Below are 57,671 nucleotides of genomic sequence, written 5' to 3' on the forward strand. Positions count from 1 at the left end.
GGAAGGGATAAGTGCTGAAAGCATCTAAGCATGAAGCCCCCCTCAAGATGAGATTTCCCATAGCGTCAAGCTAGTAAGATCCCTGAAAGATGATCAGGTAGATAGGTCTGAGGTGGAAGCGTGGTGACACGTGGAGCTGACAGATACTAATCGATCGAGGACTTAACCTATTTGGTTTATGAAACGTGTACTGCCTTCTGTTATCTAGTTTTGAAGGAACGAAGTTCTTTCATTTTGTCTGGTAGTTATGGCAAAGAGGTCACACCCGTTCCCATCCCGAACACGGAAGTTAAGCTCTTTTGCGCCGATGGTAGTTGGGGGCTCTCCCCCTGTGAGAGTAGGTCGCTGCCAGGCAAGTTTTATTATCTTTTATTAATTTAAAACATATGCAAACCTTCTTACTTTTATATCGTCGCGGGGTGGAGCAACGAGCACCACTACGATGAATATTCTGCGAGTTGTACCGATTAAGCAGCATCCTGAATTGCTTACTGAAATCGGGACAGTCCTTTGCAGGGACTTAAAGCATACGCAAACCTTTTTTCTTTTATATCGTCGCGGGGTGGAGCAGTCTGGTAGCTCGTCGGGCTCATAACCCGAAGGTCGCAGGTTCAAATCCTGTCCCCGCAATCCAACAAAAGCGAAACGATGTTTCGCTTTTTTATTTTTTTCAGAAATATGGCTTAAAAATATTTAATCAAACGTTTAATTAGTATCATCCATTATGGGTTTTTTTCTACAGGATGAGCTTTTTTTAGATAGAGAGCCGCATTCCTGTATCTTAAAAGGATAAGACGAGTGTTTTTTTCCTGATGATTTGTCTCTGATGCTTAAAATAAGGTAAACTAATAGAGATATCATTGTCCTTAGGAATGCTGCTCCTAAGGTTTTTTTATAAATCCGGCAGATATCTTAAATATTTAATAAATTCTATTTAATAGGTGGAAATATGAGTTCTTATGAATTAATTACGAAAAATGAAGAGGAAACAGCTGCCTTTGCCAATCGGCTTGCGGAGAAGCTGATGCCTGGTGATGTACTTGCGCTTGAAGGGGATTTGGGAGCTGGGAAAACGGCTTTTACCCGTGGCATCGCAAAGGGCCTGGGAGTGAAGAGGAATGTGAACAGCCCTACTTTTACCATTATAAAGGAATATCAGGGACGTCTTCCTCTGTATCATATGGATGTGTACCGCATGGAGGATCAGGACGAGGATTTAGGATTCGAAGAATATTTTTCAGGTGGGGGAGTAACGATCGTGGAGTGGGCACATCTTATTGAGAGCCAGCTTCCTCCTGATCTGCTGCTGGTAACGATCAGCCACCATACAGATTTAAATGCCAGGAAATTTGTATTCAAACCTGTCGGTGCCAGGTATGAAGAATTATGTAAGGAGATTTTCTGATGAAGGTGTTAGCGATAGATACCTCTAATTATGTAATGGGAATTGCATTGCTGGAGGATGGAAAAGTGTCAGGGGAGTATATTACCAACCTGCAGAAGAATCATTCGGTACGGGTTATGCCTGCTATTCAGGATTTAATGAGGGAATGCAATGTGAAACCGGCGGAATTGGATAAAGTGGTTGTAGCAAAAGGGCCGGGTTCATATACAGGAGTCAGAATTGGCGTGACCATTGCCAAGACGCTTGCCTGGACATTGAACATTCCTTTATCGGGAATATCAAGCCTGGAGGTGCTGGCTGCAAATGGAAAGCATTTTAATGGTTTGATTTCTCCTTTATTCGATGCGAGAAGGGGCCAGATTTATACCGGATTATATGGATACAATGAGGGTCTTCTTCAAACTGTAAAGGACGATAGAAATGTGCTGGCTTCAGATTGGGCAGAGGAGCTCAAGCAGCGGGAAGAGGAGATTCTGTTTTTAGGAACCGACCTGCCCATCCATGAGTCAGTAATCAAGGAAATCATGGGAGAGAAGGCGAAGTTTGCTCCGTATACGTCCTTTAATCCGCGGCCTGGCGAATTGGCTTTTTTAGGTATTCATAAAGAGGCAGAGGATATCCACACTTTTGTGCCAAATTATATACGGCTTGCGGAAGCAGAAGCAAAATGGCGGGAGCAGCAAAATCTAAAGTAAGGAAGAGGCCAGATGGGGAATACATTGACTTATCGCTTAATGAATGTGAACGATATTGATCAAGTACTGGAAGTTGAGCATCAATCCTTTACACTGCCATGGACCAGGGAAGCATTTATTAATGAATTGACTCAGAATAAATATGCAGTCTATTTGGTGCTCGAGGAAGGGAACCAGATCATTGGGTACTGCGGGGCATGGGTGGTGCTGGATGAGGCACATATCACCAATATAGCCGTTCTTCCCAGTCATAGAGGGAAAGGGCTGGGGGAGGCCTTACTCGTAAAGATGATCGAGACTGTCCGCAATATGGGGGCTGTGAGTGCGACCTTGGAGGTTAGAGTCTCCAACACTGCGGCAAAGTCTCTTTATAAGAAACTGGGGTTTCAAGAAGGCGGAATAAGAAAAAGCTATTATACAGATAATTACGAAGATGCTTTAGTAATGTGGGTGAGATTATAGTGAGTACAGATCAAATAATTATGGGCATTGAGACGAGCTGTGATGAGACAGCTGTCGCCATTGTCAAGAATGGTACAGAAATATTGACCAATACAGTGGCTTCCCAAATCGAGAGTCACAAACGGTTCGGCGGAGTTGTTCCTGAGATTGCTTCACGCCATCATGTAGAGCAGATCACTCTTGTGATAGAAGAAGCACTTAAACAGGCTCAGGTGGATTATAGTGATATTACAGCCATAGCCGTAACAGAAGGTCCCGGTCTTGTGGGGGCACTGCTTATTGGTGTGAATGCTGCGAAGGCTTTGGCGTTTGCGCACAATATTCCATTAATCGGGGTTCACCATATTGCAGGCCATATTTATGCCAACCGTTTGGTGAAAGAGCTTCAATTTCCATTGATATCCCTTGTGGTATCAGGAGGGCATACTGAACTGGTTTATATGAAGGAGCATGGATCATTTGAGGTAATCGGAGAAACAAGGGACGATGCTGCGGGCGAAGCCTATGACAAGGTAGCACGCACCCTGAATCTTCCATACCCCGGGGGGCCACATATCGACAGGCTGGCACATGAGGGCAAACCTGTCATTAAGCTTCCCCGATCCTGGCTCGAGGAAGGATCCTATGACTTTAGCTTCAGCGGATTAAAGTCGGCTGTGATCAACACCCTTCATAATGCAGAACAGCGTGGGGAATCTATTGAACCTGCAGATTTGGCGGCTTCCTTTCAGGAGAGCGTCATAGAGGTTCTTGTAACCAAAACACTGCGGGCCGTCAAGGAATATAACGTCAAGCAGGTGCTGCTGGCGGGTGGAGTTGCTGCCAATAAAGGGCTTCGGGCTGCCCTTGATGATGCTTTCAAGGAAATCCCAGAGATCGACCTGGTGATCCCGCCATTATCGCTATGCACAGACAACGCTGCGATGATTGCGGCTATTGGAAGTGTGGCCTATGAAAAAGGAAAAAGATCGGATTATACACTGAATGCAAATCCTGGTCTGGAAATATGAAAAAGCCGGCTTTTCGAAAGCCGGCTTTTTCAATTGGGGATTTTGTCGAACAAGGAGAATAGTCCCTGTTTTTGAATAGTGGCAAAATTATGTGTATAACTTTTTTTAAGGTTGTTTATCACATGTGAATAACTCCTGTATATGTGGATAAGTCAGGAAAATAATGTGGATATTGTGGAAAAGTCTGTTGACAGTTGCTATAACTTGTTTTGGTCTGTGGATAGATCTGTGAATTAAATAAAACACAGTGTTTTACAGTTTTTGTCGAAACTGGGTCTAATTACATAAGAAAGCTGGCAGAGACTTTAGCAATACTCATTCCCTGCCAGCTGAATCAGCTTTCCTCCATTAATAACTCTTCAATTTCCGCCCATTCCTCAAGCATTATATCTAATTCCTTTTTGGCATTCTCAAGCATAGTGTTTATTTCAATCACTTTTTCGTGATTCTGGAAAATTTCCGGATCGCAGAGCTGCTCATTATAAAGAGATATCTTTGGTTCCAGTTCCTCAATGGCAGACTCAATTTCTTCAAGTCTTCTTTTTCGCTGCCGTTCAAGTTTCTTGGCTTCTTTATCAATTTTATGGGACTTCTTTTCCTGTATTACGGAAGAGGCTGCAGTCAAGCCTTCAAGAGCGGCGAGCTCCTCCTGCTCCTGTTTCTTAACTACATAATAATCGTAATCGCCAAGGAATTCTTCCGATCCATCCACTGAGAGCTCAATGACCTTAGAGGCAATCCTGTTAATAAAATAACGGTCATGGGATACAAAAAGAATGGTACCAGGATAGTCTACCAGGGCATTTTCCAGCACAATCTTGCTGTCAAGATCGAGGTGGTTGGTCGGCTCATCAAGAATCAGCAGGTTCGCCTGCTCCATCATGAGCTTGGCAAGGGCCAGTCTGGCCTTCTCACCGCCGCTCAGTGTAGAAACAGGTTTCAGGACATCATCGCCTGTAAAGAGGAAATTGCCTAGAACAGTCCGGATGTCTTTCTCGTTATGGCCTGGATGCTCGTCCCACAATTCATTCAGGACTCTTTTGTTGGATTTAAGATTCGCCTGGTTTTGGTCATAATAGCCGACCTTTACGTTTGTCCCTAATTTAAAGGCTCCTCCCAGAGGCGGAAGGGCATTGATAATAGTTTTTAACAGAGTGGATTTTCCAACACCATTCGGTCCTACAATAGCGATGCTGTCGCCGCGGGATACTCTGATCGAAATATCTTTGGCAACAATTCCGCCCTCATACCCAATGGCAAGTGAAGAAGTCTGCAGGACCTCATTTCCGCTCTGCCGCTCGATACCAAAGCTAAAGGACGCTGACTTCTCGTCTCCCTGCGGACGGTCCAGGGCCTGAATCTTATCGAGCTGTTTTCTGCGGCTCTGTGCCCGTTTGGTTGTGGAGGCCCGGGCAATATTCTTTTGGACAAAGTCTTTAAGCTTGGCAATTTCATCCTGCTGTTTCTCGTACTGTTTCATATCGCGCTCAAAATCCTCTGCTTTTTGGACGAGGTATTCTGTATAGTTCCCGGGATACTTTTTAATCGCCGTCCTGGAAATCTCATAGACCTGGCTTACAACCTTATCGAGGAAGTAACGGTCATGGGAAACGATCAATACAGAGCCTGAATAGGACTGCAGATACTGCTCAAGCCAGGAGAGCGTATCGATATCCAGATGGTTGGTCGGCTCGTCCAATATGAGGATGCCGGGCTTTGTCAAGAGGAGTTTCCCTAAAGCGAGCCGCGTTTTCTGTCCGCCGCTTAACGTCGATATTTTAGTTCCATGATCGAAGCCGGAAAACTGCAGGCCATGCAGCACAGAACGTATGTCTGCTTCATATTGATAACCGCCCATTTCCTTAAATGAAATCTGGGCCTGATCGTATTCCTTCAACACCCGCTGGTAGGCTGCCTCATTATTATAGACAAAAGGCGCGGCCATCTCTTCTTCGAGCCTTCTCAGTTCTTTCTCAAGCTTCAGAAGAGGCTCATAAACCGTAAGCATCTCATCCCAGATGGAAAGGGTGGATTCAAGACCGGTATCCTGGGCTAAATAGCCGATCGTAACATCCTTTGGCTTAATGATTTCACCGCTGTCATAAGAGGCGATCCCGGCTATAATTTTTAAAAGGGTCGATTTGCCTGCTCCGTTTCTCCCGACAAGGGCAATTCTGTCCCGATTCTGAATCTCAAGCTTTATATTAGAAAGGGCGACTTCAGCGCCATAATATTTGGATAATGCATTTACTTGAAGTAAGATCATATTTTCACCTCATAACTTAAGGTTAGTTTACCTTATTTTTTCAAAAAGAGGAAAGAATAAATTCCAGGAATCAAGCCGCTCTATAAGCGGTATAGGTGACTTTGTGATATAGTTAACAAAAAAACAGCATACACAGACTTTTTAAAATAGTGTATCATCGAATGAAGAGGTGTCAAAATGGCGGAATTTACACATTTCAATAATGAAGGGCGAGCGAGAATGGTGGATGTAGGCCATAAGCCTGAGACTGCAAGGAGCGCCATCGCTCAATCCAGTATTCTTGTAAATGAGGACATCTACGAAAAGATTGTCAACCAGGAAATGAAAAAAGGAGACGTCTTATCCGTTGCCCAGGTCGCCGGAATCATGGCATGTAAAAATACACCATCCATTATACCGATGTGCCATCCCATCCCAATCAATGGAGTGGACATTCATTTTAAATGGGAAAAAGCAAAAGAGGGCTATACTCTCATCATAACTGCAGCGGTCAAAACAAAAGGGAATACAGGAGTAGAAATGGAAGCGCTGACAGCGGTGTCTGCAGCGGCTCTCACCGTATACGATATGTGCAAGGCAGTCGATAAAGGCATGGTGATCGGTCCGACTTTCCTGATAGAAAAAACCGGCGGAGTATCGAGCCAGGACTATCTGAGGGGGAAATAGAAAGATCTTCACCATCATCAATAACTAAAGAGGGGAGACAGCAATGGCACAGGAACAAATCAGAATACCTCAGGCAACAGCTAGAAGGCTGCCGCTTTATTACCGTTTCTTGAATAATTTGCATTCACAGGGAAAGCAAAGGGTTTCATCCGCTGAGTTAAGCGAAGCGGTAAAAGTGGATTCGGCAACAATCCGACGGGATTTTTCCTATTTCGGGGCATTGGGCAAAAAGGGCTACGGCTACAATGTGAATTATCTGCTTGGATTCTTCCGGAAGACTTTGGATCAGGATGAACTGACAAAGGTTGCTTTGATCGGGGTAGGAAATCTTGGCACAGCCTTCCTTAATTATAACTTTTTGAAAAATAATAATACTAAAATTGAAATTGGGTTTGATGTGGATGAAACCAAGGTGGGAACGTCAATCGGCGATGTGCCGATTTACCACATGGATCAGCTTAAGGAGAAATTGGTCGAAGAAGGAATAAGTGTGGCGATATTGACGGTTCCGGCACCTGTTGCCCAGATTATCACAGACCAGCTGATCGAGGCAGACATCAAAGGCCTGCTGAATTTTACGCCGGCACGCTTGAATGTTCCGCCTTCCATCAGGGTCCACCATATTGATTTAGCGGTAGAGCTGCAATCATTTGTCTATTTCTTAAAGCACTATCCTTCCAATGAAAAAGAAGATACGATATAAAAATAAAAAGGAGCCGATGCAGGCTCCTATTATTCATTTCTTATTAAGCTTTCTGATCTTGAAATGCAGAGCGGCCATCCTCAAGGCTGAAGCAAAGTCCAGTGTGGCTAAAAACACTAGGAAATAGGAGAAAAATCCCCATCCGTTCTGTGAAACATTTTGTGTGGCAAAAACGGTGAATAGAACACCAAGTGCAAAATAGATCAGTGCCATGATTAATGGCGATCTTCTGGTCATAAAAACCCTCCTATGAAGCCTTGAACCCTCTCTGAATGAGTGACCATCTTCTGTATATCATCTCTAAAGACAATCTGAACCATGACTACTAATGTGTTCATGGACACATGCGCAAAGATTGGTACAACAATCCTTTTTGTTCTTACATAGAGAAATGCGAATGAAAAGCCCATGGCGGAGTAAAGAAGAAGATGAGACGGCTCCCCATGGACAAGGCCGAAAATGACGGAACTGATAATGGCTGAAATGAAAAAATTAAAGCGCCGGTATAGTCCCCCAAAAATAATCTTTCTAAACACAATTTCCTCAAGAATCGGCCCTACAACAGAACTCACAATAATCACAAGCGGAACAGCCTCAATGAGGTGGATGATTTGCTGGGTATTATCGGATCCCGGTTTAATTCCGATCAGGCGCTCAATATTTCCCGCTAAGCCCTGTGCAAATAACGAGAGAAAAACGCCGCCGATGGCCCATGCAATGGAAACGGGAATAGGGGCCGCTTCTTTCCGGTACATCGTATCCTTCATTTCATCTCTAAGGATCGAAAGGATGACGATAAGGGCTGCAATGAAGCTGAACACAATCCAATAGGCTCCTGAGGTGGATTGAATGGTCTTTTGGGAATAGCCCATACTTTTTTCGATCCATGCGGTTATAGGAACGCCAATCAGGCTGGAAAGCTGCATGGCGACATAGACAGTCACGACCAGCCAATACTTCTTTTTCAATAGTATATCCCCTTTTATTCGACTATTTTCGATAAACTCATGACAAAAGCCATTTTACTTGCTGGTAAAATATTGTTCAAACATTATGTCTGAGCAAGTCCTATTATGACTATACTATAATAGCCATGAATTGGTAATGAAGATTAAAATCAAGGTGAATTTTTTTAAGGTTCCTGCTTGCAAAATGTACCCGTTTTATTTAATATAATAAATGTGTTAGCACTCGATGGTGCTGAGTGCTAATAATTTTAATCTTATTCAAAGAAATTTGAGGAGGTTGTTTCATTTGTTAAGACCATTAGGTGATCGTGTAGTAATTGAACTAGTTCAATCCGAAGAAAAAACAGCCAGCGGTATCGTTTTACCGGATACTGCAAAGGAAAAACCGTCTGAAGGCAAAGTTGTATCTGTTGGAACAGGACGTGTTCTTGATAACGGTGAAAAAGTCGCTTTAGAAGTTTCGGAAGGCGACCATATTATCTTCTCAAAATATGCAGGTACTGAAGTGAAATACGAAGGCAACGAATACTTAATTCTTCGCGAAAGTGACATCCTGGCTGTAATCGGCTGATCATTTTCCATAAAAATACTTATTTAGTTTATGTTTAATACTTACTTTTTATAATTCCAGGGAGGTAATGAAACAATGGCTAAAGATATTAAATTTAGTGAAGATGCACGCCGCTCTATGCTGCGCGGTGTAGATGCACTGGCTAATGCTGTTAAAGTAACACTTGGACCAAAGGGACGCAACGTGGTTCTTGAGAAAAAATTCGGTTCTCCGCTTATCACCAATGACGGTGTAACCATCGCAAAAGAAATCGAACTTGAAGACGCTTTTGAAAACATGGGTGCGAAGCTTGTTGCTGAAGTGGCAAGCAAAACGAACGATGTAGCAGGTGACGGTACAACAACTGCAACAGTTCTTGCTCAGGCTATGATCCGCGAAGGCTTGAAAAACGTAACAGCAGGCGCTAACCCAATGGGTATCCGCAAAGGTATCGAAAAAGCGGTCGTAGCTGGTGTGGAAGAGCTTAAGGCAATCTCTAAGCCAATCGAAAGCAAAGAGTCCATCGCTCAGGTTGCTGCGATCTCTTCAGCTGACGAAGAAGTGGGCCAATTGATTGCAGAAGCTATGGAGCGCGTTGGTAACGATGGTGTTATCACAATCGAAGAATCTAAAGGATTCACAACTGAACTAAATGTAGTAGAAGGAATGCAGTTCGACCGTGGATATGCTTCTCCATACATGGTGACTGATTCTGACAAAATGGAAGCAGTTCTGGAAAATCCTTATATCCTGATCACTGACAAGAAGATCACAAACATTCAGGAAATCCTTCCTGTGCTTGAGCAGGTCGTACAGCAGGGCAAGCCATTATTGCTGATTGCTGAAGATGTTGAAGGTGAAGCACTTGCGACACTTGTTCTGAACAAGCTTCGCGGAACATTCAATGCAGTGGCTGTTAAGGCTCCTGGCTTCGGTGACCGCCGTAAAGCTATGCTTGAGGATATCGCTGCCCTGACTGGCGGGGAAGTCATCACTGAAGAGCTTGGCCGTGACCTTAAATCTGCAACTGTTGCATCTCTTGGCCGTGCTGCTAAGGTTGTGGTTTCTAAAGAAAACACAACAATCGTTGAAGGTGCAGGCGAAAGTGCTCAAATCTCTTCACGTGTAAACCAAATCCGTGTTCAATTAGAAGAAACTACTTCTGAATTTGACCGTGAAAAATTACAAGAGCGTCTTGCTAAGCTTGCAGGTGGTGTAGCTGTAATCAAGGTTGGAGCTGCAACTGAAACTGAGCTTAAAGAACGCAAGCTCCGCATTGAAGATGCATTGAACTCCACACGCGCAGCAGTTGAAGAAGGAATCGTTGCCGGCGGTGGTACTGCACTTCTTAATGTATACAGCAAAATTAATGAAATCGAGGCAGAAGGCGACGTAGCTACTGGTGTAAGCATCGTTCTTCGTGCAATCGAAGAGCCTGTACGCCAAATCGCTCACAACGCTGGCCTTGAAGGCTCTGTAGTCGTAGAACGCCTTAAGCGTGAAGCAGTCGGCACTGGCTTCAACGCTGCTACTGGAGAATGGGTAAATATGATCGACTCTGGGATCGTTGACCCAACTAAAGTTACTCGTTCTGCACTTCAAAACGCAGCATCTGTTGCAGCTATGTTCCTGACAACTGAGGCTGTAGTAGCAGACAAACCAGACGAGAATGCTGGCGGCATGCCTGATATGGGCGGCATGGGCGGCATGGGTGGAATGGGCGGCATGATGTAATGACCGCTCAGACCCTTGATATATAAGGGTTCATGTGTAATTTGCTAACAAAATGCTAACAATAGGTAAATAAAAGAGGCTTCTCGTTATTTGAAAAAAATAATTGAGAAGCCTCTTTTATTTTTTACTGATGTTAGAGCTGATGCATATTAATAATAATCCCTTAATGATTTCTTATTGCTATCTGGTTAAAAATTAAATCGGTAATGGATAATCTACTTACCACTTCTGCTTAGTAGGTCTTTGATTGCAGCCATTGATATGTACCTCATTTGTTGATTTTCAATAAGATCACTTTCCCTAAATGGAAAAGACTATGGAGTACTCTTTTATTACGTAGTAGACTCTATGAAAGTAAATTAAAGGGTTGTGTCAATGAATTGGATTTCGATGTGGCTTTTTTTGTTCTTTCGTAGGTGAATTCACAATACAAAACACAAGCCTACAATAAAAATTTATCCCTGTGAATGATATGTTGAAGTGCAAAAACACACATGAAATGTTGTCTTAACATGCATACGGAATTTTTAACGAATTCGCATGTGAAAAGCAGTGTATTTTATGTTTTGTACTCCAGAACTGAACTACTTACTTTTTCCTTTATGAGCTTTTTTGAACAAGTTTGTACAAGTGTTGATAGGTTTTGGATTCTTCTAGCATACCGAGTTCACGATATACTTTTATTAACCATTTGATGGGTTTAGAGCTGGAAGGATTCATCTCGATGTCCCATAGAAAGCAGTCGACGGCTTGAGGCAGTTGGTCCAGCTGGTAATATAATTGTCCCAAATAGAACTGTTGGTCAGGCTCTTCTTGAATGTGATACATGGTTTTAATGGTATGAAAAGAGGCTAAGGATAGATGGAGAAGAGGCTTTAGCCAGTTATATACATAGGTAATATTGTTTTTTTCAAAGAGTCTTGGAATAAGGATTAGCATCAGCTGTTCTAATTGCACCTTGTCTGCATGAACTAAATTATTTGTGTTAATGAGTTCAAATGGGATGGAATAAGATGGACCTAGTTGATGGAGGGCTTTTAGGAATAAATCCATTTGGGCTTTTGATAACTGCTCTTTATGTTGTGCGAGTACTGTAAAAATCTCCTGGTATTGCTTAGATGTCCATAAAATGGAAAGGTATTGTACTTGCACGATTGCTTTGTTTTCTGTTGAGATGGTTTCCTTATAAAGGATTTGTAGGATCGAGAGGGATTCTTGTTCTGAATAATAGGCAGATAATAATTCAATAAATTCATGAAAAAGCTCACTGAACTGCTGTGTTTCTTTCGTTAATCTAGCGAAATATAAGGCGAGACATTCCTGTTCTCTTGATTCTGAACGTAATTTTTTCTGAAGTAGATGAAAAAAAGGAGCACTTTCTTTATTTGAATACAGCTGGTTTTCGGCATAAATGGAGTCATATTTAAGCAGAGTTACTGGATCAGATTGATAATGAAGTGAGTATTTATAATAGTCAAGATGACTAATTAAAGAACGAGCCCATTCATTAGTAGGATATTTTTCTACTACTAGTCGGAGAATGCGATAGGCATTAAGAAAATCTCCATCTCTACGGAATTGTAAACAAATATCTTTCAAAATGAAAATGAGATTTTCTTTTTTTACATAACAATCAAAAGCGGTTAAAATGTATGCTGCTTCAACTTTAGGGTAGGTTTTATTTATTTTTTTCCAGGTTACGTTTAATGTTGGGGATTGTTGCAAGGGATGCTTGGATGTAAAGGAATTAAGAAGAGGATGAGGAGAAGGGATGTATACACCTTGTGTTAATATTTTAGCAAGTGTTGAGTTGCGTTTTATTTTTGTTGTCTTTTTTTCGGTAAGAAATTGATTTTTGTAATAAAATGCATAATAACATCCGTCATTCTTGTAAGCCTCTATCACTTGAAATCCTTGGAAAAAGTAGAGACCCTCAATGGTGAATGTGATATTTGGGTTAATATCTTCAAGAGACATAACACGTTCGTTTTTCATTTTCATCATCCCTTCACGATTCTTATTGTAATTGTACCACTAATTAGCTCGAATCAAAAATGAGTAAATTGAGTAGGCATGCCCCGTGTATATAAGAAGTTTATACCACTTATAGCTTATGGTATGTCTGTATGTTATGGTTTTAGGATAATACCTGATTTTTAAGAGGAAATACAAGATATGATGCGAGGACAACATTAGAGAGGTCTGATTATCCTGGTACATAATTGGGCCAAGACAACCATCCCTATTTTCTATTTGTTTAAGGATTAAAAAATGGAAATTCCCTGATTGTGATTGGGAGTGGATATAAAAAGTAATGCGCAGTACAAATATACTATTCAATAGAAAATGATATTCCACAATCGGTGTGATTGCGGAATACCAAAAGCTTAAATCCTCGGTAAAAATAAGGAGGATTTAAGCTTTTTTACTTGGATAAAATATAAAGAAAATGTTATTTTTTTATAAACGATTTTATATTACCAAACAGGTTTTAGCATAAAAAAAGGAGGGCTTAAAAGTGGAATACGTTCAAGTAGCAAATACAGACATGAAGGCTTCGCGTATCGGACTTGGGACTTGGGCCATTGGAGGCTGGATGTGGGGAGGAACGAATGAAGAAAATTCGATTCAAACGATTCATGCAGCTCTCGATAAAGGGATTAATGTCATTGATACTGCCCCCGTTTATGGTTTTGGCACATCGGAAGAAATAGTCGGAAAAGCTGTGAAACAATATGGAAATCGTGATCGTATCCTGATTGCTACAAAAGTAGCTTTAAATTGGAAAAATGAGCAACCGTTTCGTGATGGCTCAAGACAACGAATTATGAAAGAAGTTGAAGATTCACTCAAACGACTTCAAACAGACTATATCGATATGTATCAATTGCATTGGCCAGATCCGCTTGTTCCTATTGAAGAAACAGCTGAGGCCATGAAAAATCTATATGATTCTGGGAAAATTCGTGCTATCGGAGTTAGTAATTTTTCAACGGAGCAGATGGAGATATTCCGTAAAGCGGCCCCTTTACATACGGCTCAACCTCCATACAATTTATTTGAGCGTGATATTGAAAAAGATATCCTTCCTTATTGTGAAAAGCATAATATAGCAACCCTTTTATACGGAAGTCTATGTCGTGGTTTATTATCTGGAAAAATGACAAGTGATTATAAATTTAATGGGGACGATTTGCGAAATAATGACCCTAAATTTCAACACCCCCGTTTTGATCAATATATACGTGCTGTTGAGCGATTAGAAAAACTGGCGAAAGAACACTATAATAAGTCCGTTATTCATCTGGCGGTTCGTTGGATTTTAGACCAGCCAGGTGCCGACATCGCTCTTTGGGGAGCACGTCGTCCGGATCAGGTCGAAGCAGTAAATGACATCACAGGCTGGAAACTAACAGATGAAGACAAAGCTACTATCGATCAAATATTAAAAACAACTATTAAAGATCCAATTGGTCCCGAATTTATGGCCCCACCTACAAAAAATGAAATATAAGATATAATATAAACTTTTCTATTAATACTATATACACCATCCGATATGTTCATTACCTGAACATATCGGATGAAAATTTTTAGATAAATAACGTTGTGATGCTGTTCTGCTTATTTATTTCAATTGAGCATTTTAGATGCGGTATGTGTTAATTAGCAGTAATATATACAATACACAGAAGATTAATCAGCTTTACGGAATCACCGCACTTCTGTTTTTACTATTTCAAGGAGGGGATTAAGTATGAGTAAAAAGGTTGCTACACTTATAACAAATTTATTTGAAGATGTAGAATATACAGAGCCAGCACGGGCATTTAAAGAAGCTGGTCATCAAGTCATTACCATCGACAAACAATCAGCGAACGAAGTAACTGGTAAAAAAGGTGAAACAGTAAAAATTGATAAAGGGATTGCGGAAGTAAATCCTGCAGACTTTGACGCCTTACTTATTCCAGGTGGTTTCTCTCCTGATTTATTACGTGAAGACGACCGTTTTGGTGAATTTGCAAAAGCATTTATTCAAGAAGGAAAACCTGTTTTTGCTATTTGTCATGGACCACAAGTGCTAATTGATACTAATCTTTTAAAAGGCGTGGATATGACTGGCTTTAAATCTATTCGTAACGATTTAAAAAATGCGGGCGCAAACTACAAAGATGAAGAAGTTGTAGTAAGCAAGAACATTGTGACTAGCCGTACTCCGGATGATATCCCGGCATTTAATCGTGAAGCTTTAAAACTATTAGCTAACTAATAGTATACTTAGCGAAAAATGGGTTAATAACTGAATTTGAAGTTAACTAAAGCCTACATTCTAGTCGAACAGCCCTTTTAACAAATGGTAATAAGATTAAGCTATATATTTTACTGGTGGCAATACTCCAAGAGAGTAGGGCCACCTTTTTTGTCCATTAAATAAACTGGATTTACTATGTATGATAAATTAATTTCCCACTCAAAAATTTTGTTACCGAATGATTTTTTGTGCAGTAGGCAATCCTAATTTAAGCATACTTTCTATGTAGTGTTAAAAAATTTAAAAATATTTACCTGAAATTTCATGATACCCCATGACATCAAAGAAAGGGTCGATCATTAATGAGTTTGCACGACGATCTAAATTAAACGACGGGGGTCTTTTTTAGTAGAACTTTGAAAAACATCATCAACAGCAATTGGTATATAAAAATATACTATATATATAAAAAGTGCGTACTATTCACATTTTAAAGTAGGTATTATACTAACCTCTGTGCCAGGATTCTGCCTTCTTGTAATTATATCCCATTCTAGGGAGTGCTGGTTCCCTCTTTCACTGCTGAGATTGTTTAATGTTCTGGTTTAGAATATAGTAATGACTTCGCTGGAACACCTTTCCTCCCATCTTATTCCAACCAACTTGGTGGCGTGCAGCGGCGAGAAATAATCAAAATGTGGGCAGTTTAGTTATATGTAAGATGAGCATGCATGAGATCTTAGTCTGTTCAGAAATTAGTTAGGGATGACCTTAAGTTTAACAATTTATTCGTTGATTTTTGTTTTTTGACACAACTATAGGGGAAGACTGTTACAGTTCCCGATTACTAAGTAAGGAGTGAGCACATATGAACCGTTTCACTATTCCGAGAGATGTTTACTTTGGGGAAGGGTCGCTGGAAGTATTGAAAAGTCTTGAAGGGAAAAAAGCGACCATTGTGATTGGGGGTCAATCGATTAAAAAGTCCGGTTATTTAGATAAAATCGAATCCCATTTGCGTGAGGCTGGCATAGAAACCCAACTAATTGAAGGCGTTGAAAACGATCCATCAATAACAACCGCCCAAAACGGGGGCAAGAAGATGGAAGAATTCCAGCCGGATTGGATCATTGCCGCTGGTGGTGGATCGCCACTGGATGCGGCAAAGCTAATGTGGATTTTTTACGAAAACCCTGAGCTGCCATTTGATCAGATCAAGGCTCCCAACGTACTGCCGACATTGCGTAAGAAGGCGCGTTTCATCGCGATTTCAACAACTAGTGGAACAGGCAGCGATGTATCCCCATTCTCTGTCATTACAGACTATGATAAGGGAGTTAAGTATCCGGTATTCGGATATGAGATCACGCCTGATATTGCCATTATTGATCCTGAGTTGACGTATTCCATGCCGGCTTCCATTGTAGCTTATACGGGAATGGATGCTTTAACACACGGTATAGAAGCTTATGTGTCCACTGCGCATAACTCTTTTGCTGATCCGTTGGCAATGCAGTCGATCAGGCAGGTGGTAGAAAATATAGAAAAATCCGCATCTGGTGATAAAGCTGCAAGAGCAGAAATGCATTATGCACAAGCCATTGCAGGCATGGCCTTTTCTAATGGATTCCTAGGAATTGTCCACAGCCTTTCCCATAAGAGTGGGGCGATTTTTAAAATTCCGCATGGAACAGCTAATGCACTCTATCTCCCGTATGTGATTGATTATAATAGAAAGGCTGAAAGTTCAAGGTATGCTGACATCGCAAGGATGCTTGGTTTGGATGGCAGCACAGATGATGAATTAATTGATTCACTAACAGAACTGATAAGCCGCTTAAACAAATCTTTAAATCTTCCGCTCACTTTAAAGGAATTCGGTGTGGATGAGGCAGAATTTCATAAACACTTGGACCAGATGGCCGAGGGAGCTGTTGAAGACCCATGTACTCCATCGAATCCTAGACAAGTATCAGTAGAGGATATGAAAAAAATCTACATTGCGGCTTATAACGGAGATCGAATCGACTTCTAATGAGAACCTGAAAAGTTTGAAATGTTTCGTTTGTGATGATTGAGACTATGCAACGCATAGTGTAAATTTTAACTAACAAAAGGTTATTGTGTATTTAGGTTGGGTAACATAATTAAGACTTTTTCTAGAAAGGATGATCACCATGGCTATGAACACAACGGAACAATCTCTATCGGTACAACAAGCAATTGAAACACGTTATAGCATTCGCAAATATAAGCAGGAGCCTATTCCTCAGCAAGACCTAAATAAGATTTTTGAGTTGGTCCGCTTATCCCCAAGTGCTTGGAACCTTCAACCATGGCGTTTCCATGTAGTGACAGATAACGATCTAAAGGAAAAGGTGGAAGAAGCAGCTTATGGTCAAAAACAAGTAACTTCAGCACCCGCGGTTGTTGTGGTTACAAGTGATATGGAGGATGTACTTGCAAATATTGCTGACACTGTACATCCGGGACTTCCACCAGAGCGCAAGGAAGAAGAAGTGGCCAATCTGTCAGGATTTTTCAATGGAATGACGGTGGAAGATCGAGCTCAATGGGGATTAACCCAAACAAATATTGCTTTCGGGTTTTTAATGCTTGCCGTTCAAGGATATGGATATTCAAGCAATCCTATGCTGGGTTTTGATCAGGAAAAATTAAGAGAGCTCCTGAATCTTCCAGGGCATGTCAAATTTGCCGGCATTCTACCCATTGGTAAAGCAGATGCTGAAGGATATCCACATCATCGTTTTGACTTAGAAAAAATCGTTACATTCAATTAACCACAGGGTGCACTGGAGGGCTATTAAGTCCTCCTCTTTTATTTCAAGATGTAACGCCAGTCGCTCCTTTTTATAGGAACCAACAGTGGAAAAACATTTGCCTTCGATGATATATCTTATTAGATACACGGGGCTAAAGCTGTAATACAGCCAACCTATCAGCCTGATTACGCTTTACCGGTCTTTTGTTAAAGCCGATGAAGCAAAACCATAAATTAATTACACAACATAAATACAGTGATAAATTGATAAAAAACAATAGATAAATCCAACTTCTGGTTTCAAGTGAAAATGATGAGGAGAATGATACGGAAGACTTGTGTAGGAATGGAAGGAATGTTTGATTAGTAATCAGTGAAATACAGGGTTGTATTTATGTAGGTACTTGCACGGGGTTTTAAAAGGTGTTACTATTTTACTAATAATATTTATAATTGTAGGATTGTTACTGATGATTCGGGCAAAACCTAAAACTATAACTAGTTTTAGGTTTTATTTTTTTAATTTTAAAATAATTCACAAAAGGTGAACTATATGAAGATAGCAAAGGTAATTAATAACAATGTTGTTAGTGTCTTAGACGACCAGAACAAGGAGCTGGTCTTGATGGGCAGGGGCATTGCGTTTCAAAAGAAGTCCGGTGACCTTGTAGATGAAACGAGGATTGAGAAAATTTTCAGGCTAGACAATCGGGACATGTCTGAAAAGTTTAAAATGCTTCTTTATGATATTCCTTTAGAATATATGGAGGTATCAGAGGAAATTATCCAATATGCAAAGGAAAGCCTCGGAAAAAAATTAAATGACAGCATTTATGTGGCATTAACGGACCATATTAATTTTGCGATTGAAAGAAGCAAAACAGGGATGCAAATAACGAACGCGTTATTATGGGAAATCAAAAGGATCTATAAAGAAGAATATTCAATCGGTAAAGCGGCTTTAAATAAGATTGATAGGAAGCTAGGGATTTCTCTCCCGGAGGACGAAGCCGGGTTCATCGCCATGCATATTGTCAATGCGGAGTTAAATGAAGAAATGCCAAACGTCGTGAACATGACGAATCTAATTCAAGATATCTTAAACATTGTAAAATATCATTTTAAAATAGAGATTAATGAGGAATCATTAAATTATTTCCGGTTTTTGACCCATCTTCGTTTTTTTGCGCAGCGACTTTTTAGTAATATCAATTTGGAAAGCCAGGATGATTTTCTTTATGAAATGGTGAAGGAAAAGCATAAGGAGACATTTTTATGCACGCGAAAGATCCAGGAATATATAGAAAAAACCTATAACCAGGAGCTGACGAAAGAAGAAATGGGCTATCTCACCATTCATATTGAAAGGGTTGTAAAACGCCAATAAAAAGGAAAAAGAAAGCGTTGACATTAAAAGAAAGCGATGTTATTATTTACACATAATTAATATTAATTATTTAGGATTGTTACTGATTATGCAGGCAAAACCTAGATTGCAAAGCTGGATGAAGCGTGCAATTTAGGTTTTTTTCGTTTAATCGGTTCAATACGATTATAGGATTGTTACTGCAAAGCAGGCAAAACCTAAATCATGGCACCATGTGTATTTTCCATGGGCGTGGTTTAGGTTTTTTTATTCTCATCGGTTCGGGCCAAAGCCGATGAAGAGTTGATTGAAATAGGATTGTTACTGGTTAGCCAGGCAAAACCATTTTCGTTACTTTTTAAAAATTAAGGAGGACACGTTTATGGATTACAAAAAAACAGCGGGAGAAATTTTAGAATTAGTAGGTGGAGAAGGAAATATACAAAACCTAACGCATTGTATGACACGGCTCCGTTTCAACTTGTATGAAGAAGGCAAGGCGAATCGTAAAAAAATTGAAAAATTACCAGGCGTAATGGGAACTACGAATAGCGGTGGACAATTTCAAGTAATTATCGGAGATAAGGTTCCCGATGTTTTTGCTGAAATCACCAAAAACTCAAACATTACGAGCCACGGAAACAATACTGTAAATAAAAGTGCGAATAAAAATATTGTAAGTTCCATATTTGATTTTATTGCAGGAAGTTTTACACCTTTAATTCCGGTTATTGCTGGAGCAGGTATGCTAAAAGCTTTTGTAGCTTTATTTGTCTCATTAAAATGGATGTCGGATAAAAGCGAAACGTTTAAAATCTTAAACGTCATTGGAGATGCTGCCTTTTACTTTTTACCTATTTTACTTGCTTTTAGTGCAGCAAAGAAATTTAAAACGAATGAATATATAGCAGGAGCTTTAGCAGGCTCGCTTGTTTACCCTGATTTTGTAAATTTGATGAACAACCATGTTGCAACCGTACATTTCATCGGTTTACCAATTAAAGTTGTTAGTTATTCTTATTCTGTCATCCCAATCTTGTTGGCAGTTTGGTTTTTATCATATGTAGATAGATATTCTAATAAAGTCGTTCCAAATGCCGTTCGAACTATTTTTGCACCCTTGGTTACGCTGCTCATTGTAGTGCCAGTTACATTGATTGTGATTGGACCTTTAGGAAGTTATATTGGAAACGGACTATCATCCGTAATGGCACTATTGTATGGGAAGACTGGATTGGCTACGGGAATTATCCTTGGAGGAACCTTCTCTCTTATTATCATGACAGGTATGCACTATGCTTTCGTTCCAATTATGCTACAAAATATTGCTAAAATGGGCGGAGACTTTGTTTTACCGATTATGGGGATGGCGAATTTAGGACAAGCAGGTGCAGCTTTTGGTGTTTACCTTAAATCGAAGGATAAAAATTTGAAATCATTAGCCGCTTCTACGTCATTCACTGCCTTAATGGGTATTACAGAACCAGCCATGTATGGTGTTAATATGAAATTGAAACGTCCATTTATTGGTGCAGCCGTCGGTGGTGCGGTTGGCGGTGGCTTTGTAGGTGCTTTTGGTGCGAAAGCTCATGCTGTTGTTACACCTGCTTTAGCTTCCATTCCTATATTCATCGGTAATACATTTATCTATGTGATGATTGGATTTGCAATTAGTTTTGTTGTTGCTGCAGTGTTAACATACATTTTAGGATTTGAAGATAGTAAAGAAGACAGCAATCAAAGTAAAATGAACGAAAATCAAGTTAAAGAAGTATCGAATCCTGTTAATGGCAAAGTAGTAAAATTATCTGATGTTCGAGATGCAGCATTTTCAAGCGGAGCCATGGGCAAAGGAATCGCGATTGATCCTTCAGAAGGAAGAGTGGTTTCTCCCGTTAATGGAGTTGTATCGTCATTATTTAAAACAAAACATGCCATTGGTATCACTTCGGAAGAGGGCATCGAAATTTTAATTCATGTCGGAATCGATACAGTAAAATTAAATGGGGAACATTTCGCTGCTTATGTAAAACAAGGTGATAAAGTAAAAACAGGAGATTTGCTTGTTGAATTTGACCTGGAAAAAATCAAAAAAGCAGGTTTTGAAACCATTACGCCTGTGATCATCACCAACAGCGCAAATTACTCAGAAATTTCTACAACGAACCAAGAAAACATCTCAGAAAAAGAAACATTGTTAACAGTTATCGGTTAATGGATGACCTGACTGCTACTTCCTGTAGCAGTCAGAATGTTAAAATAATAGGAGCGTATTAAATGACAATTTCTAACTCTTTTCAATTTCCTAAGAACTTTTTATGGGGCGGTGCAACAGCTGCCAATCAATTAGAGGGAGCTTATAAAGAAGGCGGAAAAGGACTTAGTACGCCTGACGTTCTTCCGGGTGGAAAAGTACGTTTGAAAGTATTAAATGATCCTGGATTTGATTTTAAACTGAACCATGAAAAATACACTTATCCAAATCATGATGCTATTGATTTTTATCACCGTTATAAAGAAGATATTGCCCTTTTTGCTGAAATGGGATTCAAAGCATATCGCATGTCGATCGCTTGGACACGGATTTTCCCTACCGGTGAAGAATTAACACCAAATGAGGAAGGACTGGCTTTTTATGACCGTGTGTTTGATGAGTTACTTAAACACGGGATTGAGCCAGTTGTCACCATTTCACATTATGAAATGCCTTTGCATCTTGTAAAAGAGTACGGTGGATGGAGAAGCCGTAAATTGGTTACATTCTTTGAAAGATACGCAGATGCCCTGTTTAACCGTTATAAAAACAAAGTAAAATACTGGATGACTTTCAACGAAATCAACAGCAGTCTTCATATGCCGATTTTAGGCTTAGGGTTTGCGATTCAAGAAGAGGAAGACCACTATCAGCCAACTTTTCAATCCTATCACCATCAATTTGTAGCTAGTGCGATGGCGGTCAAAAAATGCCATGAAATCATCCCTGATGCACAAATCGGCTGCATGATCGTATATCTTCCGACTTATTCAGTAGATTGCAATCCTGAAAATGTCATGTATGCACTGCAAGAAGAAAGATTATTTAACTATTACTGCGGAGATGTACAGGTGCGCGGGGAGTATCCTGCTTTTATTAAACGGTATTTCCAAGAACATAATATTAAACTGGATATTCAAGAAGGAGATTTGGAACTTCTTAAAGAAAATCCAGTTGACTATATTGGTCTAAGTTATTACATGTCTCGCACAGAGAAAAAAGATAAATCACCTGAAGAAGTAGGTCAAGGCAATATTCTTGGAGGCATAAAGAATGCATTCCTAAAAACAAGCGACTGGGGATGGGAAATTGATCCGCTCGGACTTCGTATTTCTTTAAACCAATTGTACGACCGTTACCATAAGCCGTTATTTGTTGTAGAAAACGGTTTAGGTGCATATGATAAGGTCGAAGAAAACGGTTCTATCAATGATGACTACCGAATTGATTATCTTCGGGAACACATTAAAGCGATGGGTGAAGCAATCAAAGATGGCGTTAATTTAATGGGTTATACATCTTGGGGTTGTATTGACTTAGTTAGTGCTTCCACTGGAGAAATGTCGAAACGATACGGACTAATATATGTGGATAAGCATGACGATGGCAGAGGTACATTAGAGCGTAAAAAGAAAAAATCATTCTACTGGTATAAAAATGTCATCGCCACAAATGGTGATCAACTTTAATCAACAGGAGGGGATACCCCTATGTCTCCCGTACCGTTCGGTTTAAACAACTTGTTGTTACATTTTAAATGAATGTAAAGTGGTTTAACAATTACTCACAATTGATTCTTCTCTGGTTTGCTCAGCTTATGTGCGGCATGATGTAATAAACATCAGCTCATAACTGCCAGACAATATCTTATATCATTTTCTTAGAGAAGGTCTTCCATCGGTAGCTGATTGGAGGCCTTCTCTTTCCATTACCTTCCCTAAATCGTCCTTTTTTTCTGATTAAACACAGTTATGTTAAATGCATTAAAGGTATACTTATTCTAAAACCTAGGAAATATGTTCAGCCCAATCAAATGAGAGAATAAGAAAATGCTAGTCCGCACTAGATAGACATGGTCGATATGACTCTTGCAAATCCATATAAAAACCGGCATATTGAATGGGAGGAGGTGCGATATGCGGCACGATATACAACCGAATGAACGAGCTTTCTCTTCCAAGGAAGTCGCAGAAGAAGTGGGAATTGCTACTCCCACCGTTCGAAAGTATGGACAGATCTTAGAGCGGAATGGATATGAATTTTTGAAGGAAGGAGACAGGCGGATCTTTGTTCAAACTGATATAGGAGCGCTTATAGCGTTACGCGATACGGACAAGCCGCTGGACGATACAGCTAAAGATCTTGCTGAGCAGCAAAAAGAACGATTAGAAGAATCCATTGTAACCGACGTAGCGATCAACGATACATATGAACAATTACCGGCAGACCCTCATCAATTAAAAGAGATTTTGATGGTTTTGGTTAAGGAACTTGCAGCCACACGAGAAGTCAATGTCCAGTTGACAAGTGAAATGTCACAGCTTAAAACCAAGGTTTCACGTCTTCAGCAGGATCATCATGTTATAAGTTCAAGTATTGGGAATTCAGCACAAAGAACGAATGCTAAAATTGAAAAATTAACTGATCAGCAGAATGCTCATTATGAAAGCTTGCTGCAACAGGAAAAACAAAGAAGTGAATTCCTGGAAAAAGAACTGCAGCATTTGCGGGACGAACAGAAACAAGAATGGACTCTGCAAAGTAATTTTAATAGGCGTTTAGAGGAAGAGTTACGAAACCGTAAAGTAAAAAGAGGTTGGTTTTTTTCCTTATTTAAAAAGTGAGTGCCCGCTTCGGTTTTTGTCTTTTGTATTGCCTAACGATATAACTTACCAAATACACACTTAACAAGCGCCTCAAAAAATGGATTATTTCGTAATTTCTGCAACTAGGTAACAGCTATACAGCTAAAGAATCGTACAATATAGGTGTATTTTAGAAGTTTCTTTGTACCTTCTAGTCGAAATCCTATTCTTCAACTTTCGGCAATTTCCCGAGAAATATATCAAAACCTCAGTAGTAACGACAAATTAAGCCCTATGCAAGAAATCCCTGCTTTTATGCAAGCCTGTGCATTTATAGTATTTATGAATGCGAGTATATTATCTAAGATCTCGAAACCTAAGGGGATTGTGAGGCGCTTACCACATGTTCAAAGAGGGAATAAGATTAAGCAAAAAAGGAGCTGCTCTTGTGGGCAATTCCTTTTTTGTACTTGGGCTTTCGCTCATTGCGTATAACGTCTTCACATTTCCTCATTAAAAATAAACGTATTCAAAAACTCATTCCGAAACTTACCATCCGGGTCATACTTTAAAAGCAGCTCTCGGAATGCAGGCATCTTTTCATAAAGGGATTGGATCCTTGCAGGTGAGGTTGTAAACAGTTTTCCCCAATGCGGCTTTGCTTGAAAAGGTTCAAGCTTGTCTTCAATCAGTGGAAGCACCTTCTGGACTTCTGCCCAATTATCCTGCCAGGTAAAATGAAAGGCAACGGAATCCTGCTTATAGGATGGACTCATCCAAAGCTCGTCCTCCGCAATGGTCCGTACTTCGGATATTAATAAATGCTGCGCAATGTGTTCCCGGATCTCACTAATGGCACAAAGAGCCTTATAGGCATACTTGCGGTCCAAAATATATTCACTCTGGAGCTCCTTCCCTTTACTTGGAGTGAAATCCATCCGGAAATGCGGCATGCGGTCAAGCCAATCCCCAGCCACGCCCAGCTGTGCTGTACAATTTTCTGCCCCGACCCCAGGTACGGGATGGAGTTCTTCTTTGGCTGCACTTGATCCATAAAAGTCCTCTCCTAATGAAAAAGACTGATCATCTGTCAGTTTGCTTTTCAGCCAAACCTGGTTAAAGAACTCATCCCGCCAATCAGTAAACAGGCTGACGCTATAGGCACTGGAAAAAATGGCGTCAAAATCGTGTTTCAGCTGTTCTAATGGAAGATTCTCATAAACATCCTGCCTCATTTGATGACTTGGATGGATATCCAGTGTCAGTTTCGTGACTACACCGATTCCACCTAATCCCACAACCGCTCCATTTAATTCATCCTGGGATTTTTCTTTTGAAAAGGTTACAATACTACCATCAGCAGTGATCACTTCCATAGCGCGTACCGCTGAAGCTAAATTTTGATTCCTGTTACCTGAGCCATGTGTGGCTGTTGCACAAGCTCCCGCCACTGAAATGTGCGGAAGGGAAGCGAGGTTATGTAAGGCATAGCCATGCTGCTGAAGCACTTGGCAAAGGTCTCCATACTTGATTCCTGCTTCCACTGTTACGGTTTCTTTTTCTGGATCAATGGATAAGACCTTACCTAGTTTTTGCAGGGATATCATATTCTCATTAGAATCTGCTATGCTATTAAATGAGTGGCGAGTTCCAATAACGCGCAGCTTTTTAACCCTGGCAACCAATTGTTGGAGCTCTTTAACAGATTCAGGTTCATACCAATTAGTTGTACTATATTGAAAATTGCCAGCCCAATTTCGTTTCAAAACCATGATCCTCACTCCTCTTTTACTGTTGCATTAGCATTAATATAGGCATAAGTAGCAAGAATTTTCAATCACTATACCCTCAACTACCATCCGCGTATTGCCGCACAAGCTAAAAAATACCAGATAGTGAAAATCCAAATAATGTCGTAGAATAAGAAGATCGTGTATTTCTTATAGAGCACTATTTGTGCTGGAATATAAAACAGATATAAGGCCTGCTTCAATATAGGGGGCATGGGAGTAATCCTATATTCGAAGGTATTTTGCCTCAGTAATCTGTCTAAAATGTAAAATGAGTGTTGAAAGGGGATTCTACAGCTTGGATGAGAAATATTTAGATTTATTAGCTAAAAGATATGACAGTGAAGATAAAGTGGTGAAAGAAATTATTAATCTTGAAGCCATACTTAATTTACCAAAAGGAACAGAACACTTTGTCAGTGATCTGCATGGGGAGTATCAAGCCTTTCAACATGTGCTGAGAAATGGTTCCGGGAAGGTCAAAGAGAAAATCCGGGATTTGTTTCAAGGTGTTTTATTTGAAAAGGAAATCAATGAATTTGCAACATTGGTTTACTATCCTGAGGAAAAGCTGCAGCTTATTAAAAATGACTTTAGTAATAAGCAAGAGTTAAATCAATGGTATGCAGTCATCATCGAGCGGATGATCAGGCTCATTTCTTATTCCTCTTCAAAATATACGAGATCAAAGCTGCGTAAGGCACTGCCGAAACCATTTGTTTATATCATAGAGGAGCTCCTATATAAGACAGATGATTCGAATAAGGAACAATATTACACAGAAATTGTCCAGCAGGTTATCTCCTTGGGCCAGGCGGATAAGCTCATAACAGGGCTTGCTTATACGACTCAGAGATTGGTTGTGGACCATCTCCACGTCGTTGGGGATATTTATGACCGCGGACCTCAGCCTGATAAAATAATGGACACGCTGATCAACTATCATTCCGTTGATATTCAATGGGGAAATCATGATGTTCTTTGGCTGGGTGCCTTTGCTGGTTCAATGGTTTGTCTGGCAAATATTATCCGTATCTCTGCCCGGTATAACAACCTGGATATTATTGAAGATGTATATGGAATCAATCTTAGACCCCTGCTGAATCTTGCGGATAAATATTATAGCGATAATCCTGCTTTTAGACCAAAGAAGCAGTCCGATAAAAAATTATCAAATCTTGAGCAATTACAAATTACAAAAATTCACCAAGCCATTGCAATGATTCAATTCAAATTGGAGAGTCCAATCATTAAAAGACGCCCATATTTTAATATGTCTGAGAGATTGCTGCTTGAAAAAATTGATTATGACAAGAATGAAATCACCCTTAATGGGGAGACTTACCCTCTGGAAAACAGCTGTTTTGCGACGGTTAATCCTGAACAGCCCGATCTATTATCAGATGAAGAACAACAGGTTATGGAACGATTATTATTTTCATTCCAGCATTCAGAAAAGCTGGCCAGACATATGGAATTCCTGATGAAGAAGGGGAGTCTGTATTTAAAATATAATGGAAATCTATTAATACATGGCTGTATTCCTTTAAATAATGAAGGAAAAATGGAGAAAATGGAGATTGAAGATAAAACATATTCCGGCCGGGACTTACTAGATATTTTTGAATATTATTTACGCTATGCCTTTGCACATCCTGAAGCGACGGATGATCTAGCGACAGATATGGTCTGGTACTTGTGGACAGGGGAGTATTCATCCCTCTTTGGAAAACGGGAGATGACCACCTTTGAGAGATACTTTATAAAGGATAAGAAAACCCATAAAGAGAACAAAAATCCATACTATCATTTACGTGAAGACGAAGAGGTCTGCCGCCGAATCTTAACTGATTTCGGCCTTAACCCCGACCATGGACATATTATAAATGGCCATACACCCGTTAAAGAAATTGAGGGAGAAAATCCAATTAAAGCAAATAGCAAAATGATCGTGATTGATGGAGGATTTTCAAAGGCCTACCAGCCCACAACAGGTATAGCTGGATATACATTATTATATAATTCCTACGGCATGCAGCTGGTCGCCCATCAGCATTTTATATCAAAAGAAGACGTTCTGCGCAACGGGACAGATGAGCTGTCGGTAAAAAGGGTAGTTGATAAGGAATTAGAGAGAAAAAAGGTTAGAGAAACAAATGTCGGCAAGGAAATATTAGAAGAGATCTCGATATTGAATAGTCTGAGGGAATATCGTTATATGAATTGACATACGTATGAAGACCAAATCATACGCCGAACGAGAAAAAAGTGTCTTCCACACTGTTCCGGTTTTGTTTAGCCGCGGCCCAGCCGCCCCGGAAATTCAAAAAAAAGACTGCCGCCGGGCAGTCTTTTTTTGATCGTACGTACATGTATTAAATAGGAAAATATGAAATTTAAATACTCATAATACCGCCCTTAGATGCGTTTGTCACAAGTTTTGAATATCTTCCTAACCAGCCATGCTTGATCTTAGGTTCGAAGGGTTTTAGGGATTTTCGGCGCTCCTCTAAAACTTCATCCGATAGTTTTACATTCATGGTTCTGTTTGGCAGGTCAATTACGATGATATCTCCATTTTCGATTAAGGCAATAGGTCCGCCTTCTGCAGCTTCGGGAGAAATATGCCCGATTGAGATGCCGCGGGAAGCTCCCGAGAAACGGCCGTCAGTTAAGAGAGCGACCGTACTTCCTAAACCTCTGCCCACGATGGAAGAAGTCGGTCCGAGCATTTCCGGCATGCCGGGTCCGCCTTTAGGGCCTTCATAGCGGATGACCACCACATGTCCTTCTCTAACTGCTCCGTTATCAATGGCTGCCTGTGCTTCTTCTTGAGATTCAAAAACAATTGCTTCCCCTTCAAACTCTTTAATGGAAGGATCCACAGCCCCCACCTTAATCACAGCCCCTTCAGGAGCGATATTTCCGTATAAGATGGATAATCCGCCTACAGGACTGTATGGGTTATCTTTTGTACGAATCACATTTTCGTTCGTGATTTCATGCCCTTTTACCAGCTCGCCCATTGTTTTGCCTGTTATGGTGAGGCGGTCTGGGTGAATGGCATTAGGAATTTTGGTTAATTCATTTATAATTGCACTGACGCCGCCGGCTTTATTGATATCATCCATGGAAAAATCAGATGCAGGCATGATTTTGGCAAGATAAGGAACGCGTTCAGCTACTTTATTGATTTCCTCTAAGTTGTACTCGATTTCAGCTTCATTGGCAATCGCTAATGTATGGAGGACCGTATTCGTTGATCCGCCCATCGCCATATCCAATGCAAAGGCATCGTCAATTGCTTCTTTTGTGATAATATCACGGGGCTTGACATCTTCTTCGATCATACGAACCAAGTGTTTGGCTGCTTCATAAATCAACTCTTTGCGTTTTTCGCTGGTTGCCACAATGGATCCGTTGCCCGGAAGTGCTATACCCAGCATCTCCATTAAGCAGTTCATCGAGTTTGCTGTAAACATACCGGAACAGGAGCCACAGGTTGGGCAGGCATTATGTTCGATATCTTTAAATTCTTCCTCTGTCATTTTACCTGATTTATAGGCACCAACACCTTCAAAAACAGAGGATAGGGACAGCTGTTTTCCACTGGAGCTTGTACCGGCCTCCATGGGTCCGCCTGACACGAAGACGGAAGGGACGTTTGTACGGACAGCCGCCATTAACATGCCAGGTGTGATTTTGTCACAGTTTGGAATGTAAAATACTCCGTCAAACCAGTGAGCATTAATAACGGTCTCGGCACTGTCAGCAATTAATTCACGGCTTGGCAGGGAATAGCGCATCCCGATATGGCCCATGGCAATCCCGTCATCCACGCCGATTGTATTGAATTCAAACGGAACGCCGCCGGCCTCGATGATGGCCTCTTTGACGACATCTGCAAATTCGCGCAAATGTACATGCCCAGGAATAATATCGATATAAGAGTTGCATATCCCAATGAACGGCTTTCCTAAGTCTTTGGCTTTTACTTTCCCTGTCGCATATAAAAGACTGCGGTGAGGAGCACGGTCTACCCCGATCTTTATCATGTCGCTTCTCATCTAAACTCACACCCTTGTATTTTTTATCTGAATATTATGTATTTTATAATGGGTGTTGTCTGCCGTCAATAGGGTTGTATGACAAAAACGACATCCTGGCTGATCCAAAATGATGTTTGGATTGGGTACTATTCAATTCCTAATTCCTTCATTGCATGCAAGATGTGAATTTTCATGGCACTTCTTGCGCCCTCAGGATTCCGGTTTACCATAAATTCCATGATCATCTTATGATCATTCACCGTATCGATGATGGCTAATTCCTTTTTCATTGAAAGGATCACGCCCTTGTTGATTGCTTGATAGATGACTGGCATGAGTTTCTCCATAAATTTATTATGGGCACCCTTTACGATGGATTGATGAAATTTTTGTTCAACTTCTGTCCGATCCTCATTGCGGTTAATTTTTTGTTCGATTTGCCATCCATATTCTACAATGCGCTTTATTTCAGCATTGCTTGCCCTGATGGTCGCATAGTAGGCTGCTTCCGGTTCAAAAATTAAGCGCATTTCATACAAATCCTTCGCATTGATCTTGGCATCCGCCGCGAAATCAAACGATTCCATTATACTTAAATCAATATCTTCTTTTATAAACGTACCTTTTCCGCGCCTGATCTCCAGCACGCCATTCGTGACCAATATCCGGATCGCTTCACGAAGTGTAGTTCTGCTTATATTCAGTTCCTCTGATAAGTCATTTTCATTGGGAAGCTTATCACCTGGAAGGAATCGTTTTTCTATGGTAATCATCGACATGATATCGTCTGCTGCACGATCAGATAGCCTTTTTTGAATCATCTAATCTGTCCACCCTGTTTTTTTGTTAAGTATAGCATACAGGTTGTCTAATCGTAATTTGTTGTCTGTTTACTAAAATAATAAAAGAGCTCTCACTTGAAAGAGCGCTTTGTAAGGGTCTTATAGATTAATACTGTAAGAAACATTAGATGCCGCCGGATACACTTAATGTTTCACCGGTAACAGATCCTGCAGCATCAGAAGCCAGATAAATCGCCGCAGCGGGGACATCAGATGATTCAACAAATCGTTTTAAAGAGCTTGGGTGAACTCTCTGATGTTAGTATTTATTTAAAAAAGTAAGAATAAATTAACTATTATCTTTATAGTCTAAAAAGGTATAATTTACCTGATTATACTACTTTAGAACTATGGAGGTCCTTTATGATTTGGTTTACCAAATGGGCATTACGGAATAAAGCGGCATTGACCTTTGCTGTAATTGCCTCGATGATTTTTGGGATTTTTAGCTACACTACGATTCCAATGGAGCTGATGCCCTCTGTCGATCAGCCCTATGTCACCATTTCAGTGGTTGGTAACGGCATGGATGCAGTAAGTATGGATGAACAAGTGGCACAGCCAATTGAAAAAGCTTTGAATGGCGTCAAAGGAAAACAAAATGTAACAGCTCAAACAGGAAATAACTTTACCCAGCTTTCAGTCACATTTGATTCTGACATTAATGTGAAAGAGGCAAAACAGCAGGTGCAGGAAAAGGTTTCAATGGTGACTCTCCCAAATGGGGTTATGAAGCCATATGTAGTCAACCTCAACACTTCAGAAATCCCCATTGTGCAATTAGGCCTTACCTTTGATAAGGATATTGGAAACAATGAAGTGAACCTTGTCGAAAATGAGATTATGCCGATGATAAAAGACATAAAAGGTGTCGGCAATGTGATTACATATGGCGGGGAGAATCAACAGGTGTTGATTAAAGTCGATACTGCCAAATTAACGAAAGCAAAATATCCACTTGAGAAACTATATACCCTTCTCCAGGGGAAAAATGCGTCCGTTGCCGTGGGTGAACAAAAGCTGAACAATGAAGCAACAAGCATTATCGTAACAGGGAAATTGGAAACAATCGATGAAATAAAAAACATCCAGTTAAACAGCAGCACTACGTTGCAGGATGTTGCCGATATCAGCCTGCAGAGCGATACGAAAAGCATTACTCATTTAAACGGAAAAAATTTTATTGAAGTAGTTGTACAGAAAGATTCCACCTCCAATGCAGTAACTCTTGGAAAACAAGTAGAAGAATCCATGAAGAAAATCAATCAGGACTATAAAGGAAGATTACATGGAACCATCATTCTTAATTTAGCGGATACAGTGCTTGATTCCATTAATTCGATGACAAGAGAAGTGCTGATGGGGGCTTTATTTGCCACGCTGATTATTTTCTTATTCCTCCGCAGCTTCCGAATGACCTTGATAACGATCATCAGCATCCCACTGTCCCTGTGTATTACGATGATTTTACTTTCATTCTTCGGCGTTACCTTAAATATCCTGACGCTTGGAGGAATTGCAGTATCAGTTGGACGGCTTGTGGATGACAGTATCGTGGTAGTGGAAAATATTTATCGCAGGAAAAATGATCACGAATTAACTCCTGCCTTTCTTATTGAAGCGGTAAAAGAGGTTGGTTCAGCCATTACCTCTTCAACTCTTACAACGGTGGCAGTATTCCTTCCCATGATGATTGTTTCGGGAGGTTTAAGGGATCTTATTTCACCTTTTGCGATTACGATCACTTGCTCATTGCTATCCTCTCTCCTTGTTTCGCTGACGGTGGTGCCAGCACTCAGCGGCCGCATGATGAAAAAGGTAAAGATCAAAGAACAAAAGACGAGTTCGTTCTATCCATCCGTTTTGAAATGGTCGCTTAATCACAAATGGCTTCCGATCTTAGTTGCTGTTTTGGTAGTGATCGGATCTGTCGGGTTATTTGCCAGCATGCCGAAGGGTTCTGTCGACCAGAAGGATTCAGCTTATGTTTCGGTTGTTCTTCAATTTCATAATGGAACTCCATTTAGTGAATTAAAAGACGGCGTTTCGAACATGGAAGCCATTCTCACAGATAAAAAAGCGGTAAAGGCCCATATTGTTTTGGCAGGAAATAGCCAGGATGCTGCACAATACGGCAGTCTGCAAGATGAAAACCAAGTCCAATTTATGGTTTTTCTTAAAGAAGGAGCAGATTCCTCCAAGTTTGTTGAAGACATCAGAACAGCAAAAGAACAATTTCCGGGTGCGGAACTAACAGCTGATACAGCTGGATTGCTGGGGCCGAATAAAACAACTTTATCCGTTGATGTAATTGGCAGAAATGATGCCGATGTTAAAAAAGCATCTGATATTGTAAAGAAAAAAATAAGCGGCATGGATGGAGTTGAAAAAGCAGAAAGCAACGATCAAAACACTAAACCAACTGTTACCATAACGGTGGATTCAAAATTATCAAATGCACAGGCAATCGCCCAGTCCGTGAACGCGATGATCCAGCCTGCTGTCATTGGAAACCTTAGGATTGAAGGGCGGATCACCACCGTTAAATTAGGGGCATTAAAAGAAATCCAAACTGCGGATGACTTGAAAAATCTGCAGATTATAACCCCGAATGGACCGACTGCACTATCCAGCATGGCCAAGGTGGAGGAGAACAAGCAGCAAGGTACCATTTTCTCTAAAGACGGACATCATTATCTTCAAGTGACGGCTCAAGTTGATCCAGATAAAATGGTAGACGTTGCCGGAAAAATAAAGAAACAACTCCTGGTTTGGGACAAAAATAACACGTTTGCCAAAGGAACAAGCGCAGAAATCACTGGTTCTTCAATGCAGTCATCAGATCAATTAGGGGAACTTGCCAAATTGTCCATGCTCTCCATTGGTATCGTATTTATGATTTTGCTTGTTACCTTAAAATCATTCCGGGCAAGCATTGCTATCTTGATTTCGCTTCCGCTTGCGGCTATCGGATCGCTGTTGGGGCTGGTCATTACCCACTCAAGCATTAATATTTCATCCGGTATCGGAATGCTCATGCTCGTTGGTATTGTTGTAACAAATGCAATCGTGCTGGTTGACAGAATCCGCCATAATGAGGAAAGAATGACGATTCGCGAAGCGATTATGGAAGCAGGAACCGTTCGTCTCCGTCCCATTCTGATGACAGCCCTTGCCACGGTATTTGCCATGCTGCCGCTTTTGGTTACACATGAATCAGCGATGAGTTTAAATCTCGTTTCAAAAGGGCTTGCCGTAGTCGTGATATTTGGACTCATTATTTCCACACTTTTGACACTGATTGTTATTCCAACATTTTATGAATTGTTCCACTTCCGGAAAGCTAAAAAACAAAGGCTGCAAGACAGTCGCATAGCAGGTGCGTTAGATCAATAACTGCCTATCGGATTAGATGAATTCTGGACTCCTTACTTCTTAAAAGATCGTACATATCTGAAATCTCTGGTATGTGCGATTTTTTTATATTGCTTGCTTTAAAGTGCTTAGTCTCCTTTTCTCCTTAAAAAAGATAGAACAATGACTTAATAAGCCAAATTCATACCCAAAACTTCTAAATTTGATAAAATCTAAATAAATAGTATAATATAAACTACATTGATAACGCTTACAAATGTGGCTTTACCATTACATTATGGGAGTGTGATTTTTGTATGGCTGGAAATCGTGCGGTAGTCTATGTGAAACCAGGAGAGGTGGAAGTAAGCGATATAAGTTATCCGGATTTGGTTCTGCGCGACGGCCCTGGAGTGAACCCGTTGAACGTGGGCAGGAAGTGTAATCATGGTGTTATTTTAAAGGTCGTTACAACGAACATCTGTGGAAGCGACCAGCACATGGTAAGGGGAAGGACTACAGCGCCAAGCGGCTTGGTACTAGGCCATGAAATCACAGGAGAAGTCATTGAGGTAGGAAGCGATGTCGAATTCATTAAGAAGGGGGACTTGGTTTCTGTTCCTTTTAATATTGCCTGCGGACGCTGCAGAAGCTGTAAAGAAAGGAATACACATGTCTGTGAAAATGTGAATCCGGATCGGGCAGGTTCGGCTTATGGGTATGTAGATATGGGAGGCTGGGTTGGCGGACAGTCCGAATATGTAATGGTTCCATATGCTGATTTCCAGCTGTTGAAGTTCCCGGACAAAGATCGGGCTATGGAAAAGATCCTGGATTTGACTATGCTTTCTGATATATTTCCGACAGGCTATCATGGCGCTGTTTCCGCGGGGGTGACGACAGGATCCACGGTTTACATAGCAGGTGCCGGACCCGTTGGACTAGCAGCAGCTCATTCAGCCCAGCTTTTAGGGGCGTCTAGAGTAATAGTAGGGGATCTGATAGAAGAGCGCTTGGCCCAGGCTCGCAGCTTTGGCTGTGAAACAGTGAATTTACGGGAACATGCGAATCTTGGTGAGCAGATCGATCAGCTGCTTGGAGCACCGGAAGTGGATTGTGCGGTAGACTGTGTCGGTTTCGAAGCGCATGGCCATGGTGCAGGATCTGGTGAGGAAGCTCCAGCAGCCGTATTGAATTCCATTATGGATGTCACTAGAGCAGGCGGAAGACTTGGGATTCCCGGCCTGTATGTAACAGGAGACCCGGGAGCGGCGGACGATGATGCAAAACACGGAACCTTAAAGATCCGTTTGGGATTAGGCTGGGCGAAGGCTCATACATTTGTTACGGGGCAGACACCCGTCATGAGGTATCACAGGGAGCTGATGAATTCCATTTTGAGCGGCAGGGCGCAGATCGCCAAAGCGGTTAACGCGACTTTAATCTCATTGGATGAAGCACCAAGCGGCTATGCGGAATTTGATAACGGGGCTTCCAAAAAGTTCGTGATTGACCCTCATGGTCTGGTGAGAAGTTAATAGAATCCTATAGTAGAGGAAAGAAGCTGTCCTAACGGGCAGCTTCTTTTCACATTCAGGCGATGGATGAAGTAAATAAGATGGAAAAAGAATTTCTGTACTTGATCATATTTATAGGAAAAGTATGATAAATTAAAGGTGAATGAAAGAATGTGAAAGGTACAGAAGATGAGTATAATAAAAGATTTTTTACTGCAGCTGACACTTATGGCGATACCCATATTTGTTTACTTTATATTTATTACAGAGAGGATAAAGAGTCATAGAAACAGAACGATGATCATGTCCGTTTTCTGGGGTTTATCCATCTTATTATGCATGTCTTTTCCAATTAACTTTGGGCAAAACGCCCGTTTAGATTTAAGGATTATTCCTTTATTATTTGGAACCTTATACGGCGGATTTTGGCCCGGCGTCTTTCTCGCTGGCCTTGTACTGCTTTACCGCCTGTATTTTGGAATCGGTATTGGATTTTATAATACGGCCCTTGTCTTACTGTTTTCACTGCCCGTTCTATTGCTGTATCAAAAGTCGTTTACCAGTGCAAAAAAAGATAAAAGAGTAAAGCTTGCTGCAGGTCTATCCTTTTACTACTGTGTGCTCGGTATTGCGATATTTATAGTACTAAGAGGATTTTCCTTAGAAAATCTAAGAGTACAGTCCATCCATCTTCTCTATGCTGTGGCAGGTACCTGGTTATTTATCCTGCTTTATGAAACGATCAGAGAAATTCACCAGCTCCGTTCAGAGGTGCAGAATGCGGAGAAATTACGTGTCATCAGCGAGCTGACAAGTGTCTTTGCCCACGAAATTAGAAACCCGATGCAGGTTACCCGAGGTTTTCTTCAGCTTCTGGACACTCACGAGCTGCCTGATGATAAAAAAGAATATATTAAGATATCGATTGAGGAATTGGATCGTGCAAATGAAATTATCAATGACTTTTTATCTCTTGGAAAACCAACCCATGCACATAACGAAAGAGTCGACGTCGGATATCAGCTGGAACGTGTTGTCAATATCATCAGAAGTTTTGGCCTGACCCATAATGTTCACATTAAATCTGATATACTTGAGAACTGCTGGACTTATGCGAATCCGCAAAAATTGAATCAGAGCTTCATCAATATTTTAAAAAATGCGATTGAATCTATGCCGAATGGCGGCTTGGTCTGGGTCGGCTGTTCGTTCACTGAAGAGAATATAAAGATTACCATTAAGGACCAGGGAATCGGCATGACAAAAAAACAGTTGGACCGGCTGGGTTCTCCGTTTTATTCCTTAAAGGAAAAGGGAACAGGATTAGGGATGATGGTGAGCTATCAAATCATCCATTCCTTCAAAGGAGAAATGAAAGTGAACAGTGAAAAAGGGATTGGGACAGAATTTATTATTCTTTTGCCGCGAATTTTATAATTCTTAGAGAGTTTGGGCTGCTTTGGCAGTCTTTTTTTATTTTCATAGATTTTAGTATAAGAGGTTACTTGACGTTAGCTATTAAAAAAGAAAAGGTTGACAATGAGAGAAAATATATGGTAAATTTATCTCGAAATAGAGATAAATTATTTCAAGGTTAATAGGGGTCGTTGATTTAATTCATTGAAATTACGAGCAAAATGGGAGGAATTTTAAATGGCAAAGTGGAATGTAGATTCATCACATTCATCAGTAGGATTCGAAGTGAAACACATGATGGTATCAAAAGTTAAAGGTACATTTGGTTCTTATACGGCAGAAGTTGAAGCAGCAGATCTAACCGATCTGACTACAGCTGCCATCTCATTCAAAATTGATGTGGCAAGCATTGATACCCGCAGTGAAGACCGGGACAACCATCTGAAATCAGCAGATTTCTTTGATGCAGAGAATAACCCGACAATCGATTTTACTTCTACAAGCATCACAAAAGATGGCGATGATTACAAAGTAACGGGTGACTTAACCATCAAGGGTGTCACAAAGCCAGCTGCATTTGATGTTGAATTTGGAGGAAAAGGAACCAACCCTTGGGGTGTAGAAGTGTACGGTTTTGAAGTGAAAGGAAAAATCAATCGTGAAGATTTCGGCCTCACATGGAATGCAGCACTGGAAACGGGCGGCGTGCTAGTAGGCAAAGACATCAAGATCGAGCTTGATTTAGAAGTGAATCCTGCAGCATAATGCAGGTTTGAACATCCATAAAAATGGCCACTCCTATACGATAAGGAGTGGCTTTTTGCTGTGATTTTACATAAACCCTTCTAAAACAATCTTGCCTATCGTTTTATTACTCTCCAATAGCTTGTGTGCTTCCCGAAGATTTTCTGCCGAGACGGGACCGAGCACGTTGGTAAGCGTGGTTCTTAATTTTTGGTTATCGACAGCCTCGGCAATTCTATTAAGGAGAAGATGCTGCTCGATTATATCTTCTGTTTCAAAAAGGGAACGCGTAAACATGAATTCCCATACAAAGGTGACGCTCTTTCGCTTAAGCAGTGTAAGGTCGAGCGGAGTGGAAGGATCATCAATGGCACACACCGCTCCCTGGGGAGAAATCACTTCGCTGATTCCTGTCCAGTGCTTCTCCAAAGCATTCAGGCAGAAGATATATGGAACCGAATGAATCCCGAGTTCTTCCAGCTGTGGAAGAAGCGATTCATGATGATTAATGGTATAGTCTGCCCCCAAGGATGTGACCCAGTCAACAGTTTCCTTACGGGATGCAGTCCCGATGACCGTGAGCCCAGCTTCTTTTGCAAGCTGGACCGCAATGGATCCCACTCCGCCGGCTGCCCCAATGATCAGCAGAGCCTTTCCTTTATTATCATCGGGATTTTGGGAGACCTGCATTCGAGTGAACAATGCCTCCCAGGCTGTGATAGAGGTCAAAGGGAGCGCTGCTGCTTCCGCAAAATTCAGCGAAGCCGGCTTACGCCCAACAATTCGTTCATCGACCAGATGGTATTCACTGTTTGTACCCTGACGTGCAATGCTGCCGGCATAAAAGACTTCATCTCCCGGCTGGAACAGGGTGCAGTCCGGCCCTGTCTCTTCCACCACCCCGGCTGCGTCCCAGCCTAAGATTTTTGGGGTATCCTCCGCTCCATCTTTAGGAGATCGAACCTTCGTGTCGACAGGGTTGACTGATATCGCCTTGATTTTCACAAGCAGGTCGCGCCCCGCAGCTTGCGGCTTTTCTACCGTTATATCTTCCAGGCTTTTAGGGTCCTCGATAGGAAGGTAATGGGTCAGTCCTACTGCCTTCATGGTCGTCATGTATAACCACATCCTTTCTTTTTTATCAGTATAGCCTCTGCGGGAAGTAAATTGAAATATTCAGATCGGCTATTATCTATTTTTTTGAATGAGAAAAGCCAGGCTGTATATCTTATACCTAAACGGAGGTGTATAGGAAATGAAGAAATGGCTGATAGTCACTCTATTTGTCTTAATGGGCCTCCAAGGCAAGGCCCTGGCTGCCGGACAGCAGAGCGAACGGCAGACTCCTGAAGAAATCCAGCCTGTACAGAAAACAGCTTATTTAACTTTTGATGATGGACCTTCTCTAAACACAATGCCAATTTTGGATGTGCTGGATCACTATGGTGTAAAAGCCACATTCTTTGTGATAGGCAATGAAGAAGGCTATGCTGCAAGAGCCTATAGAGAAATGGTGTCCAGGGGACATGCTATTGCTCTCCATACTTACTCACATGACTATGATGTAGCGTATGGATCCGTACAGAGTTATTTTTCTGATATGGAGCGGCTGGAGAGCCTCTTGCAAAAATACGGGGTACGGACAAACCTCGTCCGTTTCCCGGGCGGTTCAAAAAACAGGGCCGTCCTTTATGGCCATAAGAAGGAAGTATTGAACGGCATAAAAACGGAGCTTGCAAAAAAAGGATACACCTATGTGGATTGGAATATCGATTCAACGGATGGCTATAGTCCTTCAATCAGTAAGTACACCATTGTGTCTAACGTTTTAAAAGGTGCAAAGGACCTGGAGCAGTCTGTCATCCTTCTTCACGATATTAATAGTATGGATAATACAGTCCGGGCACTGCCGGAAATCATTACCGGCCTGAAGGAACAGGGATATGAATTCGATGTTTTAAATGATTATACTGCGAAAAAGGTGCAATTTGGACAATGAATGGAATGGAGGTTTTCCAATTTGGAAAGCCTTTTTCTTTTTAATTCATGAGGCTTATTCCATCCTTTCAAGCAGTCTTTTGTAATAAGGCTTAAGAATATTAATACATATAATTAGTATGAGGTTATACAGGGCCGAAAGTATCAGAAAAGAGGGTTATTTTGTCATAATTTGACAAGATGGGAAATCCAGCGTATAATTTATTTAATTCTGAAATTTTAGATAAAGGAAGTTTGCTATATACATAGGTTTTGATCAGGAGGTCAAGGATGATTGAATTTAGCAAGGTGAATAAGTTCTATGGGGACTTTCATGTCTTAAAAGATATTAATCTCACCATTAATAAAGGTGAGGTTGTGGTTGTGATAGGACCATCAGGATCAGGGAAGAGTACTTTGCTTCGCTGCATCAATCGGCTTGAAACCATATCCGATGGGGGACTTACGGTAAACGGAGTATCCGTAGGAGACAAAAAAACCAATATTAATACTCTAAGACGGAATATCGGAATGGTTTTCCAGCATTTTCATTTATATCCCCATAAAACAGTACTCCAGAATATTACGCTGGCGCCTATGAAGGTACTGGGACAATCCCAGAAAGAAGCGGAAGAAACCGCAAGGCATTATCTTGACAAGGTAGGGATTCTGGAAAAGGCTGGCTCCTATCCTTCACAGCTTTCCGGAGGCCAGCAGCAGCGTGTGGCCATTGCCCGGGGACTGGCAATGAAACCGGAAGTCATGCTTTTTGATGAACCAACGTCTGCGCTGGATCCTGAGATGATCGGTGAGGTGCTGGATGTTATGAAAGCACTGGCAAGAGAAGGCATGACTATGGTCGTCGTGACCCACGAAATGGGCTTTGCCCGTGAGGTTGCGGATCGAATTGTGTTTATGGATGAAGGGCGTGTCCTGGAAGAAGCAGTTCCGGCTGATTTTTACGAGAATCCCCGTGAAGAACGGGCTCGTTTATTTCTCAGCCGTATACTAAATCATTAATCAGGGGGTAGAAACATGTTTAAAAAGAAGAAGCTATTCACTATGGCCATCGTTACATCTATGGCTGCACTTATGCTGGCAGGATGCGGAAGCAGCAAAAGCAATGGTTCAGAAGGCTCCAGCAAGGATGTTCTTGCTAAGATCAAGGACGATAAGAAAATTGTCTTTGGTGTAAAGTACGATACCCGCTTATTTGGATTAAAAAATCCGTCATCAGGGGAAGTGGAAGGATTTGATATCGACTTGTCCAAGGCTCTTGCTAAAGAGATGTTTGGATCCGATGTAAAGCCTGAATATAAAGAGGTGACCTCCAAAACTCGGGTTGGCCTTTTGAACAATGGAAAGGTCGATGCGGTGGTCGCAACAATGACCATTAATGAAGAACGTAAGAAAGAAGTCGATTTTACAGACGTATACTTTGATGCCGGCCAATCTTTGCTGGTCAAAAAAGGCAGCAAAATCACAGGACTGAAAGACCTGAAAAAAGGCACGAAGGTCCTTGCGGTTAAAGGGTCTACATCCGCTGTCAATATCCGTGAAAAAGCGCCGGATACCCAGGTTCTGGAATTCGAGAACTATGCGGAAGCCTTCACTGCTTTAAAATCCGGTAAAGGGGATGCTTTGACCACTGATGATGCCATCCTTTATGGAATGGCCGAAGAAGATCCATCTTATCATCTGGTCGGCGGAACATTCACAGAAGAGCCATACGGCATAGCGGTTAAAAAAGGAAATAAAAAGCTTGTAGATGCACTGAACAAAGCTTTGAAGAGCCTGAAGGATTCAGGGGAATATGATCAAATCAAGAGCAAGTGGATCAAAGAAAATCAATAAAAACTATTAGCACTCTTGTCAGGATGGGCAGCGGTCCAAGGCTTTGGGACCAGCTCATCCTGATTGATTAGGAGGAGATCATTTGTGGATTTCTCTGTACTAACCAATAATATGGATGCATTTTTAGAAGGGTTTAAGACTACCATCATTGCCAGTTTAATAGCTTTAGTCTGCAGTTTCATCCTGGGGACCCTTATCGCTGTCATGCGTATAGCACCTCTAAAGGCACTGAATTGGATTGGCACAGTTTATGTGGAATTTATCCGGAATATCCCTGTGCTGGTGATTGTATTCTTTACGTACCTTGCCTTCACTTTCAGCGGAATGACGGCGGGTACCATAGGCTTGACAGTCTATACGGCTTCCTTCATTGCCGAAGCGATCCGAGCCGGTATCATGTCGGTTCCAAAAGGACAGATGGAGGCAGCCCGATCATCAGGCCTGAGCTATGGACAGGCGATGAGGTTTGTGATTCTTCCACAGGCCATTAAAATCGTCATTCCGCCTTTGGGCAACCAATTTATCAACTTGGTCAAAAACTCTTCTCTGTTAGGCATAGTGGCAGGCGGGGATTTGATGTATCAAGGAGATCTGGTGAATGCAAAAACATTTGCATACGTGGATACATATGTGTTTGTCGCTTTATTTTATTTGGTTTTAACGATTCCTTTGAGCTTTGGCGTAGGGTATTTAGAAAAACGTCTGGCCAGAAGCAATTAGGGAGGTGCAGATATGGATTTTTTAAAACCGTTCATTGAAGTATATACGCCTGATCATTTGAAATTTTTATTGCAGGGTTTTCTGGTCACGCTGAAGGTTGCAGCCATCTCGATTGTTCTCAGTTTTATCATTGGTGCTATTGTCGGTACGCTAAGATATGCAAAAATTCCCGTCCTATCTCAAATACTGGCCGTCCTGGTGGAGATCCTCCGGAATCTGCCGCTGCTCCTGATCATCTTCTTCACCTATTTTGCTCTGCCTGAGCTTGGGATTGAAATGGAAATCACTACAGCAGCAATCGCAGCCCTGACGGTTTTTGAGTCAGCCATGCTATCGGAAATCATTCGAAGCGGCCTGAATTCCATTGAAAAGGGACAGACCGAAGCAGGCCGCTCGTCGGGACTGAGCTACGTCCAGACCCTGCGCTATATCGTTCTGCCGCAGGCATTAAGGAGAATGGTTCCGCCGATTGTGAGCCAATTCATTTCCCTGCTGAAGGATACCTCCCTTGCTGTCGTGATTGCACTGCCGGATTTATTGCATAACGGGCAGATTATTTATGCTCAAAAAGAATCCTATGTAGCACCGGTCTTTATAATCGTTGCTTTGATGTATTTTATCGTGAATTATGCGTTGTCGCTGGCAGCCAGAAGGCTGGAATTGAAGCAAAGCTAAAGATGAGGAGCATTTGGCTTCGGTCCCACAAATAACTTACAGCAAAGAAGGGAAGTCAACAGCAATGTTGGCTTTTTTGCTGTGCCTTTGAAAGAAGGTATGGAAAATGAGGGTGCCAATAATAGGGATTCGCTTTTTACGTGGTCATATTAAGATTGGATTATGGTAGAGTTATATCCTAATTTTACTCACTAGGGTTGGGACTACGAAATCTCCCAAAGCAAAGAAAAAAGTCCTTTTAAGCGATAAGGACGCAATCGAGGAAAACGGCCATGTTCATTTAAAGATAGAGAGCATTGATTCTCTAATTGGTATCTTTTTTTGAATGTGCAGGTCTTTTAAGCGGACAGAGGGGCATACGGTTTGGGCATTCTCAGCTCTTTGTTTTCTGGTAATTGGATTGGTAGGCAGCTATATAATAATCCAGCTCCTGGCTGAGGGCCAGCGTTTCTAAGGAATTCATTCCGCATGTGGCTGCGGATGCAACCATCCTATGACGGGTGTCTTCAATTTTTTCCTTTAGCTCAAAAGTAACAGCCATACTCATAACCCCTTACTAATGATTTAGTACTAATTTATCACATAGTGGCAGTACATGTATACGTTTCAATGGGTTTTTATTGAAAAGAGCAGGAATGGCCCATACACGGGCAATGAAGGGGAATCTATGACTCAAATTGATAAGGATTAGTAAACTCGCAATATGTCAGAGAGAATATGTAAATATATAAATAATTTGGTATTTTATGTTTTGTAATTTCAGGTCATTGGGTATAAAGATACAGACTTCAAGAATACGGACCTTCTACATAGGAATAAATTACTATTTTTGCCATTTTTTAAGGAAATTATTGGTGGATTTTAGAAGGATATTTTAAAATATAAATGACAAATTTTTTAAGGAGTGATGGTTGATGGCAGGAAATATCAGACTGACCCCGGAAGAATTGCGCGGAGTGGCAAGACAATATAACACAGAAAGCGGTAATGTTACGGATCTTGTTACAAGACTCGACAACATGAGCAGCCACCTGCAGGAAATTTGGGAAGGTGCGTCAAGCCAGGCATTTGCCCAACAATATCAGCAGCTTCGGCCTTCTTTCGAAAAAATGGCGACTTTATTGGATGAGGTAGCTCAGCAGCTTGCCAGCTCTGCTAATGTTCTTGAAGATACTGACCAGCAGATCGCCAGCCAAATTAACGGATAATCATTCAGTCTAAAAGAAATATAGAAAAGGAGCGCATAGATCTTTTAGATTATAGCGCTCTTTTCTATGAACGAGGTGGACGCCATCTACATACAAATAACGATCGATTTAAAAAACTATACAAAAGATGTGTTCGACCTGCAGCTTTCGAATTACCTGACAGTCAATAAGCTTGTGGACATTGTCTGGCAGGTTAAAAAGATACCTGCCCTGCCGCGGGAAGGTTATTGGATCAGGGTGCAGAATAAGGATTTGGTACTCCGGGGCTATGGTTCTCTGGAGGAAGGCGGGATCACCTCAGGAGACAGAATAGAAATCTTATAGATGCTCTAAAGGAGTCTAGAGTAATGGAAGGAACTAAACAGTCATACTTAGAAGAACAGCTGGATGCGCTGATTAAGAAGGACGGAAGCAGCCGGAATTTTATTTTTCAGAGATCGAGAGTCAAGCTCCGGGATGCATTAGAAATCAAATTTCTTGAAGGGCTGGATTCGGATATCAAGAAGGAAATTATCGTGAATGAAGATGAAGTGGTGGTCAGGGCCGCAGTTCCACCCTCTTTTCTCACGTTTGCGGGCGTTAAGAAAAAGACCAGGCTGGCGAGGCTGTATTTTGCCCATCAGCTGGTGGAGAAGGTGATTCATCATGATTTTTCCAGACTGCATGTGATAGTAAGTCCCGAAAACATTTTGGCGGATCCCGGCCTTTCGCCGCACTTTTTGCATTATGGTGTAAAGGAAAGCCTTCCCCCTTATGAAAAAGATGAAGAGCGCCTCCTGAAGGAGACCAGGGCGGCTTGTGCAGAACTTGCGGATGATAAGTATACATTTGCCGACTATATTCAATTTTCCCAGACTCTGAAGCTGTCAAACCAGGCCAAAGAGATCATGGCGATAAAGACATTTGAGGAGCTTTCGGACTATATTGGACAGGCGATCAGAGAGCTTGAACAGAAGGAAAGCAACTATGCATACATACCAAAAAAGAAATGGAATATTTATCGATACGCTTTACTGGGTGCAAGTATTTTATTGATTCCAGCCATTATATATATCCTATCTTTTCTGCTGTTTACCCAGCCGAAGCAAGAGGCCTATGTTAAAAGCGGTCAATACTATCTTGAGCAGAAATACAGCCAGGTAATTGACACCCTGAATCAATATGATCCTGAGGATATGCCATATGCAGTCCAATATGAGCTTGCCTCATCTTATATAAAAAATGAAGAGCTTGGCGAAGAGCAGAGGGATGCTGTCGAGAACATGGTTACTCTCCAGACCGATCCGCAGTATTTTCTTTATTGGATTAATATCGGCCGCGGAAAAAATAAAGAAGCCGTAGATCTTGCAAGATCCATGGAGTTCAGGGATCTCGTGATATATGGCTTGATTAAGTATAAAGATGACATTAAAGCAGATGACAAGCTTACCGGTGAGGAGAAGGAGAAGGAACTGAACTCTATAGACCAGGAAGTGGCAGAATACCAAAAGGATCTCAAAGAGCAAAAGAAGCAGGAGGATGAGGAAAAAGCAGCAGAAGAAAGCGGGACTCCCGGTGCTGCCCAGGGAGCCGGAGGAACACAGCCTGTGCAGACTGCGCCAGCTGGAACCCCTCAGGTACCTGTTAAGGGGGCCAAAGCTCCAGCCGTCCCGCCGGCCGCTCCAAAGAAAGAGGAAAAGCCGAAAGCTGCAAGTTAATAAACGGGGATTTTACATGTAAATGAATGCAGTGCAGGAGATGAATTGGATTGGGACTATTATGGATTTTCTACGAACAGACGTATCAGCAGTATTCGTTCCAGGACACGAATCAGTCCATAACCATTGGCAGCGGCGGGAAATGCTCCATTCATATCCAGTCAGTCAGCCTAAAAGATGACTGGATTGAGTTAAGGAAGGAAAATGGAAAAGATTTCGTGATCTATTACAGAGATGAACGGCTTGGGGGCCTTCAGGAAAAAACTCCTTTATCCGTTTTTATTGATTCTGTGCCCTTTCGTTTTTATTTATTGGAAGACCCTTTAGAAGACCAATCGTATTATGTCGGTGGAGAGCATGAGATATCCTTTTCCTCTGATGGGCCATCAACGATACAAAAAGAGGCGGTATGGCCGCATCAGAAAGGGAAAGAACTCCCTGTATTAAAGCGAATCAAGGGCAGATGGATGGTTCAGGCATCCCCTGAGGAAGAAATCTACCTGAATGGATTGCGGCTGAATGAAAGAGCTGAATTGAGGCCGGGCGATTTATTATTTTGGCCGTTTATGACCCTCTCATTACTCGAAGAGGATCTTTTATCTGTACAGTCAGCAGATCCATTCAATGCGAGTCTGCCCGAAGCCGTTCAGCCATCCTCAGAAATGAAGAAGAGCTACCCGCAGTACAGACGGACACCGAGGATGGTATATGAGATGCCAATGGAAAAAGTCAGCATTTCCTTTCCTTCCCCGGAGTCTGACGGCAATCAGCGCGGCTTATGGCTGATCATCATGCCGCCGCTTCTGATGCTTTTAGTCATGGGGCTTGTTGCCATCCTTCAGCCCAGGGGATTGTTCATCCTCATTTCCCTGGTTATGTTCGGTACGACAATGGTGACCTCCACCTTTCAATATTTTAAAGATAAGAAGAGCCGTAAAGAGCGGAAGAAGAAGCGCAGGATCCTTTACACGCGATACCTGGAGGGCAAAAGGAAGGAACTCCAGGAACTATATGAAAAGCAGGAGATGGTTTTACATTACCATTATCCTGATTTTGAACGGATGAAGTATCTTACAAGCATCATCAGCGACAGAATTTGGGAGAGATCCCCTGAGGCTGAGGACTTCCTGCATATCCGTGCCGGAAGGGCGGATGTTCCTGCAAGCTATGAGGTTGCGGCAAGCAGCCAGGACATGGCCAACAGGGAGATCGATGATTTGATTGAGCAGTCCCAGGATATTGTGGAAACGTATAAACAAATTCAGAACGTGCCGCTTGCCATTGATTTATCCTCTGGTTCTATTGGATTCACCGGGAAATATGCCATCGTCAAAAAAGAGCTTCAGCAGATCATCGGGCAGCTTGCCTTCCTGCACAGCTACCATGATATTCGCTTTGTGGCCATTTTTGATAAGGAAGACTATAAGGACTGGGAATGGATGAAGTGGCTGCCTCATTTTCAGATGCCGCATTCCTATGCAAGGGGTCTTGTGTATGATGAACAAACCCGTGACCAGCTGCTTTCATCGATTTACCAGATTTTAAGGAGCCGGGATATGGAGGAGGACAAAGAGAAGAAGAGGTTTGTCCCTCACTTTGTATTCATTGTGACCAATCCCACCCTGATTGCCGAGCATGTTATTCTGGAGTATCTGGAAGGAGAACATGCAACTATCGGCATTACTTCCCTGTTTGCTGCAGATACAAAGGAAAGCCTGACTGAAAACATTCATACTGTCATTCAATATATCAATGAGCGTGAGGGAGAGATCTTGATCAAACAGCGCAAAGCGGATCACACCTCTTTCAGGCTGGATGCCCATAGGGCTGAAGGAAACGAGCGATTTTCAAGAATGCTGAGATCGCTCGATCACCAGAAGGGAATGAACAATTCCATCCCGGATATGGTTTCATATTTGCAATTACATAATGTCAAGGAAGCGGAGCAGCTGCCTATAGAGGACAATTGGAAAAACAATCAATCCTCCCAGTCCCTCGCAGTGCCGATCGGGCTGAAGGGAAAGAAGGATCTTGTGGAGCTGAACCTTCATGAAAAAGCCCATGGTCCTCACGGTCTTGTTGCGGGTACAACGGGATCGGGAAAGAGTGAATTGCTGCAAACGTATATTTTATCGTTAGCTGTTCATTTCCATCCGCATGAAGTAGGCTTCTTGCTTATTGATTACAAAGGCGGGGGGATGGCCCAGCCGTTTAAAAATATGCCGCATCTTCTTGGAACCATCACCAATATCCAAGGAAGCAAGAACTTCAGTGCCCGCGCGCTTGCTTCCATCAAAAGCGAGCTCAAAAAAAGGCAGAGGCTTTTTGACCGCTATGAAGTCAATCATATTAACGATTATACAGAACTGTATAAAAGCGGCACTGCATCTGAGCCGATGCCCCATCTGTTTTTGATTTCAGATGAGTTCGCTGAACTGAAGAGCGAGGAGCCGGAGTTTATCAGAGAGCTTGTCAGTGCGGCCCGTATCGGAAGAAGCCTCGGAGTCCATTTAATTCTTGCCACGCAGAAGCCGGGTGGTATCATCGATAACCAAATTTGGAGCAATGCGAGGTTCAGGATTTCCCTAAGAGTGCAGGATGAGAATGACAGCAAGGAGATCCTGAAAAACAGTGATGCTGCCAATATTACCGTTACAGGACGGGGTTACCTTCAGGTAGGAAATAATGAAGTATATGATTTATTCCAATCTGCCTGGAGCGGTGCCCCGTATATGGAGGATGCATATGGGGCAGAAGATGAAATCGCTCTGGTGACGGATTTGGGGCTGATGCAGATTTCCGATATTTCTACAAGAAGCTCTGAAAGCCAGAGGCAAAAGCTGACGGAAATAGATGCTGTGGTCAATCGGATTATCAGTGTACAGGAGCGCCTGGAGATTAAAAAGCTCCCTAGTCCATGGCTCCCGCCGCTTGAGGGCCGTATTGCAAGGCCTGCTGGCAGAGAAAATCGAAATGGCTTCCTGTTCGGTGTAAAGGACGAACCGGAAAAACAGAAGCAGAGCCCTTATGAGTATCAATTATATAATGACGGCAATATCGGGGTATTTGGCAGCTCAGGCTATGGAAAGTCTACAACATTACTAACTCTATTGATGAATTTTGCGGAAGCACTGAGTCCGGATGAGCTGAATTATTATATTTTTGATTTTGGAAACAGTGCTCTGCTGCCGTTGAGGCAGATGAAGCATACAGCCGATTACTTCCGTATCGATGAGCAGAGAAAAATTGAGAAGTTCCTGCAATTCATCAAGAAAGAAATCGAACACCGAAAGCAGCTGTTCCTTGAAAATGAAGTAAGCAATCACAGGATGTACAATTCCAGAGGGAAAAAGAAAATTCCGCTTCTATTCATTGCCATTGATAACTTCGATCTGGTGAAGGAAGAGATGCAGGATATAGAAACCCAATTTACCCAGATTGCCAGGGATGGACAGTCACTGGGCATTTTTATGGCAGTCACCGCTACCCGGATCAATACGCTCCGACAGCCGCTTATGAATAACCTGAAGACGAAAATCATCCACTATCTCATGGACAGTACGGAAAAATACACTCTCGTCGGAAGAACTCCGTATGAGGTGGAGGCTGTTCCGGGACGTGCACTGATCAAAGAGGACGGGACGTATTTAACCCAGATTTACATGCCGGCTGAAGGCGCAAGTGAGCTGGAGGTCCTGGATCAGCTGAAGCTGAACATACAGACACTTAATGAGAAGTATAAGGATGCCAAAAAGCCACAGGGTATCCCGATGCTTCCAGTCCGCCTAAGCCTGAAGGCCTTCCAGGGCGGATATGCGGCTGGTTTGAGTGAAGGTCTTATCCCAATCGGCCTGGATGAAGAACAGGTGAAGCCCGTATTTCTCAGTCTCAAAACCAGCAGGCATTACCTGGTGATCGGACAGTCGCGCAAAGGAAAGACCAATACCTTGAAGGTGATCCTTGAGCATCTATTGACCCAGCATATAAAGGAAGCCGCCATCTTTGATGCTGTGGATAGGGGGCTTGCGCCATATGCAGCCAGAGATAGGGTCCGCTACCTGGATACCAAGGATCATATAGCCGCATGGCTTGATGAGATGGACACAGAATTTGAGCAGAGAGAAAAGGAGTATAGGAAAGCCAGTGAAGAAAGCCGTGTGCAGGGAATTTCCTTTGAACCGGCCATTCTTCTTATCGACAGCATTTCCAGGTTTCAGCAGACGGTCGATGCAAGGATACAGGACAGGCTTGCAGGGTATCTAAAGCGCTACAGTCATCTGGGCTTCAGCCTGATCGCAGCTGGGAATGCCAATGAATTTACCAAAGGCTTTGATTCGTTAACATCCGAACTGAAGCAGATCAGGCATGCGATTCTCCTGATGAAGAAATCTGAGCAGAGCTTATTTGCCCTTCCTTTTTCCCGAAAAGAAGAGGAAATCCAGCCGGGCTTTGGATATATCGTAGAAAATGGCAGGGAGCATAAAATTCAAATTCCCAACGCACAAGAAGGAAGCAGGTGAAAGAAGTGCCACAAAAATATCGAGCATTAAAAGTGATAGCGGCCATACTGGTGATTCTGGTGCTGCCCAGTCTGTTCTTCACATATATCGGCCATGAGCCGATGAAGGAGCAGGTGAAGGCTACCCGCCAGATTGCTGTGGTCAATGAAGATAATGGATCGAACTTTGAAAAAAAACCTATCAATTTTGTTCACCGGATCCTTCCGGCATTAGAGAAAGACTCTGACTATCAATGGGAAGTTGTTTCGAGAAGCAGCGCCGAAAAGGGTCTGGCCGACCAAAGGTATGATGCGGTAGTCTATTTCCCATCCGATTTTTCGAAAAACATTCTGACCTTTGAACAGAACTCACCGGTAAAGGCATCCGTTTCCTATAATCTGCAGGTGAATCTCGATGCAAAAAACAAGGAAAAGCTGCAGAGGGAGCTTGAGATTACAAAGGGAAATATGAATAAGCAGATTACCTCTCTATATTGGAGTGTAGTCTCCCAATCTGTTGAGGATATCAGAAAGAAGTTTGATAAGATCCTTGAAAAAGAGATAGCTTTCCAGAATACGATTTATTCCTTTTATAATCCAAACTCTGAAAAACTGGCATCGGAAATAGAGCAGCAGCGTAAAATGATCAATGACCTTTTCTCCTCCACAAGGGATGCTGAAAAGGCATCGGCTGCCTCCATGGATAGCTTTAATGCCAATAAAAAGGAAATAGCCGCCTTTGTGGACAGTATCAATAAATATAAGGAATACCAGCAAAGGCAGGACGAGCTGTTTACCATGACGGCTGCAGAAAATGAAAAAATGATGCAGGATGGTCTTGGAAACTATGAAACAGTCATCAATAATAGTGTCCAGGCCGTAGCCGACAGGCAGAATGTGCCGGATGGGGATTTAAAAGGGGAAGACCTTGAACTAAAGGAAAAAATGGCTGGTCTTAAATCCAAGATTACCGAAAGCACTGATAAGCTTGACAAGCTTACGGCCTCCCTGAATGATTCGACGGTGGACCAGCAGTTTGAAAAATTAGCATCCATCCAAAGGGAGCTTGTCCATCAGTATAAACAGGACTCAGGCAGCAGTGCACTGGACAGTATCCAGATGGAACTGATTCCAGCCCGCCAAAAGCTTCAAAGCCCTGGATCTGATCCGGAAAATAATCCTGAACCGCCTCCTTCAGGAGGGGATCCAAATACGGATGCCATTATGTCGGCTATTACTGAAGCCAAAAAACAGGCGGAGAAGTTAAAGGCACAGCTTGAGGCAGCCCAATCGGCTAAACAGGCCCAGCCGGCTTTGAAGACATCTGAACAGGCCCAGGATCAGAGTCAGCCTGTAAGCCAGTCCCAGCCCAGTATTGAGAACTGGGATGAAATCAACGCTTCTCTCCAGGCGGTCACGTCGGGTATGCAGCAGATTGAGTCGGGTGTCCAGCAGCAGACTAAAAAACAGGAGGAGCTGCAAAAAGCTTACAATAGCCTGATCAAACAGCTGCAGGACCAGGATCAAGGATCCACCGCTGCAGAAGACACGGCGATTGCCAAAATAAAGGAAAAAGAAGAAGCGATTCTCCAATCCGGCGGCCTTGCGCAGGTAAGGAAGGACCTGCTTTCCCCTTATTTTCAAATGGGGATCCAGAATAAGAATATCACCGATCTTTTAACGTATTATACCTATCTCTCTGAATTTGAAGGGGCCATTGCCCGCAATGCCGTCCAGGACGATGAACTGATTGACGGCCTGATTAAAGGAGATAAAAATACGAAGGACATTAAAGAGGTGTACACTGCCCTGAAAGAAGAAACAGGGGATAATCGTTATTTCAGCGATATTAAGGATAATCTCGCAGCTTCGGCCGCAGATGCAGCCCAGCTTGAGGGAGACTATACATCATATACCGATAAAGTGGATAGTTTCATTGGAAAATACAATCAGTATCTAAATGAAGAGCAAGCTGCGGTCCTGTCCGATCTGGAAACCCTTCAGGTTAATGCGAGCGGAATCACAGAGAAGCTACGGGAAGGGTATAAACAGGCAGAGGTGGAAGCACCGGCAGCGGATGCCCTTCAGGGAGAAATGTTTGTCTCCATGCAGGATACAGCTGCTGGAGAGCTAAAGTCTATTTCTGGGTTAATTAACTCGCTGTCGGAGAGGCAGGGGAATATTGAGGAATACACCAGAACGCTTCAGTCGAAGGTAGGATCAGTCCAGGGGAGAGCTGATACATTAAATGGTACCTGGGCAGCGAATGTAGATACGACCAAGAAGATTAAAAAGGATGTCTATGGCCTCTTGAACAATACGCTGGTAGATAACCAGCAGAATCCATATGTCTATGATTATCTGGCAAGTCCGGTCAATGTGGATGGAAAGGTCATGGAGGATAAGGTGGTGAACACACCGCCGGTTGTCATGCTGATTGTCATCCTTCTATCCGGCCTTGTCATTGGGTACTTCCTGTACCATTATTCCAGCATGCCGCTGTTTGTCCACCTTTCTCTATTTATTCTTTTGAATGTGGCAGTGGGACTAATCATCAGCATCTACGGATTGAATCTTTATGCACTCGGGGATGTACAGGCGATTAAATGGACCGCCTTTACTATCCTGCTGCTAATGGCTTGTTCCAGCGCGGTTCGTTTTGCGTTTACTATTGGACCTTTCATTGGATGGATTGCAGCAGCAGGCCTGATTTTATTCTTTATTACTCCGTTAATGGATATTGTATTGCCAAACTTTGATTTTAATCATCCCGTTTCTAATGTGTACATGTCCATCCAATACGGCGACCAATCTAAATTTGCAGGGGCGGCTGTTGTCTTGGGGATAATTGCAGCAGTATTGACCGCCATGCCATATATAAGCAGGGGCTGGCCGCTGAAGAAACAAAGGGAACTGGCTGCCGATGAAGTATAGAAGGTACTTCCTGCTCCCTGTTCTCTGCCTGGGGATTTTGCTGGCAGGAACAGGGACAGGGGATGCACAGGAACATGCAGATGTGAAGCCGAACACGTACAAAGATAAGAATATTAAGCTGAATACGGATTACTTTCATGAGGATTCCCTGCTGAAAGAAAAGGCAGTGCTTCCGGATGAACAAAAGATGCTGACTTTTAAAAAGAAAAAAAATACCCTGATAAGCAATGTAGAAAGGAAGCTTTTCATCAGCAGTGAACATCAAACAACGGCAGCAGGCGTAAAAGCAGAGCAGCTGAACCTGTTTACTGATCCCAATCTGAACAGTGCACCGATTTATAAAGATCCATCTTCTTCTGATAAGGAGGAAAACAAGCTGTATCTGCCTTTAATCTTCGGGGTGCTGCTGATCATGATCATTCTGTTTATGTTCCTTGTGCTGGTGCCCAGAATCTCTAAAGAGTTGAAAAAAACCTCCTGAAGCAGCTTTCAGGAGGTTTCTTCTATTTGCGGCGGGCAAAATCCACGAATCGGAATTTATCAGGCCGATGTCTGGATTCCGTGTATTGGAAGAGCCGCGCATCATCCAGATAGACATAGTTTTTTACGACTACAATATTGGAGTAGCCATCAAGGTTTAAATAGTTTCGATCTTCTTCAGTAGGCTCCTCTACCGTAATTTCCTTTTTGGCAAAGGAGATGGAAAGCCCGAGCTCTCCCTCGATATATTCATAAATGGAATTCTGGCAGATTTCTTCTGTCAGAATAGGTACAAGCTCTTCAACGAGAAAATCTTTATCCAGGATAATTTTTTCCCGGTCGATTTCCCTGACCCGCAGGACCTTCCATACATGCTGCCGGGAGGAGATCTTCATATTTTCCGCCAATTCTGCTGTCGGCTCTGTCAGGCTTAACTCCGCTACATGGGTCTTGGCGCGGTGTCCTATTTTGCGGGACACTTCCTTAAAGCTGACCAGGCCAGAAACAGGGAAGTCAAATTTGCTGATATCCAGGACAATGGAGCCTTTTCCCTGGACCTTGTGTATATAACCGTCCTCAGAGAGCATTTTGAGCGCTTTGCGGATCGTTTCACGGGAGCTGTTATACATTTCAGTAAGCTCATTTTCAGAAGGCAGGAGAGACCCTGCCTTGATTTCCTCGTTCTGAATTTTATCGGCAAGATCATCATAGACCTTAATAAATTTATTTCGCACCGTCATCACCAAGAAAATTGTATCATTATTTCTGAATATAATAAACGATGGATTCGAATGGACGCAGATGGACCCGCTCTGATAAAAGAGGAGCATCGGGATAATTGGCAATAAGGATGTCAGCATGGCTTTCGGCCTGCGGCAGATCCACGGTCACTTCTTTGTCAAAGAAGTTGTTGATCACAAGCAGCTTCTCGCACTTGTACTTTCTTTCATAAGCGAATACAGAAGGATGATCTGTAAGGAGCAGCGTGTAATTGCCGTAAGTGATAATATCCATTTCTTTGCGAAGCTTGATCAGCTTCTGATAATGATAGAAAATGGAGTCCCTGTCAGCCAGTGCTTGCTCCGCATTAATGGTTGTATAATTGCTGGCAGTACTGATCCATGGGGTGCCAGTGGTGAAGCCAGCCTGCTCGCTGCTGTCCCATTGGACAGGGGTCCTGGAATTGTCCCGGGAACGGCTCTTTATGATCTCCATGATCGTGTCCTCCTCCATGCCCCGGTCTTTCAGGATCTTGAAGTAGTTTAAGGTTTCCACATCACGGTAGTCTTCAATGGAGTCAAATTTAGGATTCGTCATTCCGAATTCTTCGCCCTGGTATACATAAGGAGTTCCCTGCATCATATGAATCACAGTTGCCAGCATTTTAGCGGATTCTTTATGATAGATGCCATCGTCCCCAAAGCGGGACACGATTCGGGGCTGATCATGGTTGCACCAGAATAAGGCGTTCCAGCCGCCGCCTTTTTGCATGTCCATCTGCCATTTTGAAAGAATCTGTTTAAGGGCAGGGAAGTCAAAGTTTGAGAGTGCCCATTTTTCCCCGTTCGGATAATCGACTTTTAGATGGTGGAAATTAAAGGTCATGCTCAGTTCTTTATTTTCAGGTTTTGTATACTGGATGCAATGGTCAATGGTTGTGGAAGACATCTCTCCAACCGTCATGCCGTCATATTTCGAAAAAACCTGTTCATTCATTTCGTGAATGAATTCATGGACTCTTGGACCGTCTGTATAGAACTTACGGCCGTCCGCAGGGAGAGATGAACCGTCATCATTCGGAAACTCCTGATTTTTGGATATCAGATTGATGACGTCCAGCCTGAAACCATCGACGCCTTTCTTGAACCAGAAATGCATCATATCATATATTTTCTGACGGAGCTCTTTATTTTCCCAATTCAAATCTGCCTGTGTAACATCAAAAAGATGCAGATAATACTGTTCGGTTTCCTTGTTATATTTCCAAGCAGGACCTCCGAATTTCGAAATCCAGTTCGCCGGTACGCCTCCATCTTCTGCCGGATCACGCCAGATGTAATACTCGCGGTACGGATTGTCCCTAGAGGACCTGGCCTCCTGGAACCATTCATGTTCAGTTGATGTATGATTGACCACAATATCCATGATAAGCTTGATGTCCCGGCGGTGGGCCTCCTCCAGCAGCTGCTCGAAATCAGCCATCGACCCATACTCCTCATGGATACTGTAATAATCACTGATATCATATCCATTATCCTTCTGAGGGGACTTATAAGGAGGAGTAAGCCACAGCACATCCACCCCAAGCTCTTTCAAATAATCAAGCTTACAGATAATCCCCTGCAAATCCCCGACACCACTGCCCGTCGTATCCATAAAACTCTTAGGATAAATCTGATAAACCGTCGACCTTCTCCACCATTCATTCATTTCTTTTATATCATTTATATCTTGCATATAGAGGCACCTCCATGTGGAAATGGGGACATACCCCATTTCCAAAGTTGATTTTCTTGCTAAATCGGGCGGAAAATGGGGTCAGACGCCATTTCCCAAAACGAACCATTGGCAAAGCGGAGGATCCGATTTGCCAATGTGTGCGGTATTTATAATCAGGCTTTTTGTTTTCTGAATTTGCCTAGGATAAATGTCAGTACGAACGGTACGACGAGAGCGATGGCCATTCCCACAAAGAATGGAGCCCATTTTTGTGGAACGATGGAGAAGAAGGCAGGAAGTCCGCCAACTCCAATGGACGGAGCCATAACTTTATTGACCGTGATGTAAACCGCCCCCAGCGCTGAACCAGTCATAGCCGCAAAGAATGGATAGCGGAAGCGCAGGTTCACCCCGAACATCGCCGGTTCAGTAACGCCGAGGAATGCTGAGATGGATGAAGACAAGGATAATCCTTTAACTTTTTCATCTCGTGTAATGAACATCATCGCAAGGGCAGATGATCCTTGTGCAATATTAGATAGTGCCACGATCGGCCATAGGAACGTACCTCCAATGCTTGCAATCAGCTGGAAGTCCACCGCAAGGAAGGTGTGATGCATCCCGGTAATAACCAGCGGACCATACAAGGCACCATAGATTAAGCCCCCGAGTGCAGGAACTTTGTCAAAAATTCCAGTAAACACATGTGTAATGGCGTTCCCAATTCCAAATGTAACTGGTCCGATGATCGTAAAGGCAAGGAATCCTGTTACAAGAAGGGCCACTGGTGCAACAACCAGTAATTTAATGGTATCCGGTGTCCGCTTATTTAAAAATGTTTCAATCTTTGCAAGCAGCAGCGAAGCAAAGAGAATCGGCAGGATCTGCCCCTGATAGCCGACTTTATTTACATGCCAGCCAAAAAGGTTCCATGTAGGGATTTTTCCTGCTTCCTTGGCCTCTGCATATCCCCAGGCATTCAGTAAGTCAGGGTGAACAAGGATTAATCCCAATACGATACCAAGGAGTGGGCTGCCGCCAAACCGCTTTACGGCTGACCAGCCGACAAGTGCAGGCAGGAACGTAAATGCCGTATTGGCAATAAGGTTGATAATGGAAGCGAAGTCTTTCCATTCTGAATGGACATCAACGAAGGATTTTCCATCATAAAAGATGCCTGAGCCAGTCAGAATATTGTTGATTCCCATTAATAAGCCGGCTGTTACGATAGCGGGAAGAATGGGTATAAAGATATCTGCCAGAGTCTTAATCGCTCTCTGTACAGGATTTAAATTTTTCTCTGCTGCTGATTTTGTATCTTCTTTGGTAGCGGTGCCAATCCCGGCAGCATCCACCATTTCGGCATAGACCTTATCAACAAGTCCCTGGCCGATGACGACCTGAAACTGTCCGTTGGCGGAGAAGGATCCCTTTACTACATCGAGGTCATCCAACTTCTGTTTATCTACTTTCTTTTCATCATGTAAAGCAAAACGAAGCCTGGTTACGCAATGTGTAGCAGAGGCGATGTTACCGCTTCCGCCGACAGCATCAACGATTTTCTCGGCGTCAAGACGATTATTGTTTGCCATTTCTAAACCCCCATCACAGATGTTGTTCATTTCCTATTTATTTACTTCCAAAAGGAAGCCATCAGAGCTTTGTTACTTGTATATACAGGATGTAACTGTTTACATCATAACTTGTATATACAAATCCGTCAATAGAAAAATTAAAACGCTTTCGCAAAAAAGTTCAGTCCTTTTTTTCATTCCTAGA

The 57,671-nt window shown here is 42.2% G+C and carries 44 protein-coding genes, 1 tRNA gene, 2 rRNA genes and 1 pseudogene; 35 read left to right on the forward strand and 13 right to left on the reverse strand.

Going from position 1 to position 57,671, the window contains the following annotated elements; genetic code table 11:
- The 7 genes from H539_RS0107820 to tsaD all read left to right on the forward strand — a co-directional run.
- Positions 1 to 170, forward strand: a 23S ribosomal RNA gene (locus tag H539_RS0107820); the annotation flags it as partial.
- Between the two features lie 67 nt (positions 171 to 237).
- Positions 238 to 354, forward strand: a 5S ribosomal RNA gene (rrf, locus tag H539_RS0107825).
- 202 nt (positions 355 to 556) lie between these two features.
- Positions 557 to 630 (forward strand) — tRNA-Met (locus tag H539_RS0107830).
- 319 nt (positions 631 to 949) lie between these two features.
- The gene (tsaE, locus tag H539_RS0107835) at positions 950 to 1,405 is read left to right on the forward strand and encodes a tRNA (adenosine(37)-N6)-threonylcarbamoyltransferase complex ATPase subunit type 1 TsaE (RefSeq protein WP_026693053.1); all 456 of its coding nucleotides are present in this window, start codon (positions 950 to 952) and stop codon (positions 1,403 to 1,405) included.
- Positions 1,405 to 2,100, forward strand: coding sequence for a tRNA (adenosine(37)-N6)-threonylcarbamoyltransferase complex dimerization subunit type 1 TsaB (tsaB, locus tag H539_RS0107840; protein WP_026693054.1), 696 nt, complete (start codon positions 1,405 to 1,407; stop codon positions 2,098 to 2,100). Before tsaE ends, tsaB begins: the two co-directional genes overlap by 1 nt.
- A gap of 12 nt (positions 2,101 to 2,112) precedes the next feature.
- On the forward strand, positions 2,113 to 2,562 hold the full coding sequence (gene rimI, locus H539_RS0107845; RefSeq protein ID WP_026693055.1) for a ribosomal protein S18-alanine N-acetyltransferase: 450 nt from the start codon (positions 2,113 to 2,115) through the stop codon (positions 2,560 to 2,562).
- Positions 2,562 to 3,572: a tRNA (adenosine(37)-N6)-threonylcarbamoyltransferase complex transferase subunit TsaD gene (gene tsaD / locus H539_RS0107850; protein ID WP_026693056.1), complete on the forward strand. Its 1,011-nt coding sequence runs from the start codon at positions 2,562 to 2,564 to the stop codon at positions 3,570 to 3,572. The genes rimI and tsaD overlap by 1 nt, the downstream gene beginning before the upstream one ends.
- A 334-nt stretch (positions 3,573 to 3,906) precedes the next feature.
- On the opposite strand, the gene H539_RS0107855 is transcribed toward tsaD, so the two are convergent.
- Positions 3,907 to 5,838, reverse strand: coding sequence for an ABC-F family ATP-binding cassette domain-containing protein (locus tag H539_RS0107855; protein ID WP_026693057.1), 1,932 nt, complete (start codon positions 5,836 to 5,838; stop codon positions 3,907 to 3,909).
- 177 nt (positions 5,839 to 6,015) lie between these two features.
- Between H539_RS0107855 and moaC the strand changes: the two genes are divergently transcribed.
- The gene (gene moaC, locus H539_RS0107860; protein ID WP_026693058.1) at positions 6,016 to 6,504 is read left to right on the forward strand and encodes a cyclic pyranopterin monophosphate synthase MoaC; all 489 of its coding nucleotides are present in this window, start codon (positions 6,016 to 6,018) and stop codon (positions 6,502 to 6,504) included.
- 43 nt (positions 6,505 to 6,547) lie between these two features.
- Positions 6,548 to 7,207: a redox-sensing transcriptional repressor Rex gene (locus H539_RS0107865; protein WP_026693059.1), complete on the forward strand. Its 660-nt coding sequence runs from the start codon at positions 6,548 to 6,550 to the stop codon at positions 7,205 to 7,207.
- A gap of 33 nt (positions 7,208 to 7,240) precedes the next feature.
- Here H539_RS0107865 and H539_RS0107870 read toward each other — a convergent pair whose 3' ends face one another.
- Entirely contained in the window at positions 7,241 to 7,444 is a 204-nt protein-coding gene (locus H539_RS0107870; RefSeq protein WP_026693060.1) for a YdiK family protein, read from the reverse strand.
- A complete protein-coding gene (locus H539_RS0107875; RefSeq protein WP_026693061.1) occupies positions 7,441 to 8,175 on the reverse strand; it encodes a CPBP family intramembrane glutamic endopeptidase in 735 nt (244 codons plus the stop codon). The genes H539_RS0107870 and H539_RS0107875 overlap by 4 nt, the downstream gene beginning before the upstream one ends.
- 286 nt (positions 8,176 to 8,461) lie before the next feature.
- Here H539_RS0107875 and groES point away from each other — a divergent pair, with 286 nt between their 5' ends.
- On the forward strand, positions 8,462 to 8,746 hold the full coding sequence (groES, locus tag H539_RS0107880; RefSeq protein WP_026693062.1) for a co-chaperone GroES: 285 nt from the start codon (positions 8,462 to 8,464) through the stop codon (positions 8,744 to 8,746).
- Positions 8,747 to 8,821: 75 nt separating this feature from the next.
- Entirely contained in the window at positions 8,822 to 10,459 is a 1,638-nt protein-coding gene (groL, locus tag H539_RS0107885; RefSeq protein ID WP_026693063.1) for a chaperonin GroEL, read from the forward strand.
- Positions 10,460 to 11,059: 600 nt separating this feature from the next.
- Here groL and H539_RS0107890 read toward each other — a convergent pair.
- Positions 11,060 to 12,454, reverse strand: a complete 1,395-nt coding sequence (locus H539_RS0107890) for a hypothetical protein (RefSeq protein ID WP_026693064.1) — start codon at positions 12,452 to 12,454, stop codon at positions 11,060 to 11,062.
- 523 nt (positions 12,455 to 12,977) lie between these two features.
- Here H539_RS0107890 and H539_RS0107895 point away from each other — a divergent pair.
- From H539_RS0107895 to H539_RS0107930, 8 genes are all read left to right on the forward strand, one after another.
- Entirely contained in the window at positions 12,978 to 13,973 is a 996-nt protein-coding gene (locus tag H539_RS0107895; RefSeq protein WP_026693065.1) for an aldo/keto reductase, read from the forward strand.
- Between the two features lie 243 nt (positions 13,974 to 14,216).
- The gene (locus H539_RS0107900; protein ID WP_026693066.1) at positions 14,217 to 14,729 is read left to right on the forward strand and encodes a type 1 glutamine amidotransferase domain-containing protein; all 513 of its coding nucleotides are present in this window, start codon (positions 14,217 to 14,219) and stop codon (positions 14,727 to 14,729) included.
- An 850-nt stretch (positions 14,730 to 15,579) separates the two neighbouring features.
- A complete protein-coding gene (locus tag H539_RS0107905; protein WP_026693067.1) occupies positions 15,580 to 16,746 on the forward strand; it encodes an iron-containing alcohol dehydrogenase in 1,167 nt (388 codons plus the stop codon).
- A 142-nt stretch (positions 16,747 to 16,888) separates the two neighbouring features.
- Positions 16,889 to 17,512 carry a nitroreductase family protein gene (locus H539_RS0107910; protein WP_245602143.1) on the forward strand — a complete coding sequence of 208 codons (624 nt, stop codon included), beginning with the start codon at positions 16,889 to 16,891 and terminating at the stop codon, positions 17,510 to 17,512.
- A gap of 534 nt (positions 17,513 to 18,046) precedes the next feature.
- On the forward strand, positions 18,047 to 18,880 hold the full coding sequence (gene licT, locus H539_RS0107915; RefSeq protein WP_026693069.1) for a BglG family transcription antiterminator LicT: 834 nt from the start codon (positions 18,047 to 18,049) through the stop codon (positions 18,878 to 18,880).
- Between the two features lie 361 nt (positions 18,881 to 19,241).
- The gene (locus H539_RS0107920) at positions 19,242 to 21,074 is read left to right on the forward strand and encodes a beta-glucoside-specific PTS transporter subunit IIABC (protein ID WP_026693070.1); all 1,833 of its coding nucleotides are present in this window, start codon (positions 19,242 to 19,244) and stop codon (positions 21,072 to 21,074) included.
- Between the two features lie 62 nt (positions 21,075 to 21,136).
- Positions 21,137 to 22,582, forward strand: a complete 1,446-nt coding sequence (locus tag H539_RS0107925; RefSeq protein WP_026693071.1) for a glycoside hydrolase family 1 protein — start codon at positions 21,137 to 21,139, stop codon at positions 22,580 to 22,582.
- Between the two features lie 447 nt (positions 22,583 to 23,029).
- The gene (locus H539_RS0107930) at positions 23,030 to 23,737 is read left to right on the forward strand and encodes an SH3 domain-containing protein (RefSeq protein ID WP_026693072.1); all 708 of its coding nucleotides are present in this window, start codon (positions 23,030 to 23,032) and stop codon (positions 23,735 to 23,737) included.
- A 461-nt stretch (positions 23,738 to 24,198) separates the two neighbouring features.
- Here H539_RS0107930 and H539_RS0107940 read toward each other — a convergent pair whose 3' ends face one another.
- A complete protein-coding gene (locus tag H539_RS0107940; protein WP_026693073.1) occupies positions 24,199 to 25,470 on the reverse strand; it encodes an FAD-binding protein in 1,272 nt (423 codons plus the stop codon).
- Between the two features lie 316 nt (positions 25,471 to 25,786).
- Between H539_RS0107940 and H539_RS0107945 the strand changes: the two genes are divergently transcribed.
- Complete coding sequence (locus tag H539_RS0107945) at positions 25,787 to 27,715, forward strand: fructose-1,6-bisphosphatase (protein ID WP_026693074.1); 1,929 nt, start codon at positions 25,787 to 25,789, stop codon at positions 27,713 to 27,715.
- Between the two features lie 169 nt (positions 27,716 to 27,884).
- Here H539_RS0107945 and ilvD read toward each other — a convergent pair whose 3' ends face one another.
- The 3 genes and pseudogenes from ilvD to H539_RS33415 form a co-directional block, all read right to left on the reverse strand.
- On the reverse strand, positions 27,885 to 29,555 hold the full coding sequence (ilvD, locus tag H539_RS0107950; RefSeq protein WP_026693075.1) for a dihydroxy-acid dehydratase: 1,671 nt from the start codon (positions 29,553 to 29,555) through the stop codon (positions 27,885 to 27,887).
- 128 nt (positions 29,556 to 29,683) lie between these two features.
- Entirely contained in the window at positions 29,684 to 30,358 is a 675-nt protein-coding gene (locus H539_RS0107955) for a FadR/GntR family transcriptional regulator (RefSeq protein ID WP_026693076.1), read from the reverse strand.
- Positions 30,359 to 30,503: 145 nt separating this feature from the next.
- Positions 30,504 to 30,608 (reverse strand): annotated as a pseudogene (locus H539_RS33415) (SDR family oxidoreductase); the annotation flags it as partial.
- Between the two features lie 134 nt (positions 30,609 to 30,742).
- On the opposite strand from H539_RS33415, the gene H539_RS0107960 reads away from it, so the two are divergent.
- From H539_RS0107960 to H539_RS0107975, 4 genes are all read left to right on the forward strand, one after another.
- Positions 30,743 to 33,775: an efflux RND transporter permease subunit gene (locus H539_RS0107960; RefSeq protein WP_026693077.1), complete on the forward strand. Its 3,033-nt coding sequence runs from the start codon at positions 30,743 to 30,745 to the stop codon at positions 33,773 to 33,775.
- Positions 33,776 to 34,050: 275 nt separating this feature from the next.
- Entirely contained in the window at positions 34,051 to 35,271 is a 1,221-nt protein-coding gene (gene fdhA / locus H539_RS0107965) for a formaldehyde dehydrogenase, glutathione-independent (protein ID WP_026693078.1), read from the forward strand.
- Positions 35,272 to 35,439: 168 nt separating this feature from the next.
- The gene (locus tag H539_RS0107970) at positions 35,440 to 36,687 is read left to right on the forward strand and encodes an ATP-binding protein (RefSeq protein WP_081415817.1); all 1,248 of its coding nucleotides are present in this window, start codon (positions 35,440 to 35,442) and stop codon (positions 36,685 to 36,687) included.
- A 216-nt stretch (positions 36,688 to 36,903) separates the two neighbouring features.
- The gene (locus tag H539_RS0107975) at positions 36,904 to 37,431 is read left to right on the forward strand and encodes a YceI family protein (RefSeq protein WP_026693080.1); all 528 of its coding nucleotides are present in this window, start codon (positions 36,904 to 36,906) and stop codon (positions 37,429 to 37,431) included.
- Between the two features lie 66 nt (positions 37,432 to 37,497).
- On the opposite strand, the gene H539_RS0107980 is transcribed toward H539_RS0107975, so the two are convergent.
- On the reverse strand, positions 37,498 to 38,517 hold the full coding sequence (locus H539_RS0107980) for a zinc-binding alcohol dehydrogenase family protein (RefSeq protein WP_026693081.1): 1,020 nt from the start codon (positions 38,515 to 38,517) through the stop codon (positions 37,498 to 37,500).
- A gap of 148 nt (positions 38,518 to 38,665) precedes the next feature.
- On the opposite strand from H539_RS0107980, the gene H539_RS28090 reads away from it, so the two are divergent.
- From H539_RS28090 to H539_RS0108005, 5 genes are all read left to right on the forward strand, one after another.
- Positions 38,666 to 39,409, forward strand: a complete 744-nt coding sequence (locus H539_RS28090; protein ID WP_051348500.1) for a polysaccharide deacetylase family protein — start codon at positions 38,666 to 38,668, stop codon at positions 39,407 to 39,409.
- A 269-nt stretch (positions 39,410 to 39,678) separates the two neighbouring features.
- On the forward strand, positions 39,679 to 40,407 hold the full coding sequence (locus tag H539_RS0107990) for an amino acid ABC transporter ATP-binding protein (protein WP_026693082.1): 729 nt from the start codon (positions 39,679 to 39,681) through the stop codon (positions 40,405 to 40,407).
- A gap of 15 nt (positions 40,408 to 40,422) precedes the next feature.
- Positions 40,423 to 41,241: a transporter substrate-binding domain-containing protein gene (locus H539_RS0107995; RefSeq protein ID WP_026693083.1), complete on the forward strand. Its 819-nt coding sequence runs from the start codon at positions 40,423 to 40,425 to the stop codon at positions 41,239 to 41,241.
- Between the two features lie 111 nt (positions 41,242 to 41,352).
- Complete coding sequence (locus tag H539_RS0108000; RefSeq protein WP_035322158.1) at positions 41,353 to 41,961, forward strand: amino acid ABC transporter permease; 609 nt, start codon at positions 41,353 to 41,355, stop codon at positions 41,959 to 41,961.
- A 12-nt stretch (positions 41,962 to 41,973) separates the two neighbouring features.
- Positions 41,974 to 42,636, forward strand: a complete 663-nt coding sequence (locus H539_RS0108005; RefSeq protein ID WP_026693085.1) for an amino acid ABC transporter permease — start codon at positions 41,974 to 41,976, stop codon at positions 42,634 to 42,636.
- Positions 42,637 to 43,009: 373 nt separating this feature from the next.
- On the opposite strand, the gene H539_RS30685 is transcribed toward H539_RS0108005, so the two are convergent.
- A complete protein-coding gene (locus H539_RS30685; protein ID WP_162144702.1) occupies positions 43,010 to 43,177 on the reverse strand; it encodes an aspartyl-phosphate phosphatase Spo0E family protein in 168 nt (55 codons plus the stop codon).
- A gap of 373 nt (positions 43,178 to 43,550) precedes the next feature.
- Here H539_RS30685 and H539_RS0108015 point away from each other — a divergent pair, with 373 nt between their 5' ends.
- From H539_RS0108015 to essA, 6 genes are all read left to right on the forward strand, one after another.
- Positions 43,551 to 43,844: a WXG100 family type VII secretion target gene (locus H539_RS0108015; protein ID WP_026693086.1), complete on the forward strand. Its 294-nt coding sequence runs from the start codon at positions 43,551 to 43,553 to the stop codon at positions 43,842 to 43,844.
- 84 nt (positions 43,845 to 43,928) lie between these two features.
- A complete protein-coding gene (yukD, locus tag H539_RS0108020) occupies positions 43,929 to 44,168 on the forward strand; it encodes an ESX secretion system protein YukD (protein WP_026693087.1) in 240 nt (79 codons plus the stop codon).
- Positions 44,169 to 44,191: 23 nt separating this feature from the next.
- A complete protein-coding gene (gene essB, locus H539_RS28095) occupies positions 44,192 to 45,541 on the forward strand; it encodes a type VII secretion protein EssB (protein ID WP_051348501.1) in 1,350 nt (449 codons plus the stop codon).
- A 50-nt stretch (positions 45,542 to 45,591) separates the two neighbouring features.
- A complete protein-coding gene (gene essC / locus H539_RS0108030) occupies positions 45,592 to 50,061 on the forward strand; it encodes a type VII secretion protein EssC (protein WP_026693088.1) in 4,470 nt (1,489 codons plus the stop codon).
- Entirely contained in the window at positions 50,058 to 52,973 is a 2,916-nt protein-coding gene (esaA, locus tag H539_RS0108035; protein WP_051348502.1) for a type VII secretion protein EsaA, read from the forward strand. Before essC ends, esaA begins: the two co-directional genes overlap by 4 nt.
- On the forward strand, positions 52,963 to 53,454 hold the full coding sequence (essA, locus tag H539_RS0108040) for a type VII secretion protein EssA (protein ID WP_026693090.1): 492 nt from the start codon (positions 52,963 to 52,965) through the stop codon (positions 53,452 to 53,454). Before esaA ends, essA begins: the two co-directional genes overlap by 11 nt.
- A 22-nt stretch (positions 53,455 to 53,476) precedes the next feature.
- On the opposite strand, the gene treR is transcribed toward essA, so the two are convergent.
- The 3 genes from treR to treP form a co-directional block, all read right to left on the reverse strand.
- The gene (gene treR / locus H539_RS0108045; protein ID WP_026693091.1) at positions 53,477 to 54,187 is read right to left on the reverse strand and encodes a trehalose operon repressor; all 711 of its coding nucleotides are present in this window, start codon (positions 54,185 to 54,187) and stop codon (positions 53,477 to 53,479) included.
- A 25-nt stretch (positions 54,188 to 54,212) separates the two neighbouring features.
- Entirely contained in the window at positions 54,213 to 55,910 is a 1,698-nt protein-coding gene (treC, locus tag H539_RS0108050; RefSeq protein ID WP_281171404.1) for an alpha,alpha-phosphotrehalase, read from the reverse strand.
- A 155-nt stretch (positions 55,911 to 56,065) separates the two neighbouring features.
- Positions 56,066 to 57,484, reverse strand: coding sequence for a PTS system trehalose-specific EIIBC component (gene treP, locus H539_RS0108055; protein ID WP_026693093.1), 1,419 nt, complete (start codon positions 57,482 to 57,484; stop codon positions 56,066 to 56,068).
- Positions 57,485 to 57,671 lie beyond the last annotated feature (187 nt).

The organism is Peribacillus kribbensis DSM 17871 (genome assembly GCF_000430765.1).
In the GTDB taxonomy this organism is placed as follows: domain Bacteria; phylum Bacillota; class Bacilli; order Bacillales; family DSM-1321; genus Paraperibacillus; species Paraperibacillus kribbensis.

What these genes read in the sequence shown, in the direction of transcription:
- H539_RS0107865 (WP_026693059.1), top strand. Translation starts at nt 6,548, where the DNA reads ATGGCACAGGAACAAATCAGAATACCTCAGGCAACAGCTAGAAGGCTG.
- H539_RS28090 (WP_051348500.1), top strand. Translation starts at nt 38,666, where the DNA reads ATGAAGAAATGGCTGATAGTCACTCTATTTGTCTTAATGGGCCTCCAA.
- H539_RS0107970 (WP_081415817.1), top strand. Translation starts at nt 35,440, where the DNA reads ATGAGTATAATAAAAGATTTTTTACTGCAGCTGACACTTATGGCGATA.
- fdhA (WP_026693078.1), top strand. Translation starts at nt 34,051, where the DNA reads ATGGCTGGAAATCGTGCGGTAGTCTATGTGAAACCAGGAGAGGTGGAA.
- essA (WP_026693090.1), top strand. Translation starts at nt 52,963, where the DNA reads ATGAAGTATAGAAGGTACTTCCTGCTCCCTGTTCTCTGCCTGGGGATT.
- H539_RS0107955 (WP_026693076.1), bottom strand. Translation starts at nt 30,358, where the DNA reads ATGATTCAAAAAAGGCTATCTGATCGTGCAGCAGACGATATCATGTCG.
- H539_RS0107855 (WP_026693057.1), bottom strand. Translation starts at nt 5,838, where the DNA reads ATGATCTTACTTCAAGTAAATGCATTATCCAAATATTATGGCGCTGAA.
- H539_RS0107990 (WP_026693082.1), top strand. Translation starts at nt 39,679, where the DNA reads ATGATTGAATTTAGCAAGGTGAATAAGTTCTATGGGGACTTTCATGTC.
- H539_RS0107930 (WP_026693072.1), top strand. Translation starts at nt 23,030, where the DNA reads ATGCGGCACGATATACAACCGAATGAACGAGCTTTCTCTTCCAAGGAA.
- H539_RS0107980 (WP_026693081.1), bottom strand. Translation starts at nt 38,517, where the DNA reads ATGAAGGCAGTAGGACTGACCCATTACCTTCCTATCGAGGACCCTAAA.
- H539_RS0107925 (WP_026693071.1), top strand. Translation starts at nt 21,137, where the DNA reads ATGACAATTTCTAACTCTTTTCAATTTCCTAAGAACTTTTTATGGGGC.
- H539_RS0107995 (WP_026693083.1), top strand. Translation starts at nt 40,423, where the DNA reads ATGTTTAAAAAGAAGAAGCTATTCACTATGGCCATCGTTACATCTATG.
- licT (WP_026693069.1), top strand. Translation starts at nt 18,047, where the DNA reads ATGAAGATAGCAAAGGTAATTAATAACAATGTTGTTAGTGTCTTAGAC.
- ilvD (WP_026693075.1), bottom strand. Translation starts at nt 29,555, where the DNA reads ATGAGAAGCGACATGATAAAGATCGGGGTAGACCGTGCTCCTCACCGC.
- groL (WP_026693063.1), top strand. Translation starts at nt 8,822, where the DNA reads ATGGCTAAAGATATTAAATTTAGTGAAGATGCACGCCGCTCTATGCTG.
- H539_RS0107920 (WP_026693070.1), top strand. Translation starts at nt 19,242, where the DNA reads ATGGATTACAAAAAAACAGCGGGAGAAATTTTAGAATTAGTAGGTGGA.
- H539_RS0107940 (WP_026693073.1), bottom strand. Translation starts at nt 25,470, where the DNA reads ATGGTTTTGAAACGAAATTGGGCTGGCAATTTTCAATATAGTACAACT.
- treC (WP_281171404.1), bottom strand. Translation starts at nt 55,910, where the DNA reads ATGCAAGATATAAATGATATAAAAGAAATGAATGAATGGTGGAGAAGG.
- tsaB (WP_026693054.1), top strand. Translation starts at nt 1,405, where the DNA reads ATGAAGGTGTTAGCGATAGATACCTCTAATTATGTAATGGGAATTGCA.
- H539_RS0108000 (WP_035322158.1), top strand. Translation starts at nt 41,353, where the DNA reads ATGGATGCATTTTTAGAAGGGTTTAAGACTACCATCATTGCCAGTTTA.
- rimI (WP_026693055.1), top strand. Translation starts at nt 2,113, where the DNA reads ATGGGGAATACATTGACTTATCGCTTAATGAATGTGAACGATATTGAT.
- H539_RS30685 (WP_162144702.1), bottom strand. Translation starts at nt 43,177, where the DNA reads ATGGCTGTTACTTTTGAGCTAAAGGAAAAAATTGAAGACACCCGTCAT.
- treP (WP_026693093.1), bottom strand. Translation starts at nt 57,484, where the DNA reads ATGGCAAACAATAATCGTCTTGACGCCGAGAAAATCGTTGATGCTGTC.
- moaC (WP_026693058.1), top strand. Translation starts at nt 6,016, where the DNA reads ATGGCGGAATTTACACATTTCAATAATGAAGGGCGAGCGAGAATGGTG.
- H539_RS0107870 (WP_026693060.1), bottom strand. Translation starts at nt 7,444, where the DNA reads ATGACCAGAAGATCGCCATTAATCATGGCACTGATCTATTTTGCACTT.
- H539_RS0108015 (WP_026693086.1), top strand. Translation starts at nt 43,551, where the DNA reads ATGGCAGGAAATATCAGACTGACCCCGGAAGAATTGCGCGGAGTGGCA.
- H539_RS0107960 (WP_026693077.1), top strand. Translation starts at nt 30,743, where the DNA reads ATGATTTGGTTTACCAAATGGGCATTACGGAATAAAGCGGCATTGACC.
- essB (WP_051348501.1), top strand. Translation starts at nt 44,192, where the DNA reads ATGGAAGGAACTAAACAGTCATACTTAGAAGAACAGCTGGATGCGCTG.
- H539_RS0107905 (WP_026693067.1), top strand. Translation starts at nt 15,580, where the DNA reads ATGAACCGTTTCACTATTCCGAGAGATGTTTACTTTGGGGAAGGGTCG.
- H539_RS0107890 (WP_026693064.1), bottom strand. Translation starts at nt 12,454, where the DNA reads ATGAAAAACGAACGTGTTATGTCTCTTGAAGATATTAACCCAAATATC.
- H539_RS0108005 (WP_026693085.1), top strand. Translation starts at nt 41,974, where the DNA reads ATGGATTTTTTAAAACCGTTCATTGAAGTATATACGCCTGATCATTTG.
- H539_RS0107910 (WP_245602143.1), top strand. Translation starts at nt 16,889, where the DNA reads ATGGCTATGAACACAACGGAACAATCTCTATCGGTACAACAAGCAATT.
- H539_RS0107900 (WP_026693066.1), top strand. Translation starts at nt 14,217, where the DNA reads ATGAGTAAAAAGGTTGCTACACTTATAACAAATTTATTTGAAGATGTA.
- H539_RS0107975 (WP_026693080.1), top strand. Translation starts at nt 36,904, where the DNA reads ATGGCAAAGTGGAATGTAGATTCATCACATTCATCAGTAGGATTCGAA.
- tsaE (WP_026693053.1), top strand. Translation starts at nt 950, where the DNA reads ATGAGTTCTTATGAATTAATTACGAAAAATGAAGAGGAAACAGCTGCC.